The organism is Nostoc sp. WHI (genome assembly GCF_015714725.1).
Taxonomy (GTDB): domain Bacteria; phylum Cyanobacteriota; class Cyanobacteriia; order Cyanobacteriales; family Nostocaceae; genus Nostoc.
In genome coordinates, this window is the sequence record NZ_WBKM01000223.1 from 1 (window position 1) to 54,988 (window position 54,988).

At 43.6% G+C, this 54,988-nt stretch carries 51 protein-coding genes and 1 tRNA gene; 25 read left to right on the forward strand and 27 right to left on the reverse strand.

Features of this window, described 5'->3' with window-relative positions; all coding sequences use genetic code 11:
- Window positions 1-69: 69 nt before the first annotated feature.
- From secD to F8S12_RS22410, 4 genes are all read left to right on the forward strand, one after another.
- Complete coding sequence (gene secD, locus F8S12_RS22395) at window positions 70-1,482, forward strand: protein translocase subunit SecD (protein ID WP_196518527.1); 1,413 nt, start codon at window positions 70-72, stop codon at window positions 1,480-1,482.
- Window positions 1,479-2,474 (forward strand): protein translocase subunit SecF, encoded by a 996-nt coding sequence (secF, locus tag F8S12_RS22400; protein ID WP_196518461.1) that lies wholly within the window; start codon window positions 1,479-1,481, stop codon window positions 2,472-2,474. Before secD ends, secF begins: the two co-directional genes overlap by 4 nt.
- 20 nt (window positions 2,475-2,494) lie before the next feature.
- Entirely contained in the window at window positions 2,495-2,908 is a 414-nt protein-coding gene (locus F8S12_RS22405; protein WP_196518462.1) for a hypothetical protein, read from the forward strand.
- 105 nt (window positions 2,909-3,013) lie between these two features.
- Window positions 3,014-3,508 (forward strand): GNAT family N-acetyltransferase, encoded by a 495-nt coding sequence (locus tag F8S12_RS22410; RefSeq protein ID WP_196518463.1) that lies wholly within the window; start codon window positions 3,014-3,016, stop codon window positions 3,506-3,508.
- Here F8S12_RS22410 and F8S12_RS22415 read toward each other — a convergent pair.
- The 6 genes from F8S12_RS22415 to F8S12_RS22440 form a co-directional block, all read right to left on the reverse strand.
- Window positions 3,471-4,376 carry a sensor histidine kinase gene (locus F8S12_RS22415; RefSeq protein WP_196518465.1) on the reverse strand — a complete coding sequence of 302 codons (906 nt, stop codon included), beginning with the start codon at window positions 4,374-4,376 and terminating at the stop codon, window positions 3,471-3,473. The two genes, F8S12_RS22410 and F8S12_RS22415, sit on opposite strands and share 38 nt — an antisense overlap.
- Window positions 4,377-4,474: 98 nt before the next feature.
- Complete coding sequence (locus F8S12_RS22420) at window positions 4,475-5,083, reverse strand: L-threonylcarbamoyladenylate synthase (protein WP_196518467.1); 609 nt, start codon at window positions 5,081-5,083, stop codon at window positions 4,475-4,477.
- Between the two features lie 169 nt (window positions 5,084-5,252).
- Complete coding sequence (prmC, locus tag F8S12_RS22425) at window positions 5,253-6,146, reverse strand: peptide chain release factor N(5)-glutamine methyltransferase (RefSeq protein WP_196518469.1); 894 nt, start codon at window positions 6,144-6,146, stop codon at window positions 5,253-5,255.
- A gap of 25 nt (window positions 6,147-6,171) precedes the next feature.
- Entirely contained in the window at window positions 6,172-6,996 is an 825-nt protein-coding gene (locus F8S12_RS22430) for a Tic22 family protein (RefSeq protein WP_196518470.1), read from the reverse strand.
- A gap of 933 nt (window positions 6,997-7,929) precedes the next feature.
- Window positions 7,930-8,003: transfer RNA gene (locus F8S12_RS22435), tRNA-Pro, on the reverse strand.
- Window positions 8,004-8,308: 305 nt separating this feature from the next.
- Window positions 8,309-8,860: a GNAT family N-acetyltransferase gene (locus F8S12_RS22440; RefSeq protein WP_196518471.1), complete on the reverse strand. Its 552-nt coding sequence runs from the start codon at window positions 8,858-8,860 to the stop codon at window positions 8,309-8,311.
- 855 nt (window positions 8,861-9,715) lie between these two features.
- Here F8S12_RS22440 and F8S12_RS22445 point away from each other — a divergent pair.
- Window positions 9,716-10,435, forward strand: a complete 720-nt coding sequence (locus F8S12_RS22445) for a hypothetical protein (RefSeq protein WP_086763971.1) — start codon at window positions 9,716-9,718, stop codon at window positions 10,433-10,435.
- A gap of 101 nt (window positions 10,436-10,536) precedes the next feature.
- A complete protein-coding gene (locus F8S12_RS22450) occupies window positions 10,537-11,448 on the forward strand; it encodes an alpha/beta fold hydrolase (RefSeq protein WP_196518472.1) in 912 nt (303 codons plus the stop codon).
- Window positions 11,449-11,539: 91 nt separating this feature from the next.
- Here the strand turns inward: F8S12_RS22450 and tsaD are convergent, their stop codons facing one another.
- Window positions 11,540-12,589, reverse strand: a complete 1,050-nt coding sequence (gene tsaD / locus F8S12_RS22455; RefSeq protein ID WP_196518473.1) for a tRNA (adenosine(37)-N6)-threonylcarbamoyltransferase complex transferase subunit TsaD — start codon at window positions 12,587-12,589, stop codon at window positions 11,540-11,542.
- Window positions 12,590-12,917: 328 nt separating this feature from the next.
- On the opposite strand from tsaD, the gene F8S12_RS22460 reads away from it, so the two are divergent.
- The 3 genes from F8S12_RS22460 to F8S12_RS22470 all read left to right on the forward strand — a co-directional run bounded on the left by F8S12_RS22460 (window position 12,918) and on the right by F8S12_RS22470 (window position 14,395).
- Entirely contained in the window at window positions 12,918-13,412 is a 495-nt protein-coding gene (locus F8S12_RS22460) for a Photosystem I reaction center subunit III (protein WP_196518474.1), read from the forward strand.
- A gap of 39 nt (window positions 13,413-13,451) precedes the next feature.
- The gene (psaJ, locus tag F8S12_RS22465; RefSeq protein ID WP_196518475.1) at window positions 13,452-13,601 is read left to right on the forward strand and encodes a photosystem I reaction center subunit IX; all 150 of its coding nucleotides are present in this window, start codon (window positions 13,452-13,454) and stop codon (window positions 13,599-13,601) included.
- A 272-nt stretch (window positions 13,602-13,873) separates the two neighbouring features.
- Window positions 13,874-14,395 (forward strand): photosystem I reaction center protein subunit XI, encoded by a 522-nt coding sequence (locus F8S12_RS22470; RefSeq protein ID WP_196518476.1) that lies wholly within the window; start codon window positions 13,874-13,876, stop codon window positions 14,393-14,395.
- A 64-nt stretch (window positions 14,396-14,459) separates the two neighbouring features.
- Here the strand turns inward: F8S12_RS22470 and gmk are convergent, their stop codons facing one another.
- Both gmk and remA read right to left on the reverse strand, forming a co-directional pair.
- On the reverse strand, window positions 14,460-15,059 hold the full coding sequence (gmk, locus tag F8S12_RS22475) for a guanylate kinase (RefSeq protein ID WP_196518528.1): 600 nt from the start codon (window positions 15,057-15,059) through the stop codon (window positions 14,460-14,462).
- Window positions 15,060-15,236: 177 nt separating this feature from the next.
- Window positions 15,237-15,503 (reverse strand): extracellular matrix/biofilm regulator RemA, encoded by a 267-nt coding sequence (remA, locus tag F8S12_RS22480; RefSeq protein ID WP_073639751.1) that lies wholly within the window; start codon window positions 15,501-15,503, stop codon window positions 15,237-15,239.
- Between the two features lie 253 nt (window positions 15,504-15,756).
- Between remA and F8S12_RS22485 the strand changes: the two genes are divergently transcribed.
- Both F8S12_RS22485 and F8S12_RS22490 read left to right on the forward strand, forming a co-directional pair.
- Window positions 15,757-16,782, forward strand: coding sequence for a phosphotransferase enzyme family protein (locus F8S12_RS22485; protein ID WP_196518477.1), 1,026 nt, complete (start codon window positions 15,757-15,759; stop codon window positions 16,780-16,782).
- Between the two features lie 512 nt (window positions 16,783-17,294).
- Entirely contained in the window at window positions 17,295-17,924 is a 630-nt protein-coding gene (locus F8S12_RS22490; RefSeq protein WP_196518478.1) for a PEP-CTERM sorting domain-containing protein, read from the forward strand.
- 163 nt (window positions 17,925-18,087) lie between these two features.
- On the opposite strand, the gene F8S12_RS22495 is transcribed toward F8S12_RS22490, so the two are convergent.
- Window positions 18,088-18,681 (reverse strand): hypothetical protein, encoded by a 594-nt coding sequence (locus F8S12_RS22495; protein WP_196518479.1) that lies wholly within the window; start codon window positions 18,679-18,681, stop codon window positions 18,088-18,090.
- 433 nt (window positions 18,682-19,114) lie between these two features.
- On the opposite strand from F8S12_RS22495, the gene F8S12_RS22500 reads away from it, so the two are divergent.
- Window positions 19,115-21,382: a transglycosylase domain-containing protein gene (locus tag F8S12_RS22500; protein WP_196518480.1), complete on the forward strand. Its 2,268-nt coding sequence runs from the start codon at window positions 19,115-19,117 to the stop codon at window positions 21,380-21,382.
- Here the strand turns inward: F8S12_RS22500 and F8S12_RS22505 are convergent.
- On the reverse strand, window positions 21,358-21,582 hold the full coding sequence (locus F8S12_RS22505) for a hypothetical protein (protein WP_196518481.1): 225 nt from the start codon (window positions 21,580-21,582) through the stop codon (window positions 21,358-21,360). The genes F8S12_RS22500 and F8S12_RS22505 overlap by 25 nt on opposite strands.
- Before the next feature lie 41 nt (window positions 21,583-21,623).
- Between F8S12_RS22505 and F8S12_RS22510 the strand changes: the two genes are divergently transcribed.
- The 5 genes from F8S12_RS22510 (at window position 21,624) to F8S12_RS41735 (ending at window position 23,361) form a co-directional block, all read left to right on the forward strand.
- Complete coding sequence (locus F8S12_RS22510; protein ID WP_196518483.1) at window positions 21,624-21,932, forward strand: hypothetical protein; 309 nt, start codon at window positions 21,624-21,626, stop codon at window positions 21,930-21,932.
- A gap of 11 nt (window positions 21,933-21,943) precedes the next feature.
- The gene (locus F8S12_RS22515; RefSeq protein ID WP_196518485.1) at window positions 21,944-22,339 is read left to right on the forward strand and encodes a hypothetical protein; all 396 of its coding nucleotides are present in this window, start codon (window positions 21,944-21,946) and stop codon (window positions 22,337-22,339) included.
- A 101-nt stretch (window positions 22,340-22,440) separates the two neighbouring features.
- Entirely contained in the window at window positions 22,441-22,878 is a 438-nt protein-coding gene (locus tag F8S12_RS22520; protein ID WP_196518529.1) for a DUF1016 N-terminal domain-containing protein, read from the forward strand.
- Window positions 22,827-23,171 carry a PDDEXK nuclease domain-containing protein gene (locus tag F8S12_RS41730; protein WP_196518487.1) on the forward strand — a complete coding sequence of 115 codons (345 nt, stop codon included), beginning with the start codon at window positions 22,827-22,829 and terminating at the stop codon, window positions 23,169-23,171. Before F8S12_RS22520 ends, F8S12_RS41730 begins: the two co-directional genes overlap by 52 nt.
- Complete coding sequence (locus F8S12_RS41735; RefSeq protein WP_442946822.1) at window positions 23,146-23,361, forward strand: PDDEXK nuclease domain-containing protein; 216 nt, start codon at window positions 23,146-23,148, stop codon at window positions 23,359-23,361. The genes F8S12_RS41730 and F8S12_RS41735 overlap by 26 nt, the downstream gene beginning before the upstream one ends.
- Before the next feature lie 184 nt (window positions 23,362-23,545).
- Here the strand turns inward: F8S12_RS41735 and F8S12_RS22535 are convergent, their stop codons facing one another.
- From F8S12_RS22535 to F8S12_RS22560, 6 genes are all read right to left on the reverse strand, one after another.
- Window positions 23,546-23,749, reverse strand: coding sequence for a hypothetical protein (locus F8S12_RS22535; RefSeq protein WP_196518491.1), 204 nt, complete (start codon window positions 23,747-23,749; stop codon window positions 23,546-23,548).
- 413 nt (window positions 23,750-24,162) lie between these two features.
- Window positions 24,163-24,576, reverse strand: a complete 414-nt coding sequence (locus F8S12_RS22540) for an Imm1 family immunity protein (RefSeq protein WP_196518493.1) — start codon at window positions 24,574-24,576, stop codon at window positions 24,163-24,165.
- 8 nt (window positions 24,577-24,584) lie between these two features.
- Entirely contained in the window at window positions 24,585-25,343 is a 759-nt protein-coding gene (locus F8S12_RS22545) for a deaminase (protein ID WP_230968197.1), read from the reverse strand.
- Between the two features lie 74 nt (window positions 25,344-25,417).
- Window positions 25,418-25,657 (reverse strand): hypothetical protein, encoded by a 240-nt coding sequence (locus F8S12_RS22550; RefSeq protein ID WP_230968198.1) that lies wholly within the window; start codon window positions 25,655-25,657, stop codon window positions 25,418-25,420.
- A 14-nt stretch (window positions 25,658-25,671) separates the two neighbouring features.
- A complete protein-coding gene (locus F8S12_RS22555; protein ID WP_196518495.1) occupies window positions 25,672-27,105 on the reverse strand; it encodes a DUF4335 domain-containing protein in 1,434 nt (477 codons plus the stop codon).
- Window positions 27,102-27,728, reverse strand: a complete 627-nt coding sequence (locus F8S12_RS22560; RefSeq protein WP_196518497.1) for a DUF3038 domain-containing protein — start codon at window positions 27,726-27,728, stop codon at window positions 27,102-27,104. Before F8S12_RS22560 ends, F8S12_RS22555 begins: the two co-directional genes overlap by 4 nt.
- A 397-nt stretch (window positions 27,729-28,125) precedes the next feature.
- Here F8S12_RS22560 and F8S12_RS22565 point away from each other — a divergent pair, with 397 nt between their 5' ends.
- From F8S12_RS22565 to F8S12_RS22575, 3 genes are all read left to right on the forward strand, one after another.
- Window positions 28,126-28,644: an adenine phosphoribosyltransferase gene (locus F8S12_RS22565; RefSeq protein WP_196518498.1), complete on the forward strand. Its 519-nt coding sequence runs from the start codon at window positions 28,126-28,128 to the stop codon at window positions 28,642-28,644.
- Between the two features lie 179 nt (window positions 28,645-28,823).
- On the forward strand, window positions 28,824-29,870 hold the full coding sequence (locus tag F8S12_RS22570; protein WP_196518500.1) for an ABC transporter permease: 1,047 nt from the start codon (window positions 28,824-28,826) through the stop codon (window positions 29,868-29,870).
- 8 nt (window positions 29,871-29,878) lie between these two features.
- A complete protein-coding gene (locus F8S12_RS22575) occupies window positions 29,879-30,160 on the forward strand; it encodes a hypothetical protein (protein WP_196518502.1) in 282 nt (93 codons plus the stop codon).
- A gap of 297 nt (window positions 30,161-30,457) precedes the next feature.
- Here the strand turns inward: F8S12_RS22575 and F8S12_RS22580 are convergent, their stop codons facing one another.
- The 5 genes from F8S12_RS22580 to purL form a co-directional block, all read right to left on the reverse strand.
- The gene (locus tag F8S12_RS22580) at window positions 30,458-32,110 is read right to left on the reverse strand and encodes a sensor histidine kinase (protein ID WP_196518504.1); all 1,653 of its coding nucleotides are present in this window, start codon (window positions 32,108-32,110) and stop codon (window positions 30,458-30,460) included.
- A gap of 290 nt (window positions 32,111-32,400) precedes the next feature.
- Entirely contained in the window at window positions 32,401-32,964 is a 564-nt protein-coding gene (locus F8S12_RS22585) for a hypothetical protein (RefSeq protein ID WP_196518505.1), read from the reverse strand.
- Between the two features lie 679 nt (window positions 32,965-33,643).
- A complete protein-coding gene (locus F8S12_RS22590) occupies window positions 33,644-34,210 on the reverse strand; it encodes a Uma2 family endonuclease (RefSeq protein WP_196518506.1) in 567 nt (188 codons plus the stop codon).
- A gap of 217 nt (window positions 34,211-34,427) precedes the next feature.
- The gene (gene purF / locus F8S12_RS22595) at window positions 34,428-35,927 is read right to left on the reverse strand and encodes an amidophosphoribosyltransferase (RefSeq protein ID WP_196518508.1); all 1,500 of its coding nucleotides are present in this window, start codon (window positions 35,925-35,927) and stop codon (window positions 34,428-34,430) included.
- Window positions 35,928-36,075: 148 nt separating this feature from the next.
- A complete protein-coding gene (gene purL, locus F8S12_RS22600) occupies window positions 36,076-39,957 on the reverse strand; it encodes a phosphoribosylformylglycinamidine synthase subunit PurL (protein WP_196518510.1) in 3,882 nt (1,293 codons plus the stop codon).
- Window positions 39,958-40,448: 491 nt separating this feature from the next.
- Here purL and F8S12_RS22605 point away from each other — a divergent pair, with 491 nt between their 5' ends.
- Window positions 40,449-46,643 (forward strand): beta strand repeat-containing protein, encoded by a 6,195-nt coding sequence (locus F8S12_RS22605; RefSeq protein ID WP_196518512.1) that lies wholly within the window; start codon window positions 40,449-40,451, stop codon window positions 46,641-46,643.
- A 518-nt stretch (window positions 46,644-47,161) separates the two neighbouring features.
- Here F8S12_RS22605 and F8S12_RS22610 read toward each other — a convergent pair.
- Window positions 47,162-47,647, reverse strand: a complete 486-nt coding sequence (locus tag F8S12_RS22610; RefSeq protein ID WP_196518514.1) for an allophycocyanin subunit alpha-B — start codon at window positions 47,645-47,647, stop codon at window positions 47,162-47,164.
- A gap of 171 nt (window positions 47,648-47,818) precedes the next feature.
- Here F8S12_RS22610 and rlmD point away from each other — a divergent pair, with 171 nt between their 5' ends.
- Together rlmD and F8S12_RS22620 are read left to right on the forward strand one after the other, a co-directional pair.
- On the forward strand, window positions 47,819-49,204 hold the full coding sequence (gene rlmD, locus F8S12_RS22615) for a 23S rRNA (uracil(1939)-C(5))-methyltransferase RlmD (protein ID WP_196518516.1): 1,386 nt from the start codon (window positions 47,819-47,821) through the stop codon (window positions 49,202-49,204).
- Window positions 49,205-49,618: 414 nt separating this feature from the next.
- Window positions 49,619-50,068, forward strand: a complete 450-nt coding sequence (locus F8S12_RS22620) for an ATP-binding protein (RefSeq protein ID WP_196518517.1) — start codon at window positions 49,619-49,621, stop codon at window positions 50,066-50,068.
- 71 nt (window positions 50,069-50,139) lie between these two features.
- On the opposite strand, the gene F8S12_RS22625 is transcribed toward F8S12_RS22620, so the two are convergent.
- Window positions 50,140-50,415, reverse strand: a complete 276-nt coding sequence (locus F8S12_RS22625) for a DUF6439 family protein (RefSeq protein ID WP_196518518.1) — start codon at window positions 50,413-50,415, stop codon at window positions 50,140-50,142.
- Window positions 50,416-50,521: 106 nt separating this feature from the next.
- Here F8S12_RS22625 and F8S12_RS22630 point away from each other — a divergent pair, with 106 nt between their 5' ends.
- Together F8S12_RS22630 and asnS are read left to right on the forward strand one after the other, a co-directional pair.
- On the forward strand, window positions 50,522-50,884 hold the full coding sequence (locus F8S12_RS22630) for a hypothetical protein (RefSeq protein ID WP_196518519.1): 363 nt from the start codon (window positions 50,522-50,524) through the stop codon (window positions 50,882-50,884).
- Window positions 50,885-50,986: 102 nt separating this feature from the next.
- Window positions 50,987-52,378: an asparagine--tRNA ligase gene (gene asnS / locus F8S12_RS22635; RefSeq protein ID WP_196518521.1), complete on the forward strand. Its 1,392-nt coding sequence runs from the start codon at window positions 50,987-50,989 to the stop codon at window positions 52,376-52,378.
- 145 nt (window positions 52,379-52,523) lie between these two features.
- Here asnS and F8S12_RS22640 read toward each other — a convergent pair whose 3' ends face one another.
- The 3 genes from F8S12_RS22640 to F8S12_RS22650 all read right to left on the reverse strand — a co-directional run bounded on the left by F8S12_RS22640 (window position 52,524) and on the right by F8S12_RS22650 (window position 54,688).
- Window positions 52,524-53,297 carry an Rpn family recombination-promoting nuclease/putative transposase gene (locus tag F8S12_RS22640; RefSeq protein WP_196518522.1) on the reverse strand — a complete coding sequence of 258 codons (774 nt, stop codon included), beginning with the start codon at window positions 53,295-53,297 and terminating at the stop codon, window positions 52,524-52,526.
- Window positions 53,298-53,411: 114 nt separating this feature from the next.
- A complete protein-coding gene (locus F8S12_RS22645) occupies window positions 53,412-54,167 on the reverse strand; it encodes a hypothetical protein (RefSeq protein WP_230968199.1) in 756 nt (251 codons plus the stop codon).
- 11 nt (window positions 54,168-54,178) lie between these two features.
- Window positions 54,179-54,688, reverse strand: coding sequence for a hypothetical protein (locus F8S12_RS22650; RefSeq protein ID WP_196518525.1), 510 nt, complete (start codon window positions 54,686-54,688; stop codon window positions 54,179-54,181).
- Window positions 54,689-54,988: the final 300 nt, after the last annotated feature.

Genomic DNA, 54,988 nt, shown 5'->3' on the forward strand with positions numbered 1-54,988 from the left:
CTCCCCACTCCCCATTCATAACTCTACAAAAGAGCGCTATTATAGCCTTTGTCAGTTGCGAGTTATGGTATGCAAAGACAGCGATCGCTATTAATTTTGATTTTAGTTCTGATAATCGCCGCAATTACGGTGATTGCCACAATTCCGATACCTCTTGGACTGGACTTGCGCGGAGGCTCACAGCTCACAATTCAGGTGAAACCATCAGCAGATATTCCCAAAATCACCGAACGAGAATTGGAAGGTGTGAAGAAAGTTGTCGAGGGTCGGATTAATGGTCTGGGTGTTTCTGAGCCTGTGATTCAAACAGTTGGCACAGATAAAATATTGGTGCAACTACCAGGAGTTAATGATCCAGAGCAAGCTGAACGAGTGTTGGGAGGTACGGCGCAGTTAGAATTTCGTACCCAAAAGCAAAATACAGAAACTCAACTGTTTGCTTTTCAAACATCTAGAGCCGAGTTGAAAGCCAAGCAAGAAGAGTTGAGAAAGAGTACTGACAAAGCAGCAATTGTCAAAAATCAAGAAGATTTGCAGAAAAATAATCAAGCGATCGCTGAATTGTTTGAAAGTACCAAGCCACCACTAGAGGGCAAATACCTCAAGGATGCCTCTGGTGAACCTACTCAAGGTAACGACTGGAATGTTGCCATTCGCTTTGACCAAAAGGGTGGTGAACTGTTCGCCGAACTGACAAAAAACCTTGCTGGTACTGGGCGTAGCATTGGTGTTTTTCTAGACAATGAACTGATCAGCGCTCCTACTGTGGGTATAGAATTTGCCAGTACTGGTATTGCTGGTGGCTCTGCCGTAATTACAGGTCGATTTACCCCAGAACAAGCCAACGACTTAGGTGTGCAGCTGCGCGGTGGAGCATTACCCGTACCCGTAGAAATCGCAGAAATCCGCACTGTTGGAGCAACCTTGGGTAAAGACAGTATCACTAGCAGTATCTACGCTGGTATGGGTGGTCTGACTTTAGTATTAATATTTATGGTGGTGTACTATAGACTACCAGGATTAATTGCTGATGTAGCATTATTAATCTACGCTTTGTTAACCTGGGCTAGCTTTGCTTTATTGGGTATCACCCTGACCCTGCCAGGAATTGCCGGTTTTATCCTCAGTATTGGGATGGCGGTGGACGCGAATGTACTAATTTTTGAACGGACACGGGAAGAATTGCGAGCGGGGAAATCCCTGTATCGTTCTATAGAATCTGGTTTTTATCGCGCCTTTTCGAGTATTTTAGACGGCAACGTTACCACAGTTATTGCCTGTGCCGCACTATTTTGGCTAGGAGCTGGTTTAGTGAAAGGCTTTGCCCTAACTTTAGCTTTGGGCGTAGCAGTGAGTATGTTTAGCGCAATTACTTGTAGTCGCACCCTCATGTTTTTAGCATATACAATTCCCGCACTGCGGAAACCAGAATATTTCTGTCCGAACCTGCCAGCATCAAATAAGGCAGAGGTGGCTCAATGAAACTAAGTATTAACAAATCGCGATCGCTTTGGTGGGCTATTTCTTGTGCCTTCATCCTCGCTAGTATCATCTCAATGGTGATTTCTTGGCAAAACCCAAATATTAAAGCACCCCTACGTCCCAGTTTGGATTTTGTCGGTGGTACACGATTGCAGTTTGAACGGGATTGTACCAAACCTGGTAACTGCAACCAGCCAATTGATATTAATGTCGTCCGGGAAATAGCTAAAGCACAGGGGCTGGGCGATAGTAGCATCCAAATTGTCGCTGACAGAGACACAGGTGCAGAAAATGGTATATTAATTCGCACAAAAAACTTGGATCGCGAGCAGCGTACCAACTTGCAAAATGTCTTAAGTGAAAAAATCGGCACTTTTGACGAGCAAAAAAACCAACTTGACACCGTTGGCCCGACTCTGGGCGCAGAACTTTTTAGATCTGGGGTAATAGCTCTGATAGTTTCCTTTGCAGGCATCATTGCTTACTTAAGCTTCCGCTTCCAGTTAGATTATGCGGTGTTTGCGATCGTTGCTCTATTTCATGATGTCTTGATTACGGCAGGGATGTTTTCGATTTTGGGTTTGGTATTGGGTACTGAAGTAGATAGTCTATTCATTGTTGCCCTGCTGACAATTACAGGTTTCTCAGTTAACGACACTGTAGTGATTTACGATCGCATTCGGGAAACCCTGCAAATAAATCCCAATCGACCAATTGCTGACATCGTGGATGATGCAGTAAACCAAACCTTAACAAGGTCTATCAACACGACCTTTGCTACAATGCTGTCATTGTTTGCTATCTTTTTGTTTGGGGGAGAAACGCTGAAAAACTTTGCCTTAGCTCTAATTATTGGCTTTACAGCCGGGGCTTATTCAAGTATTTTCATCGCCAGTACTCTTCTAACTTTGTGGCGAGAGCGCAGGGGTCAAACAAGCGTGGTAGTCAGTGGTGAGTCGATTGATACATCTGCCAGTTCCCAGGATAGTTAAACTTGTGTGCATTTCACAATATGGATCAATCGGAAGAACCATTAATTACTGTCCCAGACTTTGAGAAATCTGACCCATTGTTTGCTCAACAAGTACAAAGGCTACACAAGCTGACAATATATGGCAGGTGGCTGTTTGTGGGCTGTTTGTGGCTTACAATTGCGCCTGTTTCCTTGTGGGGTTTACGTGCAGAAATTTCTCTGTGGCAGCAATATTTTACCTGGGTAGCGGTGCGATATGGACTCTTCTATCATCCACTGTCTACCTTCGGTTTAGCCTTTTGTATCGGGATGACTGCTGCTGTTTTAGTTTGGCAAAGTCGAAATATCTTACTTGGACTACCACAGCAGGAAAAACAACGTTTAGAAAAACAAGTTTATCGAATACGTCAACAGGGAGCAACTCATCCTCTGTGGAAGTGGGTTTGTCATTAATTTTTCTTTATCGTTGCATATACATATACAGGTACAGCAATTTCAGTTTCTGGCAAAATATGACTTAACCATACTAAAAGATACTGCCAAAAGTGGATGCCATACATGAACGACTCTCAGATTCAATTTAGCGAACAGCTCCGCTGCGCCAAAGGCGATCGCAAGTCTGAAATTGATCTTTACCAACTTCAAGAACTATTAGACGTTTCAGCTTTTTGGGCAAAAGGCCGCAGTATTGAAGATTTAGGCATAGCCATTGCCAACAGTGAACCAGTGATTTCCGTTTGCGATCGCGATCGACTTATTGGCTTTGCTAGAGCAATATCTGATGGCATATATCGCGCCACAATTTGGGATGTTGTGATTCATCCAGATTATCAAAGTAGTGGGCTGGGAAGCAATTTAGTGGAAACCGTTTTGAGTCATCCCCGCATGATCTCGGTTGAACGCGTTTACCTGATGACTACTCACCAACAGGAGTTTTACAAAAAGATTGGTTTCAAACCCAACACCACCACTACAATGGTGCTACACAACCTACCTAACCTTGCTTCCATTCCTGCTACAGAAGTTCAGCTTCAGGAATCGCTAGGGAGATAGAAATTTGTAGTCTGGTAATCTGGTGAAGTGGTTCCTTTGCAATGGTCGAGGGCAGGATTTCTAATTTTCCTCCCATAACTTCCACTAAAGTCTGATTGATTAATAGCCTCATTCCTGGGGAAGGATTAATCCGAGTCGGCTGATCTTCAAATTTCATTAAATCAATCGGCTCGCTCGATGGTATTGCATGAGTTGGTACATCCAGCCAAATGTTTACAAAATTACTTTTAGACAGAATGCTGGTGGAAATACAGATGCTGCCTTCCTCCATCTGAGTAATGGCAGTGTCTATCAAACTGATCAATATTTGGCGGAGCCAAAGGTAATCTGCCAAAACATAAATTTCTGGGTCGGTGGGTAACAATTGCAAGGGAAAATTGCGATTTTTCGCCAGCATATAAGTTAAGTCATAAACCTCCTCCAAAATTTGGGCTAATGGTCTGGGCTGAATATCTAATTTATTGGTACCATGTTCAGTTCTAGCAACGTTGAGAATTTCATCCATCACCTTCAGCAGCTTCAGCGTTCGCTCGTGAGCTTGGGCAATAAATTCTCGCTCTTCAGCTGGATCTTCACACAAATCCGACAAAATTAACTGATGTAAGCCAATTAAACCGTTTAGGGGCGATCGCAATTCATGAGTAGTCCGCGCCAAAAAACCAGCTTTAAACTGGCTCATTTCCCTTGCCATTTGATATGCTAGCTGCGTTTGCTGTAGCTGTTGCGATATTGGTGGCATCTCCTCTTGAGCTAATGGCGCTACTAGAGATGAGCTAGATGAAGTGTTTGGTGCTCGCGCAAAGAACCGACTAAAACCTATACCTAGTGCTATTCCTGCTCCTAGATATATCCAGTTGCTCAAATTCATAATCTGGGAATTATTAACTTGTTAATTGACCACAACAGCGCAAACTAAAGTTCGAGATTTCTCTGTTGTTGAAATCAGGAAAACAATATTATAACTACCTATATCTGGTTATCAGTCGAAATATCTAACTTTATTGCACCTTGCCGCAAAATCTGCCAATTTATCCCTGTCCATTTTGCAACGGTGGAAGGTATACCCATTCCTGGTAATTCACCCTGGCATTCTGTCGTTGCTAGAGTCAGAACCGTATTGAACTGAACCTCAATTTCTGCCATTGTCTGCAAGGGCGGCTGACCAGAAAAATTGGCGCTAGTGGTGGCAAGGGGGCCTGTTTGCGTCAAAATAGTTTGAGCGATCGCACTCTTCGGTACTCGGATACCAATTGTTGTTGGATTGATAGGATTCATAACTTTTGGTAGGCGATCGCTTGCAGGTAAAACTAATGTCAGCCCTCCTGGCCAATATTTATCTGCCAGTTCTTGCCAAACTTTATACTCATTCTCACTACCTTTGACATACAGCCACAAATCTTCAGCATTAGCAGCCATCAAAATCAAAGGTTTGTCTTGACTGCGTTGCTTCGCCGCAAAAATTAGTGCCGCTTTTTCTGGTATCGCTGCAAGTGCGGGAACGGTATCAGTGGGAAAGCTCACTAATAACCCAGCGCGTGCGCCAGCTATCAGATTTGTTAGAGAAACTTGTGTCATGTTTACAAAGTTAGGAGTAGGACTTACGCAAAGCTACACACGGTAGGGGCAATTCATGAATTGCCCCTACCATAAAATAAGGGTTTCGACTATTGTTTGCGTAAGTCCTAAGGAGTTAGAAGTTAGGAGTGAGGAATTGTCATAACTCATAACTCATAACTCATCACTCCTAACTTTTATAAGCTACAGCAAACCTTTCAATTCCAGCTAAATCAGCGTGAATTTGAATTTTACAGTAGCTACCTTGATTTTGCAAAAGTTCTCGCACTGCATCTGCCTGTCCTGCCATCATCTCAATGAGCCACACGCCACCAGGTTGCAAATAGCTAGGGGAGATTTCAATCAAATGGCGGATGCAATCTAAGCCATCAGCACCACCATCCAAAGCTAGATGTGGTTCATGGTTAACTACTTCTGGTTGCAGGGTAGGTAAGGTGCTGGTGGGGATGTAGGGCGGGTTCGACACCATACCACTGAACTGACCTTTTAACAATGCCAGTGGCTCCCACCAGAAACCTTGATAAAATCGAATCCGGTCAGCAAAACCCAAATTATGAGCGTTGACTTGGGCGATCGCCAAAGCTTCTAAACTGTAATCAACTGCATGAATTGTTGCTTTTGGCAAGACATCTGCTAATCCCAAAGCGATCGCTCCACTCCCAGTACCCAAATCTGCCCAGTGTCCTAAAGCATTACTAACATCTGCTGCTAAAGCTAGATCAATTAAGCTCTCTGTCTCTGGTCTGGGAATCAAAACCGCACTCGACACTGCAATTTTAAACTGGCGCCAAGGTGTAACTCCGGCAATGTACTGCACAGGCAACCGATCATTTAATCGCCTCTGCCACAATTGGTCTAACTCTTCTAAAGGCAATTGCAGCTGAATTTGCGGCCAGTTTTTAAAAGACTCCAAACGCAGTGCCAAACGGTCTAACCCAGCAACTTCGAGGAGAAGCCAATCAACCTCCCCTGGTGGGACATCAGTGGCGATCGCTGCTTGGTGAGCAGCATTCCGCCACTGCCAAAGTTGTAAACCAGAAACTATCAAATGTTTCTCCCCCATCCCTCAACTTGGAAGTGGATAACCGTTATTTTTTCGGAGCGGGCGCAGCTGGGGGCTTGGCCGCTGGTGATTGATTCGGGGTAAGCGATCGAATAAAATTGATTGACTCTCTTGATGGATATAAAACGATTTTATTTATACCAGGATCGTTGCTGCTATTGAGAGCCTCCATAACACCGTACAAATCCACCACCTGAATCTCAGTATTACCTGCTTCCTTGGGTACGGCTTTTTTGAATTCCTCTAATAGAGCCACTGCTTGCTCTTTCTCAAAAAAGAAAGGGATGTACCGCTCGTTGCCTTTAGGGACGGGAATGGTCAGATAACTATTATCTTTCTTAAACTTGGGTACAAATAAGGGAATACCAGTGAATTGCTCCCCTTTTTTACCATTTTGATTTAGCATACTTGTTGCCGAAGCTACCTGTTGTTGCGTCGGTACTAAAGTATAAATTACAGAGTCTGGTTTCTTTTTGCTTTCTTGGACTATTTTGTAATAGTCTGCCAGAGACAAAGGTCTAACCTGTAGCGTACTTGCCAACTTAGGATTTTCTTTTTTGATCCGATTATCAAGGAATTTTTGAGCATCTTGCTTGCTAATAAAAAATCCCACTTGAGAGATCGGCTTGGATGCGTTGGCATTGTTCCTCGAAAGAATTACGAATTCGCCTTTAGGATTGGTGAGCGTGAAGACGGGTACTTCTTGTAGCTTTTTCACTATCTGATCTTGTGGCAATGCGATCGCCTCTAGATTGCCTATTCCTGGTAAATGGCCTATTCCTGAAAGTCCCGCTAAAAATACACTGCCAGCTATACCCAATGTTGCGCCCAAGCGAATAAATGATTTCATGACTGCTCCTCGCATTAATAGTCCACTTAAATTAAACAAACGGTTGGATTTGCACAGCACCAACTAGCTTTAGTTATATAGCAATCTATTTTAGTTGTGAAAATTTATTTGTGAAAAACTCATCATGTTAGTTCACTGTTAACAGTGAACTTTCAAAGTCCAATATTTCTGAACTATTTAGGTTGATATAGTATTGCCTTCACCAATTTACTATGCTAAGGTTGTGTTTCTGTCTATTTAACTTTACTATTCACCGCCTAATGCTGTAGATGCCTAGTTTATGGCTTTTCAAAAAGTTAAAAGTCTCTCCAACTCTAGCTCGAATCAACGCTATTTTATTAGCTTTCTCTAATATTGGGTGACGTTATTAATAAATCAATCGTTCCATCTACGGTTGATTTAATATCTTCTTAAATTTATACAAAGTTTAGTGTCAGAAATACCTTAATGCTTGAGCGCTAAACTTAACTCTTAGGCTTCAAAACCAGACTAAGAGTGGAATAGCCCAATAGGTAGTCTTTGTAAAAATATGCAATTTAATTGCACATCTTAGCAATAAAACTCTAGCCAATCCCCCATCAATACGGTTCGGATAAGGTTTTTTGATGACAGACCCTACGCCGTCTTTACAATATTAGTCCTTTGTAGAGACGGCGATTTATCGCGTCTCTTGCTTTGAGAAATTTTGTAGACCAGTTAATTACTAGGACTGAAAAACCTGAACAAAATGATTAGCCCTATGTAAGCCTGTATAGACATTTACTAAAAGTTCTCGTGCCTTATCAAAATATAGTAACGTAAGCTGCTATTTACAACCCTTTGAATGCCGTAATGCCCAAATTAAAATTTTGGTTTTTTAATTTGACATAATTAATAAATCCCAGATTTATTTAGTAAATCTGGGATTTATTGATTGTAAGTGGATTAATGAAATCGGGATGACAGGATTTGAACCTGCGGCATCCTGCTCCCAAAGCAGGCGCGCTACCAAGCTGCGCTACATCCCGGCTAGATTTATCTACTCTTTACGGTTTTGTTTTAACTTCCATAAAAGCGATCGCGCTTTGTTAAAAGTATTAACTTAATTATTATATCACATTACACAGCCTTCTGCCTAATTTTTCTAATCTTCGCGCAAATACTACATATATTTCATTATTACATCAATAAAAGTTTTTCTGCCGACTTCGTTTCACAAGACATACATACTTGCTTTTTCCTCGGCTAAACCTTGCCAAAGCACATCAAAATAATAGACTCTCAGTATTATACCTGATTGATTGTGCGAATCGAGTTTTATTTGGATTAAGCATTAGTGAGGATACCAAAACATCCCTTTGATCCCCTCTGGATCAGCCATAAACCCCATAGTTCGGTAGAAATCTACAACATGAGGGTCAGCAAAGAGAGTAACATTACTAATTTCTTCACTCCTAAGTTTTTTGAGAACGTATTTCATCAGCGCCTTACCCAGTCCTTGACTTTGAAAGTCTGGGTGAACAACCACATCCCAGATAGTGGCATTAAACGCATGGTCTGACGTAGCCCGTGCAAAACCAATGAGCCGCTTTTGATTTCCTCTCACCTGCCACATTGAGGCGACAAGAAAACTATGCTCAATAGCTTTTTTGACTTTTCTTAGAGGACGACGCGACCAACCAACTGCATCACAAAGTTCTTCTAGTTCATACAGGTCAATGTCTCGCTCCGTGCTAAAGACAATGCGAGCTTCTTTTAAAGAAGCTTCGCTAACGCCACCGAAACTGGAGTTGCCCGTGGCCTCGGCTGTATGCTCTTCAAAGGAGTTTGTTCTAGTTGTCGCTACAGATTCAGGAGTACTAAACCAAGTTTTCCAAAAACCCATGCCAAAGCGGTTCGGGTAGTATAACTGAATTGGTTTCCACTCTCAAGAGTGTTGATTCACGCCTAACATAGTTACCCCCCTTTATTGCCCCTTACACTCAAAGTTTTTCGGTTGTTTTCGGGATTTGCAATGGCGACAGCTAGTTAGGGCGTGTTTCACACCAATCATTTTCAACTTTAGCATTTTGTTGTAAAAGCGAGGAGAAATTTACCAAAAGGGAAGAATTTGACACTCCCCGACCTGAAGGTGCGGGGATTCTTGATTCAACGAGTCCACTTAGATTAGACCCCTTGCGGTATCTAAGCCAGAGGTGGTTCTCTCCTCAAGCGTTAACTTTCCGAGTGCCCCTCGGTAGTTGAATGATTCCAAAATTTGTTTAATTGAAATTCTGATTGCCTAGTCCCCATGAAAATTTTACCTATTCCTGGGCAGGAACTAGAACTATGGAATAGAACCCCATATCTTCAATTGTCAAGGTACAGATTGCCGCTAGGCATTTAGGTTTTTATACAGGTTGATTACCGTTCCTGTTAAATCTAATTTTACCAGAACGTGAAGTAAAGCGTAAACACCTCAAACCGTTTTCATCACGCAGCCTAAAGTACGTAATACGGCGCATAGCGCCTGTTACTCAAGGGTTTTCAACGAGTGTTTTTATAAGCAATTCAAAATTTAAAATTCAAAATGGAAAAACCTAATGCTGGCAATTACTCGTATAGAGTTTAAATGCACGTTAGCTTAGGAGTAAATTGTATACAAGGGATTGGGCATTGAGAATACTCTCCCCCTTCCTTGTCCCCAGTCCCCAGTCCCTAACACCCAGGTGACGAAAGCAAGCGAGTCTTACCTTTAACAATGGCTTCTGGTTTAAAATCTTCGACACTGGAACTCCTAAAGCGCTTTAACCGAGCGTTTCCCCAGTTTTATGAGCAATTCGTCAGCAGTGAGATTCAACTGCAAAACTTACGGCTAGCCTACCGTCTCTATAAAACTAGACGTGCTGTTATTGAGCTGAAACCCGAAGGTAGCAAAAGTGCTTTGCATTTTGCCTACCGCAACCAGTCTTTTCTCCTCAGCGATATTTTTGGTGTATTAGCAGCTTATGGGTTGACTATCCACGGTCTGAGTCTATATGGTCAGATTCGTCCGCCGATGTTAGTTTTTATCAAACTGTTGGTGTCTCGTGGTAGTAAAGCCTTGACCGATAAAACCGCAGAAAATGTCTGTCGTGCCATCCGTGAGGCTTTAGGAGGTCGGTTTGAGGTAGAAGAAATGCTGGCAGTAGAATTCAATCTTGACACTGGCTTAGAGCAGGTACAAACTGAGTTCTATGTCGATCCGGTCTTTCATCTCCCTGCCCTAGTGATTGAAGCTGATAACCAACCAGGATTATTCTACAAAGTGATGTACGCCATCTGGCAAGAAGACCTACTGGTAGTCAATGCCAATTTACTGGTTTGGCGCGGACGTACACGGCTAATTCTCTATTTGCTGGGGCCGAATGAAAGCCTCATTCCTGAATATCTGGGTCACAAAATTGCTGAGGGAGTGCGACAGAGGTTACTGGGGAAATGAAAAAAGTGAGGAGTTAAGAGTTAGGAGTTAAAAATTTATCACTCCTAACTTCTTCCTATTGCGTATTTAGTCGCATCCACCCTTAGCGGTACGATATAAGTATGGCAACTATCGAAATCTTGGGCGTTCCACACGCATACGAGCTAACGGCTCCCACTTCCTGCGCTCACGCTTTAGTATTTATCCACGGTTGGCTCAATAGTCGTAGATATTGGCAACCTGTGATTTCCCGCCTATCAGATGATGTGCAGTGCTTGTCCTATGATTTGCGGGGTTTTGGTGAATCCCAGTCCCAAGTAAAAACCGATTTTAGTCGGGTACAAACGTCTTTGAGCCTAACGCCCATCTCCACTAGTGAGGTTGGGTCATCTTTCAATTCTCTTTATACTCCTGCTGCCTATGCTCAGGATTTAGCGATTCTCCTAAAACAGTTAAATATTACCAGTGCTTGGCTAATTGGGCACTCTTTGGGAGGCACGATCGCCCTCTGGGGAGCAGATCAAATACCTGAGTGTGTTAAGGGAGTTATCTGTATCAACGCTGGCGGTGGTATTTACCTCAAAGAAGCCTTTGAGAAGTTTCGCTCGGCGGGTCAGAAATTTTTGCAAGTCCGGCCGCGCTGGTTGTCCCAAGTGCCTTTGATTGATTTGCTGTTTACTAGAGCCAGTGTGGCGCGTCCTTTGGAGCGTTATTGGGCGCGTCAGAGGGTAATTGATTTCGTTGTGGCTGACCCAGAAGCGGCGCTGGGAACTCTGTTAGATTCCACAACTGAGGAAGAAATCAACCGTTTACCTGAGATAGTATCCCAACTGAAGCAGCCAGTTTATTTTTTGGCTGGTACTGAAGACAAGGTTATGGAACCCAAATATGTCCGCCATTTAGCTAGCTTTCACAGATTATTCCAATATTGTGGTGACAATGTTTTGGAAATTCCTGATTGCGGACACTTGGCTATGTTAGAACAGCCGGATGCGGTTGCTGATTACATCCGGTTGATAGTCAATAGGCAATAGGCAATAGGCAATAGGCAATAGGCAATAGGCAATAGGCAATAGGCAATAGGCAATAGGCAATAGGCATGGGGCATTTGCAAATGACAAATGACTACTCAACAGGTTGATACAACTTCATCACCTGGGTAAGGGCTAACCTAGATTCAACGCCTAGTGTGAGGGGGGATGTATGACCACAGGCTAGATGATCGGCGGCGGCACAGCCGATCATGGCGGCGTTATCGGTACAGAATTTTAGAGGGGGGAATAGGACACGGAGGTTATGTTCGATGGCGGCAGCTTGGAGGTTTTTTCTCAAGCCGCTATTGGCGGCTACACCACCACCAACGGCAATTGTGTCTAGCCCATAGTCAAGGGCACAGGCGATCGCTCTTTTGGTCAGCGATCGCGCTACGGTTTCCTGAAAGCTAGCTGCTACGTCTGCCACTGGTACTTGTCCACCATCTTTCTCTAACTGCTGCACTAAACGCAATACAGCCGTTTTTAACCCACTAAAACTTGTGTCATAACGATGAAATCCCCCGCCCGGTAGAGAAACTTTTCCTTCTGGTAGAGCAAAGGCTTGAGGATTTCCCTCTTGTGCTAGCTTGTCAATCGCTGGGCCACCCGGATAACCCAGCTTTAACAATCGCGCCACTTTATCAAAGGCTTCACCCGCAGCATCATCACGGGTTTGTCCGAGGGTTTCGTAATTACCACAATCTTTGACATAAATCAAGCTTGTATGTCCGCCTGAAACTAGTAAGCTAAGGAAAGGGGGGTTTAAAGTTGGTTCGCTCAAGTAAGTTGCGTAAATGTGACCTTCGAGGTGATGAACTCCCAAAAATGTTTTGTTATGTACTATAGCCAGGGTTTTTGCAGCAGTTAACCCTACCAACAGCGCTCCTACAAGACCAGGTGCACAAGTGGCAGCAATTGCGTCAATTTTCTCCCAGTTTAGTTGGGCTTGCTCTAGGGCTTGGGCGATCGCAACATTTATCGTTTCCAAGTGCTGGCGGGAAGCTACTTCTGGCACTACACCGCCATACTGTTGATGGACTGGAATTTGTGAGGCTACGATACTGCTACAAACTTTACGATTGTTAACAATTGCGACAGCAGTTTCATCACAGCTGGTTTCTATTGCTAAAATGGTTGCCATTTCTTGAGTACCGAGAATGAGTGCTAAGTAATGAGTGCTGAGTGCTGAGTAATGAGTCTGGAGTAATAGAGAGAAAATCTTGCTTCTTTACTACCCTACCCTACTACAACAATTCTTATAGTCAGCACTCGCTACTCAGCACTCAGCACTAATTACTCGCTACTCAGCACTAATTTTAGTTGAGAAGCTTTAACTTTTATTTACTTAAACTTTACTCGGTTCCCACCCAAGAGTATGATGACTTCCTAGTTATGCAAATAAACAACTGTACAAGCCGCTTCGTTTTGTACAAAGAACTTTTCGTTTTGTAATAAAAGGAAACAACTCTATGCGTCGATTGTTTGCTTTGATTTTAGCGATTTGTCTTTGGTTCAATTTTGCCTCCCCAGCAAAAGCTTTAGGGGCTAATTTGACACCGTGCAAGGACAATCCCGCTTTTCAAGAGCTCGCAGCTAATGCCCGTAATACCACTGGTGACCCAGAATCAGGGAGAAAGCGGTTTGAGCGTTATTCTCAGGCGCTGTGCGGCCCTGAGGGATACCCCCACTTGATTGTTGATGGTCGTTTAGATCGCGCTGGTGACTTTTTGATCCCTAGCATTCTGTTTCTATATATTGCTGGTTGGATTGGTTGGGTAGGTCGTGCCTATCTACAAGCGATCAAAAAGGAATCTGACACAGAACTAAAAGAAATCCAAATCGATCTTGGTTTGGCACTACCGATCATGGCGTCAGGCTTTACTTGGCCAGTAGCAGCAATCCAAGAGTTTCTCTCTGGAAAATTAACAGCCAAGGATTCAGAAATCACCGTTTCACCACGCTAAGTCAGTTTAATTCATTCATTTGTTTTGGAGGCTAAATTCATGGCAGAAAAAGGCGACCAATCAGCTTATTTCATTAAATTCCTTTCCACAGCACCCGTGGCAGCTACCATCTGGTTGAGCATCACAGCAGTTCTCTTGATTGAATTCAACATCTTTTTCCCCGACCTACTTTTCCACCCACTACCATAAGTAGAAAATTGGATTTAGGGCAGTTGAATGTCTTGTTTTTTGCCTAATATTGCGTAGTTGATATATTCAGCCTGGTTAGGCTAAATTATCACCAAAATATGCAGCAGAAATAGTTTTTTGAAACTCGTGTTCTGTAGACAGAACGCGAGTTTCACAGCTTAAAAACTAGCTAAATTAATTTTTCTAAACTTCCTAAACAAAAGATATCTTTAGCTACAATTATTATTAATATACAAATGTCACCATTTTAAATTTAGAGGCGAACATAAAAAATGGCACAAGCAGTAGATGCATCAAAAAATCTCCCCAGCGATCCTAGAAATCGGGAGGTTGTTTTTCCCGCATTTGGTGATCCGCAAATTGGCAACCTAGAAACCCCGATTAATGCTTCTCCCTTAAGCAGGTGGTTCATTAATAACTTACCCGCTTATCGTCCTGGTATAACTCCTTCTAGACGCGGACTAGAAGTTGGCATGGCTCACGGTTACTTGCTATTTGGCCCCTTCGCCAAATTAGGCCCCCTGAGGGATACAGCTAACGCTAACTTAGCTGGTTTGTTGGCAGCTATTGGCTTGGTTGTTTTGCTCACCGCTTGTCTGTCTCTGTATTCCAACAGTAATCCTCCCAAAGCACTTGCTAGTGTTAATGTACCTAACCCTCCAGCAGATGCTTTTAACTCTAAAGAAAGCTGGAATAACTTTGCCAGTTCTTTCTTGATTGGTGGTATTGGTGGTGCTGTAGTTGCTTACTTTTTGACCAGTAATCTGGGACTAATTCAAGGTTTGTTCGGTTAATTTAGAAGTTAGGAGTTAGGAGTTAGGAGTTAAAATTCATAACTTTAAACTCTTAACTCCTAACTTATTTAAACAAAGCTGTTTCAATGTCATTTAAAGCAGTTTCAAAATCGTCATTAACGATTTGAAGATCAAATTCATCTGCGGCTTTAATTTCTTCTTGGGCACGGCACAGACGACGAGCGATCGCTTCTTCTGAGTCTTGGGCGCGATCGCGTATCCGTTTTTCTAATTCATCAAAGGAAGGCGGTAAAATAAAAATGCTGAGGACACTAGGGAAGGAAACACGAATTTGTCTTGCCCCCTCTAGCTCAATTTCCAGCACCACTAACTTACCGGAATGAATTTGGTTAAGCACAGCTTGGCGGGGAGTGCCGTAATAGTTACCAGCAAATTCTGCCCATTCCAAAAATTCACCTTCAGCGACTAATTGTTTAAATTTACTTTGGCTGATAAAGTAATAATTTTTGCCATCAATTTCTCCTGGACGGGGAGAACGAGTCGTAGCGGATACGGAATAATACAGTTCTGGATGACGCTGTAATAGCGATCGCATTAAAGTCCCTTTACCGACCCCACTAGGGCCAGTTAAAACAATCAACCTACCTAAATGTAAACATTCTTTGCTAGTAGTAATACTCTGGATGGGTAAAACTGGCATCATCCGTTCAACTTGTGAATCAATCAATAGATATTATTCATTAATTTTGTATTCCTGGCCAAGTCTACTATTCTACTATTAACTAAAGAATTTTTAGCAGGGGTCACAGAAAATTTGTCTAATTCACATGGTAGTACTGATCTCCTGCAAATGAGAGTGGAATTTTTAACCCCCTGCTAATCAATTATCTACAGTCTGATGATCGCGGGAAATCACAAAGCGATTCGCCACCGTTTCCGGCTGAATCGCCGACAGAATTACGTGACTGGAATCAGTGATAATTACAGCCCTAGTCCGGCGACCATAAGTTGCGTCAATCAGTTGACCTCTGTCCCGTGCATCGGTAATAATTCGCTTAATCGGGGCGGACTCTGGACTGACAATGGCAACTACTCGGTTGGCAGACACGATGTTACCAAAGCCGATGTTGATTAACTGAATGTCCATAAAAAAACTGATGCTAAATGCGGTTTAAGAAGCTTGTAATAAATTTATTTCCATGTTATCTATAAAAAACGGGAGTTACAACGCTTAAATTCACGCCAGACTTCATTTTTAATTAATGTATGCTTTTTTTAGCTGTATATTGGCTAAATTTCGGGAAAATCTTCCCAAAGGCATAGGCGCAATTCCACTGATCCAAGCTAACTGAGTGATGTAGATTTATTTTATTTGAAACAAGTATCTGGCTCGGAAATTGATGGAGAGCAAAATTGATTGGAACGGTCTGGCTTTAACCGCGCTGGCTCAGTACAATGTCAGCGTAGATCAATTGGTGTTCTTAGGTCATGGCGAAAATTTGACGTTTCGCATTCACACTAGGGATGGTGAAAATGGCGCTACATCTGGAGACTGTGATCAGGAAGCGTTATTTCTTCTCCGGCTCCATGATCCGATCGCTCGCTTAGGCGATCGCATCTGGCAAGAACGTGCTGTCATTGAGTCAGAACTCATGTGGCTGACTGCATTGAATGAAGATACTAATTTGGTCATGCCGTACCCTGTGCCGAACCTCAATGGCACTTTTGTCACCTCTATAGCAATTGATGACACTGGCGAAACGCTCAATTGTACGTTACTAAATTGGGTCGATGGTTTCCCTCTCAACACTGAACCCACACTGGTACAGGCTTGGCGAGTCGGGGAACTTATGGCTAGTTTACACCAGCACACCAGCCTTTGGGAGTTGCCTTTGGGCTTCAAACGACCAAAATACGACTGGGAGCAACTACATACCTCATTGATGGGGCTGCGATCGCTAGTAAATGCTGGTACAATCTCTTTTGCTGATTTTGCTGTGCTTGAGACTGTGGTGCAACGAATTGGTAATGTGATGACAGCCCTAGAAAAAACACAGGCTAATTGGGGTTTGATTCACGCAGACCTGAATGAAAAAAATTACATCTTTCACGCAGGTGAAGCACGAGCGATCGACTTTTCTTGTTGTGGCTTCGGTTACTATCTTTATGACATTGCCTCTACACTCAAACATTTATTTCCCGAAAACCGTAGATCGTTCCTCAATGGCTATCAGAACGTGCGCCAATTGCCTCATGATTATCAAAATATTTTGGAGGCGTTCTTTATCGGGGCAACAGTAGATAATTTTGCCTTTCTCACATCACAGTCAAATGAACACGATTACCTGTTAGAGATTGTACCTTACGTCACTCATAAACTCTGTAACAGATACCTTAGAGGCAAACCGTTCTTGTTCGACTTATAAGTATCTAACTTGAAGCGGATAAATTTTGAGGGATGGGTTTAATATGAATTTGTAATTAAGAAAGTCAGATTTTATTTGGGTAAAGATCCGAGATGCCATTAAGGATGTCTTACGCTTTGCGAACTAAGCAGTTGCGTATTTAATTTGCATATGGGATGCGGGCAAGATGCCGACACTACAATAATTTACAGATACATCCCTCCGTATTATCTCGTGGTTTTTTTCAGAAATCAAATATGATTCCTATATAATTACAAGTATTAATACATAGATGATTTTAGTAACTTTGAAATAAGTATTTTTTTATACAAGTTTTTACTGAAGAAGTAGACATAAATAACGCTATTAGCTCGTCTTTGTAGCTATTTTACTACTTAATTATATCGAAAAAGGCTAATTCAGTGAAGATTGTGCAAGCATTTCCAATGCTACCTTGTTTCTAGAAGTTAAGAATGATTAAATTGAATACGTAGGCGATTACAAATCATCAGTGGAATAGGGGGCTATACAATATGAAATTTTTCAATAAATCGGTTGTTGTTACTGCGATCGCTTTGGGTTTTGGAGTAATAGGCGCTAGTTCATCTCAAGCCGCTAGTATTAGTCGTCCTGATTTTAATGCTGATGCAGTTAATTTTGATTTTGAAAGCACTGCCGGGGGTAGCTTAGTTGCTACTAATGGCAATTTGTCTGTAACAAATGGGGTAGTATTTCCTATTGGTTCGGTTGGTTTAGTAAGTGGAAATGCCTATTATGATGGGGCAGACTCATCCATAATCCGCTTTGATTTTTTAAATCCAGTATCTGCGTTTGGTCTTGATTTTATTGCCAATAATGCTGACATTACTCTTAGCATATTTGACAATGCAGATAATTTAATTAATAGTCTTACTCTGGACTTTACAACATTGCCTGCATTACCTTTTCCATCTAGTTTCATTGGTTTAAATGCAGGAAGCAATTCAATTGCCTATGCAACCATTGACACACCTCTTGACGGAAATGAATTATCCGTTGATAACCTTATCTATCAATCTACTGCTGTACCTGAACCTGCTTCTATGTTAGGTTTGCTGGGCGTAGGCGCACTTGGTACTATTTCAGGCATCAAACGCAAGCAAAAGCAAAAAGCTAAAGCTTAATTACTGAAACCCTTTCTCAGTTATATATGCGAAGACTTGATCTATAGGTTCCAGCGATTTTGATTTGTATCTTATACCAGTTACCTTAACTGGTATAAGATGTCAAATGCACCAGCGATCGCTGAGGAAAAACTACTATTCAAATAATCCCCCAGCTTTTAATTTAATTACCTGTGGCAGGAGTATTGGGCGAACTAGAGCCTGGTTGGGTAGTGCTGCCAGGAGCGCCAGACTCAGATGGGGTAATGGTTCCTGGTGCTGGACTATTTTCAGGAGCGCCAGACTCAGATGGGGTAATGGTTCCTGGTGCTGGACTGCTTTCAGGAGTGCCAGACTCAGATGGGGTAATGGTTCCTGGTGCTGGAGTTAAGTTGCTAGGAGTGCCAGACTCAGATGGGGTAACGGTTCCTGGTGCTGGAGTGCTTTCGGGAGTGCCAGATTCAGGTGAGGTGATGGTTCCTGGTGCAGTTGTGCTATCAGGAGTGGTGCTACTATCAGGAATGGTTTCTGCTGGTACCGTAGTGCTACTAGGAGCGCTAGGGGTGAGTGCTGTGCCGTTGGGACAGCGGGAGTTAAGCGGGAAATACTCGCACAGAATTTTCATTCCTTCTGGCGACATCTTAATTTCCGCTGGGGCATTAGTGGAGTCGCTACTGGATTGGGCTATGGGGGATTTACTGGATTCGGCTACAGCAATGTTAGCGGAGAGCGCTAAAGATAGAGCTGTACCAATCATGGTCAGAGATTTTCCCATCATTCTAAAATTAACCTAAACGGAACACTCGGTCTATTAAAACAGACAATAAGATTTAGAAAATCTTCCTAAATGAAGATGTTTAAATTTGTTTCGGAATATGTGGATATGTGAAAGCAGTAAAAATTACATCTGTTGTTTATTGACAATTAGTGTTCAAAAGTACAAGATCAAAAATCTTACTTGTAGTTATTGAACTACTAATAGTGTTAGATAGAATAAGCCTTAGAGAATGGACACAAAATTCTTGTCTCTGTAAAAAAGTGACAAAAATCACAAATTGATTCTTTTTATCCCGTAACAAATAAGTATAAATTAAGTAAAAAAGTTCCGTATAGCTAATTTATGCTTTGGCTTACAAGTAAAATGATGAAAGACTAACATCTAAATTCTAATTCGCTCAATTCTTCACTAAAAACTGTGATATGAATAGCCGATGAGTTCTCCCCAACCCCCTCAAAAGCCACAAACGTTACTTGGTCAACTGACTCAAGCGGTACATACTATCCAAGCTAGGGTCGATTTTTCTAAATTGGCGCTCAAGCCTAATGCCAAAGTACCGGAACTCTGGGTGCAGGATGCGGGGGCGGATAAGGCAGAGGTATATCCACTGTTAGGCGATCGCTATATTCTAGGTCGTAGCTCCAAATCCAGCGATATCGTCATCCGTAACCCTGTTGTCAGCCAAATTCACCTGTCGCTATCGCGGAATTCTAATCAGCGCGCACCAGTTTTCATCATCAAAGACGAAAACTCCACCAATGGCATCTATCGGGGCAAGCGTCGTGTCAATTCCCTAGAGCTGCGTCACGGCGATATTCTCACCCTGGGGCCACCAGAACTGGCTGCTTCTGTGCGGTTGCAATATGTCGATCCACCAGCTTGGTACTTCAAAGCTGCAAGTTGGACAGCTTATGGTGTCGGCGGTGTCAGCGCTCTGTTTGCGTTGGTAATTGGTGTCGAATGGCTGAAATTTTCAGTCAGACCCCTCCCTACAGCCACTCGCGCCCCAGTAGTTGTTTATGCTCGTGATGGAGCCACTCCCTTGCGAGAGCCTCGGACTACCTCTCACGTAGATATGAAGCGATTAGGGGAATTTGGCCCTTATTTGCCTGCTGCGGTGGTGGCTTCAGAGGATAGTCGTTATTACTGGCACTTTGGGGTTGACCCTCTGGGGATTTTACGAGCCGTGTTGATCAATAGCCGCAGTGGAGATGTGCAACAAGGAGCCAGCACTGTAACCCAGCAAGTTGCTCGGAGTTTGTTCCGCGAGTATGTAGGCAGACAGGATACCCTTGGGCGTAAATTGCGGGAGGCAGTTGTCGCCTTGAAGCTAGAAACCTTTTACAGCAAAGATCAAATTTTGCTGATGTACTTAAATCGGGTTTTTTTGGGGGGGGATACTTCTGGCTTTGAGGATGCTTCTCAGTATTACTTTGAGAAGTCGGCTAAAGAATTAACTTTGGCAGAAGCAGCAACATTGGTAGGAATTTTACCTGCTCCTAACGCTTTCGATTTTTGTGGAGATGGGCCAAATAAGCTAGAAGCAGCTGAATACCGGAATCGCGTAATTAAGCGGTTGCTGGAGATGGGCAAAATTAAACCTGATGATGCAAACCGAGCTAGACGCTCTACAGTCCAAGTTAGTCCTAAGGTCTGTGAACAGCAAGCCAAAACCATCGCTCCTTATTTTTACAACTACGTCTTCTCTGAGCTTGAATCAATCTTGGGAGAAGGAGCGGCAAAAGAAGGCAACTATATCATTGAAACTCGGCTTGATCCAGCAATACAGAGCCAAGCTGAAGCAGCGTTGCGGAATTCAGTGAACAATGCTGGTAGAAATTTTAAATTTTCTCAAGGGGCAGTGGTCACTCTTGACTCTAGTACTGGCAGCATCCTCGCAATGGTGGGCGGGACTGATTACAGAAAAAGTCAATTTAATCGTGCCGTTCAAGCCAAAAGACAACCAGGTTCTACCTTCAAAATCTTTGCTTACACCGCCGCTATTCAACAGGGGATTTCAGCATCCAATAGTTATTCCTGCGCTCCTTTTACTTGGCAAGGCTTCACTTATAAACCCTGTCGTTCAAGTGCTGGCAGTTTAGATATTGCCACTGGGCTGGCTCTTTCCGAAAATCCCATCGCTTTGCGAGTTGCCATAGAAGTTGGGCTGGATAAAGTTGTGGCGATGGCACAGAAGTTGGGAATAAAGTCAAACCTTGATCCGGTTCCTGGCTTGGTACTAGGTCAAAGTGTAGTCAATGTTTTAGAAATGACTGGTGCTTTCGGCGTCATTGGCAATCGCGGTGTGTCGAATCCTCCTCATGCCATTAACCGAATTTTAGACAGTGGTGATTGCCGCGATCGCAATGATATCAAAACCTGCCGTGTAATCTACTCCTTTGACCAAGATCGGAATGCCAACAAACGTGTGCTATCAAATGGTGTAGCCGATGAGATGACTAGTTTGATGCGCGGCGTAATCACAAGAGGTACTGGTCGTAGTGCTGCTATTGGACTGAGAGAAGCTGGTAAAACTGGCACGACTGATAAAAACGTTGACTTATGGTTCATCGGTTTTATTCCCAGTCGGCGGCTTGTAACTGGTGTTTGGTTGGGAAACGACAATAATTCCCCTACATCTGGCAGCAGCGCTCAAGCAGCTCAGTTATGGGGAAATTATATGGGGCGGATTACCAGATAAATTGGGCATTGGGGATGGGAACTATTGATCAATAAATGATCAATGGACTTTTGTGAAAAGCTAGCTAATGAATTTGGCGTGTTGTTAAAGGATGGGACAATTTCACTAAATAGGGCTTGCTGAAAAAGTAAAGGTTTGATTCCATTCACCAATATGGACACCCTCGCCTCGTGGCTCATCACCACTTTGTTTAATTTCATTGAGGAGAGCTACTTTCAGTTGAGATAGCTTTATTAAATTAATGGAAGCTTTACCCGATAATTGGGCAGATATTCAGCCTGATACTGTATATCTTTCAATCAGTGGTCTGCTAATTTCATTTGCAAGTGAACAAATAAAGCTGGGATTAAAATATGATCAGAAAGGGAAACATTTAAAAGCCATTGAGAAAGGGCAAGTACCCCCTCGCGGTAATGTTGGGTTGGTTGCTTCCCAAGAATCAGGCTACGATTTGAAATCTAAAGTCTTAGGTAAAGGTGGCGATCGCCGATTTCATGCAAAATTTATTGATGGTACATTACACTTCCCAGGTTTGGTAACAGAACATTAAACCCACAGAATATGACAAGACTGGAATTAAAAAATCATCAAGTCTGGCGAGATTTAACTGAAATATTAGAAAATTTAGATGCCAATATTCTTGTTCAAGAACATCTTAACCAATGTGATTATAAAGTCTGCGGTTACTGGGATGAACAAGATGAATATTATGAAATAATTACGTTGCCTCGTATCCTAAAAGCCGAATTAGTTAGCAGTTCTATTGGTGTTACTCACCAAGAACGTTTTTTACAACTAAGGTTTTCACTTGTAGCTTCTGGTGCTGATGCCACACAAGCGCAAAATAATCATACTCAAAAGATTGGTGAGTTAGTTCTTGTTTATGATGAAAATCTAGAATTTATTGATGAGAATTGGCTTTTAGATATCGATTCTCCAATGCTTGAGATAAGTTGAACTTCACTCATTGCTTGCATCGATTTCTGGACAAAATTCGTCGTGACGGGGTATGAGTAGCATTCACGCAGAAAACCGGGTTAAGAGATATTACATAAGCAATACAAGCATTTTTAGTAGAAACTTACTGGCAGATTGGGCGTTATATTGTCGAGTTTGAGCAAGCGGGCAAGGAACGGGCAGAATATGGCAGTAAGTTGTTACAGGTGCTTTCACGAGATTTGAAAGCGGCGTATGGTAAGGGGTTTAGCCGTTCTAATTTGCAGTATATGCGTCTGTTTTATTTGAACTATGAGAATTGCCAAACACTGTCTGGCAAATTGAGTTGGTCGCACTATACGGAGCTTTTAGCTATTTCGGATGATTTGGCGCGGTCATTTTATGAACAGCAGTGCATCCAAGATCGCTGGAGTGTGCGGGAGTTGAAACGCCAGAAGGATTCGGCTTTGTTTGAGCGGGTGGCGTTGAGTAAGGATGGGCGGAGATTTTGGCACTGGCTAAGGATGGGCAACGGATCGAGTCGGCGCGGGATGTGGTGAAAGATCCTTATGTGTTCGAGTTTTTGGATTTACCAGACCGCTATTATCGTGAGAGTGAGTTAGAAAATCGTTTAATTGCTGAGTTGGAGAAATTTCTACTTGAGTTGGGCAAGGGGTTTGCATTTATTGGGCAGCAATACCGAATTACGTTAAACAACACGCATTTTTTTGTGGATTTGGTGTTTTCTCATCGCATTCTCAAGTGTTTTGTCTTTAATCGATCTGAAGACGCGATCGGTGAGTCATCAGGATATTGGACAGATGAATATGTATCTAAATTATTTTCGCGCTGAGGAGAATATGGAGGATGACAACGAGCCGATAGGGATTGTGTTGGCGCGAGATAAGGATGAGATTTTGGTTGAGTATGCGACGGGTGGTATTTCTAATCAGCTTTTTGTGTCAAGATATCAACTTTATTTGCCAGATCCGGAGCTTTTAAAGCAGGAGTTAAGACGGCTTTTGGAGGTAAATGATGGGTGATGTTCCCTGCCCCCTAATTGCCGATGTCGTTTAACTACACATTTAACGACTCATAGCGATCACTAATTTTTGGCAGCTTGCTCTCAGCCGCTTCTGTGGGAGAGATCGCCTGACATAGTAGATGGGGATCTGTTAAACTAAGCTGCTTGATGGCTGAGTGGCTTAGTTTAACTCAATGTCTACTTTATTCTTGTTGCTTTAGTTTAATCTCTGATAAAATTTCATCTTTAATCTCAGCTTTCAACTTTTCTTTAAGGGGTAACAAAAACTCTTCATCTTTCAAAAGGGCTAATATTTCTTCTTTTGCTATTCCTCTTATTTTGGCCTCTTCATTTGGATAATATTTTTGAGGTGGCGAACTTTCAAAAGATTCTTTGCTGAATGACATAATTTTATAAACCTTAATAAATGATTTTCATATACTAAACTACTGTGACTGGTAGTAGCCACAAAAATTTTATAAAACTTAATTTAATTGGTACATTGAGAATTGCCAAAAATATTGATTGAAAGAATGCTTATCCAGCAAGGGTTACAGCCTTAGCGTAACTTTCTGTTCGATTGCTCATTTGGCAGAGAAAAGTAGTAAATAATTTCAGCGTATTGGTCAGATTGGTGTTCTCCAAAGCCTTAATCGAGAGAAACTAATTGCTGTCTAAATAGCTTTAATGTAAAAGCGGTATTTAATAGCTTTTTTGGCATTGAGGTGACAATCGTGTAATTTGGGTTTAGATGGTAGAGAGTAGAGCATATACTCTGAACAAAACTTGCCAACCTGATGTAAGACGCGCTGACTATTTCTTATACTCGCTCAACAACTTCATCTTTTTCCCAAATAACTGATTCTTCCATTGTCCCAAGCACAGCGAAAGCTTTGGCCGCTTTAATGGTTGTATTCAAGTCAACGCAGGACTTGGCAGGATAAACACCTTCTTGCCCTCCAACTATCACGGATTCCTCCATATCTGATTTAGATGGGTCAACAAGATAATGAAAACTCTCATTATCAAATGTCAAATATACTACATATTTGCCTTGACCACCACCTACAGCCATGTGAGTTTCCCTATCTGTTTCTAGGGTTACAAGTGTTTTCTGATGCCCGTTCAACTCTCTAATAGCTGATTCTATTTCTTGCCAACTATGGGCTTGCTCTACACAACCCCTGTTCTGATTTCCAATCCAATCTTCAACTGAAAATTTTGTAATGAACATAATTAACCTCACTTCAGTGTAATCGTCTGACGACCGCTAGGGCTAATAACTTCTATTTCTTCTAAACCAAGCTGTCTAGCCATTCCTTTCACACCTCCGTTCTGACCACATGCTCTGCAAAGATCCCGATCAACTGTTAAATGCGCTCGACCTCCTCTTAATCCTGCATCAAACGCTTGTTGGAAGGCATCAGCTTCAGCATGTGTGCGACTAATTGGATTTACTTTAAGTGTAATCTTTCTGCGATTGGGATTACTGCCAGCATTAATCCCAAAAAATACGCTACTACCCATCTCTAACTTTGCGATTGTAGCGCGATCATCCTCACTACCTGCTGAAGTCAGACCAAGCTTTTGCCTATACTCTGCTAATTCTTGAAAAATAAACTTATATATAAGCTGTCGCAGTTCTTGCGCCGGAGCTAAAGTGTTGATATCTGGATTTTCTACTACCTCTTCTTGGCCAACAGGACAGCTATAAACTACATAAGTCCATATTCCTGGATTACCTGCTTCAGCACTTTCACCCTCATAAAAAGTAATCGTTCCATCTTCTTCGCATTTATAATAAGTTGAGTAAACATCTTCCCAATCGCAATCTGAGTTTTCTAGCGTCCATCGAATTGAAGCTAATACGCCAGCAATATGATGAGGTTCAGTCTCTCTCTGGACTAAACGCTCTCCCTCCCACTCAAAGTTGTGTAACTTAAGAGGCATTGCAACACTAGCCACGAGGAAAGCAGCGAATTGATAATTATTAAATTTCATTTTAATATAAAGGATTAAATAATAATTTAAAGTAAAACTAAGTATGTCTTAGCCTATATTTACTATAAGACAAATTAAATCAAATGACAAGATATATACGATTTTATTGTCAAAAATGAATACATAATTTTAAAAACTAAAGTGGAGATGGCATTTTCCTTCTGCTGCTCAGTGACACCCAAATATCGCTTCAGAGATGCAAGAGAGCGATGACCGATGAGAGATTGAATCTGGTTTTCTGTTCCGATGATACTCATACCCCGGAATAGGGAATAGAGAATTGGGAATAGCAGCAACTTAATTCTCTTCTCCATTCCCCATTCCCTGATTACTGATATCCTTGCCAAGGAATAACTTCCAGTTTGCCGCTAGGCTTGAATATCACTTGGAAGTGGGCGAGAGGTTCTTTGTCATTGGGAGCAGCGACATTGGAACCGTAGATAGCATTAAACATTTTAGGAAGGGGTGTTTCCCGAAAATAGTCAAAGGCGACTTGGTTGAGTGGTTCATAATCAGCAATTACACCATCTTTGTTAACCGCTACCCGATATTTCAAATCTTGCGTAAAAGTGGGGGTGCCACCCCAAGATTGGCGAACTGTACTATAAAGCTTTTGCTTTAAACCGTTGACTAAATTAGACTCAGTAATTTTTACGCCGACTACCTCTGGCGTCCTAGCATATCCCTGCCAAGGGCTAACTTGTAACACGCTTTGTGTGGTAAATACTACTCGAAATTGGGCTATCGGTTCATTGGAGATGGGAGCGCGGTTAGCAGGATTGTAGAGTAGGTTAGGTAAAGGAGTTTTCCCCACTCCGAGATTCGCCTCTTTATTCACCGCTTTATAACCAACGATCGCCCCATCCGCAGCTACACCCAAACGATAGACCAAATCCTGTTGCAATTCTGAACGCTTAGTCCAAGCTGGATGAATTTGATTATAAACTTGGCGATTCAATGCTCGCAACTGGGATGGATCAGTAATTTCTGGAACTGTATTTAAAAGTGCTTCTAAATCTTTAACTGCTGGCTTGGCACTAGCTGTAGGCGTTGGTGTAGACGTTGCAGCAGCGATAGGAATTGGAGCAGCTGATGCTGAAGGAGTAACGCTTTTTGTTGTAGAGCTAGTTTGCTCATCTGGCTTGGGCTGTGGTGGACGCATTTGGGGAGGTGGAATCAAGTTAAAAGCGATCGCTGCTACTGCTAAACTTGATATTCCCACAGCAGCAGGAACAGCCTGTCTGATCAATGCCTGACTAGCACCGCCATAGCGTCTGGTAACTGGTTGTAGTTCTAAAGAAAGTTCTGGTAAAGTTTGGGTATCAGCAAAAAATTGATCTACTGCTTCCACTAAATCAAACAACTGCACCGTACTCAAATCTATTTCAATAGGCGGATGTTTAGAATTGTTAGGGTGAGACTCAAACCCCTCTGAAGCACCTTCTGAATGTATAATTAATCTGTGTCGGTTGCTGTCAATTTTCTGAAACTCTACTAGCTCTGATTCCTGATTGTGCGCTTGCGGGTTGGGTACACTACTTAAAAATTCTTGGGCATAGCCACTAACAGCCCTCACCAAACTTTCAAAAAATTCCCGCCCTCCCGTTAGGGGCTGATTATAACCAGATAAATAGCATTCTGCATTTACCAATATTGATAATTCCGGGCGCGTTTCCTGGAAGTGTGCAGCCCTACTGACATCACTTAACCCTTCTAAAAGCAGTGTACAATTAGGCAGACTGTACTTACGTTGAATATTCATTCCACTTCACCGTCAAAAAGACTAATCCAGAACCGCTGCATTCCAGCTGTGCCGGTACAAAATAATAATTGCCCTAACAAATTTATAGCTAGCTCATCTAATTTTTCATCAGAACTTAATGCCAGTACACCAGAGCGTCGAGCATTCATCCGACTCTTAAAATGCGCTCTAAACCGCTCTAGGTAATTAGATAGGCGCAAATTCTGTTCTAATGGAATCTGCTTTTCTTCCATTTGTTGACATATCATTAATAACTGGCGGATGACAACAGTTAAACGCCGTGCTATGTAGCAAGCAATCACCACCAGAGCTTTTGCTTCTATGATAGTTAAGGGACGGCGCATATGCGCTCTGCGTAGCGGATTAGAGCTACGCATCCGCCATAAATTTACCCTGTCTTTAACAATGCCTTTAAGATCCAATTCTTGAGAAAAAGCCAGGATTGCTTCCGAACCACCAAGCTCTAAAGCTTCAATTGCCAGTAAAATCAGGTCAATTTGTAATCGCGTTCTTCGAGGACACGTCTTGGAAGCGATCGCAGGATCTGGTAGAGTGTCCAGAATCATCGGCAGTGAGTCTTGGATTGAACTGTTGAACGGCGTTAAACTTGCGGACACATTCATTCTATAAAATACCTTGTGCGGTTCTAACAGACTAGGTAAAACAAATTTAAAATCGGTAGCCAAGACTTGAGCATTAGACTTGTGATAGTAACATGACCACCTGATATATACATTACTCAAATCTTTCTACTAAAAGGTTTCCCCATATTGAAATCAAAGTTTTAAAACATAAATTAATCTACATGATTTGTTAGGGCGATACCTTTCCTAGCTTGGTTTAAATTCTAATTACCGTCAATCAAGAGCGAAGCTTCAACTTCGACCCCAGCGTATGACATTATAGTGTACGATTTTTCAGGTATCTGAAATTGGCGACTGGGATAGCTATGAATTTAAATTCATAACTCCTCACTCCTCACTCCCTACTCCCCACTCCCCACTCCCCACTCCCTCTTTTATGGATTTGAAGTCTCTTGTTCGTGACATCCCAGATTTCCCCAAACCCGGAATTTTATTTCGGGATATTACTACGCTGCTGCGCGATCCAGAGGGATTGCGCTACACTATTGACTTTTTAACACAAAAATGCGATGAAGCTGGGATGAGGGTGGATTATGTCATCGGTATAGAGTCGAGAGGATTTATTTTTGGCTCACCTCTGGCTTACAAATTAGGCGCTGGTTTTATTCCCGTCCGCAAAAAAGGTAAGTTACCAGCAGAGGTTCACTCAATTGAATATCAACTAGAGTATGGTACAGACTGCTTAGAAGTGCATCAAGATGCTTTACAGCAAGGTAGCCGAGTTTTGATTGTGGACGATTTGATTGCCACAGGTGGAACTGCGAGTGCAACTGCAAAGTTGGTGCAGAAGATTGGCTGCGATCTGGTGGGGTTTGGGTTTATCATCGAGCTACGGGATTTACAAGGGCGTAAATATCTGCCGGACGTGCCGATTATCTCTTTAATTGAATATTAGTCATGGGTCATTAGACAAAGGATCGAATTTTAGATTTTAAATTTTGGATTTTGGATTGAAGATTTAAAAGCATTCGATTAAGCGCTCACGCCGAACTCCAAAATCTAAAATTAAATCACAAGCCCCTGACTCGATCGCTCTTTTCAATCTAAAATCTAAAATCTAAAATCCAAAATGCTATGACATCTACGAGAATTTCCTTGGAGACAGGTCGGGATTGGCTAATCAGGCTAGTTACGAGCGAAACTTTTGTTTATGTGGTAAAGCGGGTATTGCAAGCACTGTTGACTTTGTTATTGGCATCAGCGTTGTCGTTTTTCATTATTCAACTTGCTCCTGGGGATTTTGTAACTCAATTAGAGGCAGATCCCAAGAAGTCTAGAGAACAAATTAATGTCCTTCGGCAATTTTGGCGCTTGGATAAGTCGTGGTTAGAGCAATATGTGTTTTGGCTATGGAATATTGTATCGCGAGGCGATTTTGGCCCAAGTTTCTCTTACAAACGGTCAGTAGTATCGCTGTTATGGGAACGAGTACCAGCAACCTTGCTATTGGCGATCGCATCTTTAATTGTCACATGGGCGATCGCCATTCCTCTAGGGATCTTTGCTGCTGTTAAACAAAATAAGCCAGCAGACCGGATTTTACAGGTAATTAGTTACGCTGGACAGGGTTTTCCCAGTTTCATCACTGTTTTAGGACTGCTGGTTTTAGCCCAAATCACCTCGCCGCTATTCCCAGTGGGTAGCATGACTAGTATCAATCACTCGGAACTGTCGTGGTTTGGCAAAATCTTAGATGTCGGCTGGCACATGATTTTACCTACTATCGCCCTCTCAATTACCAGTTTTGCTGGTTTACAACGCATCACTCGCGGCGAACTATTGGATGTTCTGCGTCAAGATTACATCCAAACGGCTCGTGCCAAAGGATTGCCAGAAAACCGCGTTATCTATGTTCATGCTCTCCGCAACGCTATAAATCCCTTGATTACCTTATTAGGTTTTGAATTAGCTAGTTTATTAAATGGTGCCTTCATCGCCGAATTTTTCTTCAACTGGCCTGGTTTAGGGAGGTTGACTCTACAAGCTTTACAAGCTCAAGATTTATATTTGTTAATGGCAAGCTTGATAATGGGCGCAGTGCTGCTGATTGTTGGCAATTTAATCGCCGACTTGATGTTAAAAGCAGCAGATCCCCGCATTCGCTTAGAAAATCTCAATTAGTCATCTCCATGCTGTCCGAATTCTATTACTTAGTGCGCTCAAAAACTGACGGTAATTATCTCATCGCTCGTCCTGATACCGAAACATCAGGCTATTTATTGCTGTTTCAGGAAAACTTTGATGCCTTAAGCTATCTCAATACCCATGCGGCAGAACTGGCAAATCGCTTTGCTGTGGAATCTATTGCGCGTACACAGTTGGGAAACTTGCTCAAACGCTGGGGTTTTAGCGGTGTGGGTATTGTAACTGACCCGTTATTGCCCAAGGTTGAGTTTTTGCAGCATAGTTAAATTTATGGATTAGCGTAGATGCAAAGCGGTGAGGGGGTCGCAGTCTTAGCGAGACATCGCTTGCTCTGATGCTAAGTAAACTCAAAATTCATTCTGAGGTAGTTGTTGAAACTGCTGCATCTTAGTTGCAAGAGACTCAAGAGCGATTCTTTATTCGTTTTGAGATGACTATCGCAACAAATACAGGACTTACGCAGGAACTACGATTTTACGTCACGAGTGTTCGCGGAGCGTCTCGAAGAGAAGTAATCGCAAAGGCTTAGTTTCTCGTCATGAGTGCGTAAGCCCTAAAATATACTAGAGGCACTTCCTAACCTTACTATCTGTCTTTGTTAAAATATTTGCTTGCCTTATCTGCTTGATAGGAATCTCAATCACAAATTCTGTCCCCTTTTTAGGTGCAGAAACACACTTAATTTTTCCCTTATGCTTATCTACTACAATCTGATAACTAATAGATAATCCCAAACCAGTACCTTCGCCTACAGGTTTAGTAGTAAAGAAGGGGTCAAATAATTTAGTCTTAACTTCCTCAGTTACTCCTGAACCATTATCTTTAATGCTGATAATTACGCACTCTTGATTTTTAACTTCAGTATAAATAGTAATGAAACTGGAGTGTTGTTTAATCTCTTCTTTTAAGCGCTCCATCTCCTCTTTACGTAAAACATCGATGGCATTACTCAGGATATTCATGAAAACCTGATTTAATCCTCCCGCATAACATTCGACAAGAGGCAAACTACCATAGTCTTTAATAATTGCAATTTCTTGCTGTTCGGATTTTCCTTTAATACGATGCTGCAAAATTAACAGTGTGCTATCAATTCCTTCATGAATATCAACAGGTTTCATTTCTGCTTCATCAAGACGGGAGAAGTTCCGCAAGGTTAGGATAATCTCGCGAATACGATCAGCACCAACTGTCATTGAAGATAAGATTTTCGGCAGATCATCAATAATAAACTCTAAATCTATCTCATCAATCAAAAGACTTATTTCTGGGTTGTAATGAGGATATTGTTGCCGATATAGATTAGTTAAAGTTAGTAATTTCTGAGTATATTCTTTAACGTGTATTAAGTTGCCATAAATGAAATTAACAGGATTATTAATTTCATGAGCAACACCAGCAACTAGCTGACCTAGTGAAGACATCTTTTCAATTTGAATCAGTTGTACTTGAGTATGTTGCAATTCTTGCAGTGTCTGTTGTAATTGAATATTTTTCCGTTTTAATTTTTTTGTTCTCGCCGCCACTTGCATTTCCAAGATATAATTAGTTTCTTCTAAGGCGGCTTGAGCGATTTTTTTCGCTTTTAAATACTCTTGCAACAAATTTAATACCAAAAGCCATGCCGGAATAAGTATTATTAAACTTATGATAGATTCTAAAATTGCCCAAAACATTCTTTTGCGATATTCAGCAACTGTCTGCTCTAACTGAAGTGAGATATTACGCTTTCTTTTAGCAATTCCATCGGCATAAATGTGTTTATGAGTTTCATATTCAGGACTAGACAATAGTAGTTGGGCGGTTTTTTGTTGATTTTTTTTGACTAAATCAAAAGATTGATACTCCATTCTGACCAACTGCTGATTAGCAGCATCAATTTTTTTTGCATCCTCATTTTCATATGTTTTAGGAGCCAATTTAATAAATTCTTTAATGGCAACATCGAGTTTAGGTTCAAATTGCCGATACCGTTGTTCCCAAGTAAGGTTACCTGTAACAGCATTTATGCGGGCTGACATGGTTAATACTTCATCAAAATAGATAATTTCATCACTCAGTTTTTGGAGCTGAAATTCATTTTTAGTAATACTATTGAAATGATAATATGCTTGCCAATTAAGCAAAATTTGAGGAATAAATAAAAGTAGCGTTAGCAGTACTGTTATAGCTACTATTTGAGAGGGAAGAAATCTAAGTTTATAAGGTAAGTGCATTTTTATCCTCTTATTTTAGATACAGCAGAATTCAGAATTAAGGATAAGGAGTCATAGGTTGTTTGAAAAGTGTTTCGCTATGAATTTCTTTAGGCACTTTTAGATCCCCCCTAACCCCCCTTAAAAAGGGGGGAACCGGAATCAAAGTCTCCCAATTTATCGGGAGATTTAGAGGGATCTAAAACTTTTGATACCGACAAGAGGACTTTTCAAACAAACATCCTCTCAGAATGGGCTACGCCCTGCTGCGCTAACAGAAGTAAAACAGGCTTTATATCTGGCTTTTAGACTTAGCTTGTGTACTTTATTAACTTGAAATCTGCTGTATAATTATAATTGGGCATCAACCAAATTTCAATATGTTGTATGAGTTGGATCTCATCAGCATCAATACCAAAATAATTTCTGAGATAATTTATAGTCTCATTATGATACTTTTCAAAATTTATCTCATTCATTTGTTTTATTTTCATTTTTCTGCCATAAATAAAACCTAATTCAAAATTTATTAAATCTAATTTAGAAAACTTGTATGGATATGGAAATATAAATTTAGCAAAAAACTTATATATAAATAGATGGATTATATTAGTATTTAAGTCGTTTCCCATAGTAAATCCAATTACAAAAGCTTCATCTTGGGGAGAGATACCTCTACCTAAAAGTATGTGAATATAATCATGATTGTGAAGGCTAATCTTCCCAGGTAATGCCAAGGGGCTATTAGGATTCTCTAGTAACCAAATTACAAAAGGAATCTTCGTATTATATGAGCTAAATACTGTTGAATATGCCTCTTTTAACTTAATACGATTTGCATCTATTTGAAAAGTTGTATCTAAATCAAAAGTCATCTGCATACTCCCGAAGATTATTTAAAACAAAATTTTCTAAACTTTACTATTAGCATTGATGAATTTGATATTTACATGAATTTACTTTTATTCTGTAAATAGCAAAAACATGGCAATGAGTAGATTCTGTTAGATTGAATAAAAACTAACAAAATAGCTTACTTAATTAATATTTGTTTTTTCCTGATTTGTCTATGATATATCGGAAAAATTATTCTTATTTTTATAAAAAAATGCTAAAAATTAGTTAGTTATTGTAAAGTTTCAGTATTATCACCAATTAACTTTTTTAAAATTTATAATTACGTTATAAAGATGATGATTTAAATATTAAATTTAAATTTTAAAAATATAGGGTTGGTGTTTCAACGTAGTAAGATTTTTTAAAAATTAAAGTAATACTTACATTCATTGTGAAGATATATAGGACTCCTATTTAATTTTTGAAATACACGTAGGGGAGTCAGTGCGTTCATAAGTGTCAACTTAAGCGCAAACCCTTTTAAAACTCAATACGGTTCAGTTAAGGGCTACTGGTACAAAATTTTGGGTTTTTGAGACGCGATAAATCGCCGTCTCTACAAATGTTTTGGTCTTATCTGAACTGTATTGCTTTAAAACTTGGGTTTCATTCTTCAACTAGCGAGGGGAGCGATCGCATAACTAGCAACTTGGGTTATTAAGTAAATAAGGATGCGATCGCACAATTAAAATCAGGCAATATTGGTGAACTCAATTCATCACCATTAAACAACGTAGCAACTAACTTTAAACTCGCTTGTTCGCGTCGATAGACTTCCACCTGTTGCTTGCGCCAATCCACAATCCAATATTCTCTAACGCCTCTTGCTGAGTAAAGCTTTAGTTTAAATTCCCTGTCCCGCTTTTCGTTTTCACTACCAGCAGATAGCACCTCTACAACCAGTTCTGGCGCACCAGTCAAATGCCCCGCGTCGTCCAAAAGTAGCGTCAATCTCTTATTGCTAGCCCAGACAACATCAGGAATCACATTATCATGATCGCCAAAAATTATGCCTGGAGCAGTTACAACTTCTCCCAAACCAGTAGTTTGTGACCAATTATCCAAGGAAGTGCTAATTCTGACACAGGTTTTTTGATGGTTCCAGTGAGGCGCTTTGGTCACAAACAAGTCTCCGTCAATAATTTCATAACGGTTTCCGTTATCTGGAAATAATTCTAAGTCGGCGGTAGTCCAGCGCACTCTCTCAGATATCGGCTGGTTCATAAACCATCTATGTTTAGAGTATTTACTTATTTTAGCCTGAGTCAAAATTGAACATTAGTTAGGAGTGAGGAGTTAGGAGTTATTATTCATTCTCTGCTTCCCTCATTCCCCAGTCTCTAGTTCCTAGTACAATAGGGCGTAAATAAGCCACACATTTGTAATATCTGAAACCCTTGCTAAAACTTAATTACGAATTACGCAAAGCGGTACTAGCTTCTTACACCACTACCTTTTCTAAGCTCAATTTAGAACGCTTGACTTGCTCAGGAATCGCTACGGGATAATCTCCAGTGAAGCAAGCAGAACAGAAACTATTGGTGTCTTCTCGTGTCGCTTCTAGCATTCCTTCCCAGCTGAGATAAGCGAGGCTGTCTACTTCCAGTTGCTTGGCAATTTCCGCTACTGACTTTGTAGCAGCAATCAACTGATCCTGAGAATCGGTATCGATGCCATAGAAGCAGGGATGAGTTACAGGCGGAGAAGAAATTCGCATATGTACTTCTATTGCACCAGCTTCACGGATGGTTTTGACGAGTTTACGGCTGGTAGTACCCCGCACAATCGAGTCATCGACAATAATTACTCGTTTACCCACCAGTACATCTTTGAGGGGGTTGAGTTTCATGCGGATACCCGACTCGCGCATGGTTTGGGTTGGCTGAATAAAGGTTCGTCCAACGTAGCGATTTTTAATCAGTCCTTCAACGTAAGCTACACCGGAAGCCTGGGAAAATCCAATAGCAGCAGGTATACCAGAATCAGGAACACCAAAGACAATATCGGCATCTACAGCAGATTCTTCAGCTAATTGCCGCCCTAACCGCATTCGATAGCTGTACAAACTCTCGCTGTGCATGACGCTATCAGGACGGGCAAAGTAAATCATCTCAAAGATACACAATTTCCGCTCGGATTTTTGACTCCAATTATAGGAAGCCAAACCTTCTTCAGTAATCCAAACTAATTCACCTGGTTTAACGTCTCGCAGGTATTCGGCTCCAATGATGTCTAAACCACAAGTCTCGGAAGCCAAAACGTAACGGATTGGATTACCAGCTAAAGTGCCAATTACTAGCGGACGAATGCCATTGGGGTCACGGACACCCATAACGCCATTGGGAGTGCCAATAACTAAACTAAAGGCTCCTTGGCAACGGTGAAATGCCTGAATTGCACCTTCTAGCCAATCTGCGCCAGCATTGATGGCTTCTGCGATCGCAAAAGCGATCATTTCTGAGTCTGTTGTCGTGACTAAGTTACATTTATTCTCAAGCAACTCTTGGCGCAGTTGCACAGTATTGACTAAATTACCGTTATGTGCTAAAGCTAACGAACCTAAGCGAGTTTCCAGCACTGCGGGTTGGGCATTAACTTTGCGGCTAGAACCTGTGGTGGAATAACGAGTGTGACCAATACTAAGACTCCCAGGCAACTGCTCCAAGATGGATTCGTTGAAAACTTGAGACACCAAGCCCATATCTTTGTGGAGGTGTACTTGTGTGCCCTCAAATGTGGCAATCCCAGCTGATTCTTGACCCCGATGCTGAAGGGCATACAATCCAAAGTATGTCAGTTTAGCAACATCTTGTCCTGGTGCATAGATACCAAAAACACCACAAGCTTCTTCTGGCTTATCAGGACGATTTTCATGACTATTAATTGGGTTGTTGCTCTGGTCGGGGTAATCATCCGAAGTGACGGAATGAATAGAAATCATGCTAGCTTTGCTCCTGGTGGGGGGGTCAAGTCACAGGGATTATGTTGATAGATGGTGGCAGATTTCTTAACAAATCTTTAACCATCCATTAAAACAGTACCGTAATTATGCTCAGAGACGCTAATAGTTCTGAGTGAAGTCTAAATACTCAGCACTCAGAAGTAGTGGTGTGGATAGCGAGACGTCTGGCGATCGCGTGGCAATAATAATCTTCCATATCTTTAATACTAACTTTGATTAAGGCTTGATTATCAGTGGTGAAAACCCCCAAACCCGTCTCAAAATTACCGACCATACCCAGTTTTTGCCACTCTTGACCAAGATGTTCCTGTAAGTATGATTCCCAAATTTCCTGTCGTTCCGATGCTACAGAAACTAAAATCCGCGCACCACCTTCGCCAAACAGCACCTCATCAAGGCGAGGTAGTGCCTGGGTTGGTGCTATTTCCAAATTAATTTCGGCACCAAGCTTGCCAGCAATACAACATTCTGCTATTGCGATCGCCACTCCCCCCTCAGCACAATCATGGGCTGAACGCACCCAACCGTTACGAATTCCTTCACGACAAACTTTCTGGACGCGGCGTTCCAAGTCAAAATCTACCCGTGGCGGTTTTCCGGCAACAGTACTGTGGATAGTGGCTAAATACTCAGATGCTCCCAATTCAATTTTGGATTTTGGATTTTGGATTTTGGATTGTAATTCAATTTTGGATTGTATGGGTAATCCCAATAAGTAAATTACATCGCCAGATGCTTGCCAACCTTGACCACAAATTTTGGTTAAATCGGGAATCAAGCCCACCATACCTACTACTGGAGTGGGATAAATTGGTTGTGGGATGCCTTGAGAATCAAGGGTTTCGTTGTATAAAGAGACATTTCCGCCTGTGACCGGTGTTGCCAATTCCCGACAACCTTCAGCCAAACCGCGACAAGCTTCTGCTAATTGCCAGTAACCAATCGGTTTTTCTGGAGAGCCAAAATTTAGGTTATCTGTCACCGCCAGAGGTTCTGCACCCACACAGCTAAGATTGCGTGCAGCTTCTGCCACTACTGCCTTAGCTCCCTCGTAAGGATCAAGATAAACATAACGAGGATTGCAATCTACCGTAGCAGCAACACCGCGTTGGGCATTGAGAATTCTTCTCTGCTCCTCTGCCCCCCCGCTCCCCTGCCCCCTATTCTCTTCAAGGGGGCGCAAACGGATAACAGCCGCATCTGCACCACCTGGTAATATTACTGTATTATTTTGTACTTGATGATCATACTGACGATATACCCAGTTTTTAGAAGCGATCGTGGGTGTATCCAGCAAAGTTAACAGAATATCGCTCCAACTTTGCAGGCGTCCTTGAAGTTCTATTCCAGTAGTTGTGCAATCAGGCAAGGAATCAGGAGTCCATTCCCAAGCTTGACGCGCATATTCTGGTGGTTCTGTCAACAACTCCCGATGATACAGTGGGGTATTCTCCGCCAAAGCTTCAGCAGGAATTTCGGCTGCTACTTTACCCTCAAAGAAAATCCGCACGATGGGTTCAGCTATGACTGTTCCAGCAACAACAGCTTGAAGTCCCCAACGGTGGAAAATGTCGATTAATTCCTGCTCACGCCCCTTGTGGGCAACGAACAGCATTCGTTCTTGAGATTCTGAAAGCAAGTATTCATAAGGAACCATCCCCATTTCTCTGACGGGAATCTTATCTAAATCTAGTTCAATTCCCACACCACCTTTTGCCGCCATCTCTGAGGTAGAACAGGTGATCCCAGCAGCTCCCATATCCTGGGCGGCGACAACTGCACCTGTCTTAAATGCTTCCAGACAAGCTTCAATTAACGACTTTTCCAAAAAGGGGTCGCCCACTTGCACAGCAGGACGGTTATCCATTGACTGATTACTCAATTCTGCACTGGCAAAACTCGCGCCTCCCATGCCATCGCGCCCGGTGGTGGAACCAACATACAGCACGGGATTGCCTAAACCAGATGCTCCAGATTTGACAATTTCTGGTGTTTCCATCAAACCCAGTGCCATCACGTTCACCAGAGGATTACCAGAGTAAGCCGGGTCAAAGTAAACTTCGCCGCCAACGGTGGGTACTCCCACACAGTTATGTGTAACTATCCCGCTTGAAGTCACGAATAGATGGGTATTATCTACTTCAACATCGTACACATCACATTCATCAACGGCTTGGCATTGAATGCTTTTAATTTTGACAACAGCTACATCTTCAGCAGACTGAGTAAAGCGTGGGAATGAATGTTTAGTGCCATTATAACGATTCAAAGCAATAGCTAATTCCCCATTTCGCTCTTGACTAAAAACATTGGCCAAAGCTTTTAATCCCGCAAAATTATTAACTTCCAATTGCCATAATGGTTGGCTAATGTGCTTGCGTCCTTCAATTTCTCCCTCACCTGCTGGTTTGCGATAAATATATGGTATTACTCCTTGACTTTGTAGCAGAAGGACTGTTTGCTCAAACAGCTTGCGGCTCGTTGTCCCAAAGCTAATTTTGGCATTATTCCCATGAGTTTTTGTGGTCATGGAACCATCACCACGCAACAAACCTTTTAAGGCTTCACGTTGTAAGTCAGCAGACCATTGAAAAATAAAGCTAGGGAATGCCTTATTACTAGCTTGAGTTCCACACTGCCAGACATTCCTTAAAAAATGCCCCAATAGCCATGAAGTAGCATAAACAGCAATAGTTGAAACCCGCTTTTCCACACAAGGACGCAATCCGAGGTACTTCAACCCAGCGATCGCATCATCAACATACTCTGTTTCATGATGAGCAAAGGTGAAAATAATTTTATAGGTATTCCCATTTTGGGAAACACAACCTTCTGCGAGGAAATAGCCAATTAAGCGGGCAAATAATTCATCAGGTTGAATGACAGCACTCATGTAATTAGCTTTACCCCGACGGAACAAGCGGATATCGCTATGTGAAACCTTGAGTAGCAGTTCTAAAGCGAAAAAGTGTGAGAGGGGAAATCTACCAGTACTCAGATATTGATGACGGTTGCTAGCTAAAGGTTCAAGTAACCTTAAAGCAGTACGAACAACTTCTGTTACCTGCCAATTCTCTGGTAGTTGAACGTATACATTTTTACCACTGCTATCTTCTGGATTTAAAGCAGCAAGTAAGTCTAGTGGTTCGTTTGTTTCTTCTCTAGCTAATTTTGGTAATGCAGTTAGTATGGGGATTTCATTGCCTACTTGTAAAGATTGTGCTACGGCAATATCCCATTCACCTTTTGAGCAAATTAGCATGGGGTGGTCTGGCGTTACTATTAAGGTACGTCCAAGGGCTGTGCGGATAGTAATCAGATTTTGGGTGTGGCGCTTGAAAATACGGCGTACACGCTGCCAACAAACATTGTGGCTGTTTGGGTCTAAAGAAAGTGTTTGAACTGCATCTGCATCTTCTAGTTCTAAAGTAGTGACATTGGCTCTTAAGCGTGATTCGACAAAGTTGCCAATAGTGTCAAAATGTACACCCTTTTTATCTTTCCAGATAAATGCTTCATTACCGACTAAACAATTACCATAATGGGCAATTCCTGCCACTACACCAGTAAATAACCTTTGGGTTTTGGCATCTTCTAGGGAACCAAAGCGCAGCGAGTTTAATATGGCAATGGGACGCGCACCCATTGTAAAGATATCTCTGAGAATGCCTCCTACTCCCGTTGCAGCTCCTTGAAAGGGTTCGACTGCTGAGGGGTGGTTGTGAGATTCAATTTTGAAGGCTAGTTGGAATCCGTCACCTAAGTCTACAACACCAGCATTTTCACCAGGACCCACGAGGATGCGCGTTCCTTCGGTGGGAAATTGTTTGAGTAGAGGTCGAGAATTTTTGTAACAGCAATGCTCTGACCACATTACCCCAAACATTCCCAGTTCGGCTTTGTTGGGATGACGCCCTAACCGACGGACAATTTCTGTATATTCTTCTGGCTTAAGACCTTCAGCAGCGATTTCTTGGGGAGAAAAGAAAGCAGGAGATGTGGCGGTCATGGAAATAATGCACCAATTGTACAGAGCATTATTCTATCGATTTACTGTACCTATAGGTGCAGTTCTAGGATGGTTCATGGGTGATAGTACAGTTGAGCTAAACAAATCTACTTAAAATAAATATCGTAATACGTCTAAAGATAGATTGTAGTGAATCTTGATATATTGGTAATTGTACTGTTATTAACCAAGTAATAAAATTTTCTTTTCTTGAACGTGCATAGATGATTTGCAGATTATGAAAATGGCTATCAGCCTGTGAGATAACCCACTAGTTGAACGCAGAATAAATTCATAGGACGCGATCGCAAACAAGTTTTAATCCCGTAAATTCTGATTATTTGGAACTTCATTGCCGGAAGTGATTCCTACAACAGCGGACTCAATCACTGAATCGCTCTTGGATAAAGGATTCCGGGAATTTTTTTGAGAAACGGCTCATCCAAATGAGCAAACCGACCATACTAAACCCAATTAAGAGGATTTTGATCATGCCTAGACTTACCGTTCCACCCAATTTCATCGGCACCTCCGGAAACGACACTTTACTTGGGGAAGAATTAAATGCCTCTGTAGCAATTGGTATTGATATTTTAACTGGAGGTTTCATTTGTACGCGCTCAGGGGAAGATGCGATCGCTGGCATCGGTACTGGCGGCATCGGCATTGACGGCGATGACAATATCGACGGCATTGTCGGCGACGGCGGCGACGGCGGTACTGGGACAGGCATCGCTAACAGTGGCAAATTGAATACAGGGGACGGAAAAGACACTATCTCTGGCACTGGTACTGGTGGCAACGGTGGCATCGGCGGCGACGACATCATCGGCGGCGGCGACGGCATTGGCGGCGACGGCGGCGACGGCGGTACTGGGACAGGCATCGCTAACAGTGGCAAATTGAATACAGGGGACGGAAACGACGCGATCGCTGGCACTGGTAATGGCGGCAACGGTGGCAACGGCGGCGACGCCTTCGGCACCGGCGGCAACGGCGGTACTAGCACAGGCATTGTCAACAGTGGCAAATTGAATACAGGGGACGGAAACGACGCGATCGCCGGCACTGGGAAGGGCGGCGACGGCGGCGACGGCGGCGACGGCATTAGGGATGGCGGCGACGGCGGCGACGGCGGTACTGGGATAGGCATTTTCAACAGTGACAGTCTGAATACAGGGGACGGAAACGACACGATCATCGGCATTGGTACTGGCGGCGACGGCGGCACCGGCGGCGGTACTGGCACAGGCATTGTCAATAGTGGCAGTCTGAATACAGGCGACGGAAAAGACACGATCACTGGCACCGCCACTGGCGGCATCGGCGGCAACGGTGGTACTAGCACAGGCATTGTCAACAGTGGCAGCCTGAATACAGGAGACGGAAAAGACACGATCACTGGCACAGGGAAGGGCGGCAACAGCTTCTCCGGCAACAACGGCAGTACTGGCACAGGCATTGTCAACAGTGGCAGTCTGAATACAGGGGATGGAGAAGACACGATTACTGGCACTGGCACTGGCACTGGCGGCACCGGCACTGACCGCTTCGGCGGCAACGGCGGCAACGGTGGTACTGGCACGGGCATTGTCAACAGTGGCAGTCTCAATACAGGGGACGGAGAAGACATTATCATCGGCATGGGTACTGGCGGCATCGGTGGCGTTGATTTCGACGGCGGTGACGGCGGTACTGGCACAGGCATTGTCAACAGTGGCAGTCTCAATACAGGGGACGGAGAAGACGCGATCGCTGGCACTGGTAATGGCGGCATCGGCGGCAGTGCTGCTTTCGAGGGCGGCGACGGCGGTGTTGGCACTGGCATCGATAATAGTGGCAGTCTGAATGCCGGGGACGGAAACGACACTATCAACGGCACCGGTATTGGCGGCATCGGCGGCGACGCCTTAGGTACTGGCGACGGGGGTGTTGGCACTGGCATCGCTAACAGTGGCAGTCTGAATGCTGAGGACGGAAAAGACACGATCACTGGCACAGGGAAGGGCGGCAACGGCGGCAACGGCGGCGTCTTCGGCTTTTTCAGCGGCAGCGACGACGGCGGTACTGGGACAGGCATTGTCAACAGTGGCAGTCTGAATACAGGCGACGGAAACGACACGATCGCTGGCACAGGGAAGGGCGGCGACGGCGGCAACGGCGGCATCGGCGACGGCTTTAACGGCGGCGAAGGCGGCGACGGCGGTACTGGCACTGGAATCGCTAATAGTGACAGTCTGAATACCGGGGACGGAAACGACGCGATCGCTGGCACAGGGAAGGGCGGCAACGGCGGCAACGGCGGAAACGGCTTTGACGGTAGCGAAGGTGGCGGTGGCAATGGTAGCGACGGTGGCGACGGCAGTACCGGCACTGGAATCGCTAACAGTGACAGTCTGAATACAGGCGACGGAAACGACGCGATCACCGGCACAGGGAAGGGCGGCAACGGCGGCATCGGTGGCGATGGCATTGACTATGGCGACGGTAGCAGTGCCGACGGTGGCGACGGTGGCGACGGCGGTACTGGGACAGGTATCAATAACAGTGGCAGTCTGAATACCGGGGACGGAAACGACGCGATCACCGGCACAGGGAAGGGCGGCAACGGCGGCATCGGTGGCAACGGCTTTGACGGTGGCAACGGTGGCAACGGTGGCAACGGCAGTATTGGCACTGGAATCACCAATAGTAACAGTCTGAATGCAGGGGACGGAAATGACGCGATCGCTGGCACAGGTACTGGCGGTAACGGTGGCGGCGGCGCCAACACCTTCGGCTCCGGCGGCGACGGCGGTACTGGCACAGGCATCAATAACAGTGGCAAACTCAATACTGGAGACGGAAATGACGCGATCGCCGGCACAGGTATCGGCGGCAACGGCGGCAACGGCGACGACATCTTCGGCTCCGGCGGCGACGGCGGAACTGGGACAGGCATCAATAACAATGGCAAACTCAATACAGGGGACGGAAATGACGCGATCGCTGGCACAGGTATCGGCGGCAACGGCGGCATCGGCGGCTTCGGCTTCGGCAACGGCGGCATCGGCGGAACTGGGACAGGCATCAATAACAGTGACAAACTCAATACAGGGGACGGAGAAGACACGATCACTGGCACAGGTATCGGCGGCAACGGCGGCCCTGGCGGCCGCTTCGGCGAATCCGGCAATGCTGGGGATGGGATCGGCATTTTCAACAGTAGCAGTCTGAATGCAGGGGACGGAAACGACACGATCGCCGGCACAGGGAAGGGCGGCAACGGCGGCAGCGGTCGCATCAGCGGCAACAGCACAGCTGGAACTGGCATCGCTAACAGGGGCGAACTGCACACGGGGGAGGGAGGAGACAGGATCATCGGCATCGGTACTGGCGGCATCGGCGGCTCTAGTATTACCGGCAACAACGGTGGTACTGGAACTGGCATTGATAACGGTAGTAGTCTAAATGCAGGGGATGGAAACGACACGATTACTGGCACAGGTACTGGCGGCAAGGGCGGCGACGGCGGTGCGTCCACTGGCAACGGCGGTACTGGGATCGGCATTGCTAACAGTGGCAGTCTGAATGTAGGGGATGGAAACGACGCGATCGCTGGTATAGGTACTGGTGGTATCGGCGGCGACGATGGCAGCACTGCCGGCGACGGCGGTACTGGAACAGGCATCATTAACAGTGGCAGTCTGAATACTGGGGACGGAAACGACGCGATCGCTGGCAATGGCACTGGTGGCATCGGCGGCAACCCCGGTGGCAGTCCCGGCGACGGCGGTACTGGAACAGGCATCGTTAACAGTGGCAGTCTGAATACTGGGGACGGAAACGACGCGATCGCTGGCATTGGCACTGGCGGCAACTTTAACGGCATTGACGGTAGCGACGGCGGTACCGGGATCGGCATCGATAACAGTGGCAGTCTGAATACTGGGGACGGAGAAGACGCGATCACTGGCACCGGCAACGGCGGCATCGGTGGTAACGGCATTGACGGCGGCAACGGTGGCAACGGTGGTAACGGCACTGGAATAACTAATAGTAACAGTCTGAATACTGGGGACGAAAACGATGCGATCGCTGGCATCGGTACTGGTGGCAACGGCGGAGATTCCTTGTACAGCAACGGCGGCGACGGCGGTACTGGCACAGGTATTGCTAACAGTGGCAGTCTAAATACAGACGACGGAAACGACGCGATCGCTGGCACAGGGAAGGGCGGCAACGGCGGCATCGGTGGCGACGGCTTTGACTATGGCGACGGTAGCAGTGCCGACGGTGGCGACGGTGGCGACGGTGGCGACGGCGGTAGTGGGACAGGCATCGCTAACAGTGACAGTCTGAATACCGGGGACGGAAACGACGCGATCACTGGCACAGGCAAGGGCGGCAACGGCGGCATCGGCGACGGCGACGGTAGGGACATCGGCGACGGTAGCGGCATCGGCATCGACGGCAACGGTGGCAACGGTGGTACTGGCACAGGTATTGCTAACAGTGACAGTCTGAATACAGGCGACGGAAACGACGCGATCGCTGGCACAGGGAAGGGCGGTAACGGTGGCGTCGGCGGCAACACCTTCGGCTCCGGCGGCGACGGCGGTACTGGCACAGGCATCAATAACAGTGGCAAACTCAATACTGGAGACGGAAATGACGCGATCGCCGGCACAGGGAAGGGCGGCATCGGTGGCGATGCCGATGGCAGTGGTGGCAACGGCAGTACTGGGATCGGCATCGTTAACGATAGCGAACTGAATACAGGGGACGGAAATGACGCGATTACCGCTACTGGTACTGGCGGCAACGGCGGCAACGTCATCAACGGCTTCGACAATGGCGGCGACGGCGGTAGTGGGACAGGCATCGCTAACAGTGGCAGTATTAATGCAGGGGACAAAGAAGACACAATCACTGGCATCGGTACTGGCGGGAATGGCGGCAACGGCGGCTTCCAGGGTGGCGACGGTGGTACTGGGACAGGCATCGCTAACAGTGGCAGTCTGAATGCAGGTGACGGAAACGACACAATCATCGGCAACGGTACTGGCGGCAACGGCGGTAACCGCGGCATTGGCCGCACTCCTGGCGCCAATGGTGGTAGTGGGACAGGCATCGCTAACAGTAGCAGTATTAATACAGGAAATGGACAAGACACGATCATCGGCACTGGCACTGGCGGCACACCTACTGGCGGTCGCGACGGCGGCAGTGGTGGTAGTGGGACAGGTATCAGCAATAGTGGCGAACTGGATACCGGAGTCGGAGAAGACACGATCACTGGCAACGGTATCGGTAGCATCGGCGGTGGCGGGACTTTCAGCGGCAATGGCGGCACTGGAATCGGCATCGCTAACAGTGGCAGTATTAATACAGGGGATGGAAAAGACACGATCATTGGCACAGGTACTGGCGGCGACAATGGCGGCGGCGCCTTTAGCGGCGACGGCAGTATTGGAACTGGCATTGCTAACAGTGGCAGTCTGAATGCAGGAGATGGACAAGACACGATCGCAGGTACAGGTACTGGCGGCAACGGTGGCGTGGGCTTTCCCCAGGCTGGCGACGGCAGTATTGGAACTGGCATTGCTAACAGTGGCAATCTGAATGCAGGAGATGGACAAGACACGATCGCGGGTACAGGTACTGGCGGCAACGGCGGTAACGGCGTCACTGAAAGGGGTCTCGGCGGTGCTGGAATCGGCATTGCTAACAGTGGCAGTCTGAATGCAGGGAATGGACAAGACACGATCGCGGGTACAGGTACTGGCGGCAACGGCGGCAACGGCATCGAAGTCCCCTCTGATGGCGACGTTGGCGGTACTGGGACAGGCATCGCTAACAACAGTGACAGTTTTAATACAGAGGACGGAAACGACACGATCATCGGCACTGGGAAGGGCGGCAACGGCGGCAACGGCGGCGACGGTGGTACAGATACTGGCGGCAACGGCGGCAACGGCGGCAACGGTGGTACTGGGGCAGGCATCGCTAACAGTGGCGGTATTAATACAGGGGATGGAAACGACACGATCACTGGCACCGGTGCTGGCGGCAACGGCGGCATCGGCGGCAACGGCAGCATCAGTTCTGGCGGCATCGGCGACGGTGGTGCTGGGATCGGCATCCAGAATATTAAAGACGCCACCATCACTACAGGGACAGGCAAGGACACGATTACGGGTAATGGGAACAGTTCAGGAACAAACTCCACCGCCTATGGCATCGTCAATGATGGAATCATTGATACCGGCAAGGATTCTGACATTCTTACCGGACAGGCTACAACAACAATTGGTGGTACTGCCTATGGTATTTATGGAGAAGGAATCATCAAGACTGGCGATGGTAATGACAAAATTATTGCCACCAGTATCCTAGATGGAGTTCAACAGAAAGTCTCTATCGGTGGCGGGTTAAGTATTAATCTGGGCACTGGAGATGACTACTTGAAAGGGTTCGGTGCTGCGACTGTTGATGGCGGGGACGGTTTTGATACCTTCGATCTTAGAGCTTTTAATCGTTCTGAACTCATCGTATCTGGTGTTATTTCTGGCAATATCCTTAAAAGTGCTAACATCAGTTTCAACAACAATGGAAACTCCATTAGCTTGTCCACCACTGGCTTTGATAATTTTGTCTTTGCAGATAGCTCTTTCTCTTACAGCACTCTGACAAACGGGGCATGAGTTTCTTAATTCGTCTATCTCGTTTTTAACCACTGAGTGTCTAATTTGCGTTGTCAGCTTAAGAGCAGACAACGCATCTATCCGTGTATATACTTTAGGCTCCAAACTTGTATAGATTTACTGGAACTCAGGAATTATTCGGGTATATGCAGTTTATCTATACCAAGGAAGTGACGAGAATCACACATCTCTATGATTAGGATCGTCTCCTTGCGATCGCTAAGTCGGCATAATTAATATCAATTGAACTCTAGCCGAGTCATTAATAGGGAACACACTTAAATTGCCGACAGTATCCGTAAAGGACTGTCGGTTTTTTGTATCTGGATATCAAATACCCCATACCCATAAAATTTCCCCACAACTGGTTTGTAACTTGACAAAGATTTTGCCACAGCCACTACCAAATGTGGGGAGAGTATGATCAAATTGGGGATATTATGCCTATCGAGCGCTAATATCTTGCACTCGCTCTAATAGAACAGAAGTATACTCCTATAGCTAGCACACACTTTGTATTAAGACATCGCTTGAATGATGTAATCAAAGTATGGTGCTGCTTGAGCAGCGTCTTCCGCGCTCAGTAAGCCAAGGGAGGCTGTTTTGAGTGAATTGATAGCTTCTACCATTCCAGGCACAGGAACGCCCAAGGAATTGTACATTTCCCGCACGCCAATCAAACCAATTTTTTCAATTGGTTCTTTATCACCAGCAAGTACACCATAAGTAATTAGGCGTAAGTACCAGCCAAAATCACGGATACATAGAGAGCGTTGACGTTCTCCGTAAGCATTACCACCGGGAGAGATAAAGTCAGGACGTTTCTGCCAAAGTTGTTTGGTTGCTTCCTGAACTATCTTTTTTTCGTTTTCAGCTAGGGTAGCAGCAATCCGTGTCCGTTGTACACCGGTTTCCAGAAAGTCTTTGATATTTTTAAGTTCGCCACTGCTGGGATAACGCAGTTCGTCGTCGGCTTTGAGAATGACTTGGTTAATTACAGTCATGGTTATTGAAATCACCTGAAATATTATTATTTGCTAGTTTAACGAGTCTGAGGTACACAAGTGAAGGGATAAAAGTTACTTATGTATTGAATTTATCTGTTTGGGTAAAATAGCGAGTGGGGAGTGGGGAGTGGGGGAGAATAATTACTAGTGATTAATGACCAATGATCAATGATTAAAATAGTATGGCAACAGGGTGAATTAATTGAAGTTACGATCGCCGACTTGAGCGATACAGGCGATGGTGTGGGACGTGCTGATGGGCGTGTAGTGTTTGTCCCAGATACTGTACCAGGCGATCGCGCCATTGTCCGCTTGGTACACGTAAAACCCAAATACGCCCACGGGAAACTCCAGGAGCTATTGGAACGATCCCCCCACCGGATCAGACCTAGTTGTATTGTGGCTGATAAGTGTGGTGGTTGCCAGTGGCAGCATATTAATTATGATTACCAGCTAGCTGCCAAGCAAAATCAAGTTATCCAAGCAATGGAGCGCATTGGCAATTTTGTCCAACCACCAGTAGATTTGGTACTTGCTGCCCCTTCTGCTTTCGCCTACCGTAACAAATCTACATATCCTCTAGGCAAATCAGCAATAGGACAGGTACAAGCTGGTTACTACCAAAAAGGTAGCCACCAATTAATTAACTTAAATCAATGTCCAGTCCAAGATGCGCGCTTAAATCCCTTACTAGCCGAAGTTAAGCAGGACATCCAACAGCAGGGTTGGCAAATTTACGACGAACAAAGACATCAAGGGCAAATTCGTCATCTCGGTTTACGCATTGGCCGACACACTGGGGAAATGTTGCTGACTTTGGTGGTGAAGGACTGGAATTTATCAGGAATTGAAACCCAAGCCCAGGAGTGGTTAAAGCGCTATCCCCAGTTGGTGGGAGTGTCACTCAATCGCAATGGCGATCGCACAAATGCTATCTTTGGATCAGAAACCCGTTGCATCGCTGGAGTCCCCCACCTGCATGAGAATTTTGCTGGACTGGAATTTCAAGTGCTGCCAGATACATTTTTTCAAGTTTATACAGAAACAGCAGAGGCACTATTGCAGGTAATTCAATCAGAACTCAATCTTCAAGGGGATGAGTTGCTAGTTGATGCTTATTGTGGTATTGGAACTTTAACTTTACCCCTGGCCAAAAAAGTACGTATTGCTACAGGGTTAGAAGTGCAACCAGCAGCAGTAGAACAAGCGATTTTGAATGCCCAGCGCAACGGAATTGATAATGTAACATTTCAAGTCGGGGCAGTAGAAAAATTGCTTCCCAAAATGGGCATAACACCAGAAATAGTAATACTCGATCCGCCACGTAAGGGGTGCGATCGCGCTGTCATCGACACTTTACGGCAACTAAAACCATCTCGGATCGTTTACCTCAGCTGTAAAGTCGCTACCCTTGCTCGCGATCTGAAATTACTTTGTCAAGATGGGCAATATACTATCACACGGGTACAACCTGCTGATTTTTTTCCTCAAACGGCTCATGTTGAAGCTGCCGCCTTTCTTGTGCTATCACATTTGGACAAAGAAGGGTACTAAGTCCTTTCAAAAACTGAAATTTGAAATTTCTAGTCTAGTGCATACCAAAGATGCTAATATTGAATTAAGCTAAAAATAGAAACTTCTTTTGTTTAAAGAAATTCAAGTTGTATAGGCTCCTAAAAATATGAAGTGGATTGTGTAAATTACAAATCGGCAACCAATTTAGAGTATGCCAATACTGTCCTTAACTATTAGCATCTTTCTAATTAGCTGGCTTGATTATCAAATTTATTCCAGCCGCTATACACTCAAGCAATGCCAACTCATCCATAGAACCAATGCTCCCTAGCATTTTGAAAATTTAGTTTTAAAGACGCAAGTTTGAAGGCAGCATGACCACCTCAAGTTTTATCAGGGTGCCTGTAATAGCAAACTGATGTCTAGCTAACTGAAAGCTATGGGGTTTCTCTTGTGATTACCATTTCACTCCGTCCAGTTGGACGTTATTGGGGTACTATTAGTTTTGCCTCAACACTCTACCTTTGTCCCATATTAGATTTACTGTTGGCAGAAATTCCAGCCAAATTACAAGCAGAACTGCGGCTAGGACTTCAAGAAGCCCTAGTAAACGCAGCTAAACATGGCAATAATCTTGATCCCAGTAAAACAGTTCTAGTGCGTTTTTCCTTAATAGATAATCAATATTGGTGGATAATATCAGACCAGGGTAGCGGCTTTACTCCTTCATCTAGTAGTAATGAAGAATCAACAGATTATCTCCCACCAGATGAGGCAGAAAGTGGTCGTGGTTTATGTCTTCTCCATCAAATTTTTGATCAGGTAGAGTGGAACCGCAAAGGCACAGAATTAAGGCTTTGTAAACAAATGGAAAATCGCCGTAGATTATCTCTGCGACGATAAAGGGGAGTGGGGAGTGGGGAAGGTTATTAGTTGATTGATTTTTCTACTCCCTATTCCCTACTCCCTACTCCCTACTTTCCATGAGTTGGACAGGGAGGGGCAGAAATAGAGTGATCTAACCAACTAACTGCTTGTTCTAATCTAGCTTGAGCTTCTTGTGGCTGATTCTTTAAAAGATACACAATAGCTGCTGCCACTTGTTCATTAGCGCGGGAATTGCGGTTAGACTTGAGACGATGCCAATCGTTAGGGGAGATACTCAGCCTTTCCATCAGGACTTGAGCTAGTTCCAGAGTACTAAGTTCATTCAGTTGACTGGTTTTAGGCAGCTGGGTAGATTGAGACATAATTATGAGTGCTGAGTGCTGTGTGCTGAGTGCTGAGTCAAAAACTTATAGTTTTAATTTTGACTATTGGCAGACTCGTATTTTAATCTTAATTTACTACTTATAAATGAAGCCGCCAAAACAATCGCGATCGCCAGGGGAAACTCCAGAACCAAATTTTGAACAAGAACTAGAGGAAGTAGAGCGATCGCTCCTATCCTTAAAAGAACGTTATGATCAAGTGCAACGCGATCGCCAACAACAGGCACAATGGCAACAGCGTCGGGATCAACTGAAGCACAATAAATCTCAGACACCACAAATCAAAGCAGAGTTACGGCAAATTCAACAGCAGTTGGAAATGCTAGAACTAAACTTAGAAAGCCAGTTATTTTCTTGGCGTAGCCTCAAAAAACCTTTCTGGCAAGTCGTCCGCTTTGGTGGAATGGGCGTTATCATAGGCTGGATATTAAAGTCTTATGCTGGGTAATCTCAATTTTGGATTTTAGATTTTGGATTTTGGATTGGGTTAGCTCGTTAATATTCTTTAATATTTGTACTCTCTACGTTGACGAAATATAAGTTATAAAATATGGTAAATCGACGGATTGCAGAAATATTGCGAAGTGGTCAACCTGATGAGTCTCTCCAAATTCAAGGCTGGGTGCGGACGAAACGCGATTCCAAAGGGTTTGCTTTTATTGAAGTCAATGACGGCTCATCACTAGCTAATTTGCAAGTCGTCATTAATCAAGATTTGCCAGATTACGAAGCTATATTGAAAAAATTAAATACAGGCGCTGCTGTGGAAGTAGCAGGGGTGTTAGTGGCTTCTCTTGGCAAAGGACAGCGAATTGAGTTGAAAGCCGAGATAGTGAAAGTCTATGGTGAAGCTGATCCCGATACATATCCCCTGCAAAAGAAACGCCATTCCTTTGAGTTTCTGCGAACCATTGGACATTTGCGATCGCGTACCAATTCTTTTGGTGCGGTTTTCCGGGTCAGAAATGCTTGTTCGACAGCAATTCACCAATTTTTCCATGAAAGAGGCTTTTTGTGGGTACACACACCCATCATCACTGCTAGCGATTGCGAAGGCGCGGGTGAACTTTTTAGTGTTACCAGTTTGGATTTAAAGAATATTCCCCGCACAGAAAATCAAGCAGTAGATTACAGCCAAGACTTTTTTGCTAAACCCACATATTTAACAGTTAGCGGCCAGTTGGAAGCGGAAGTTATGGCGATGGCGTTTTCTAACGTCTACACCTTTGGCCCTACCTTCCGTGCAGAAAATTCCAACACTTCCCGCCACTTAGCAGAATTTTGGATGGTTGAGCCAGAAATGGCATTTTGTGACTTAGAAGGTGATATGGATTTAGCTGAGGCGTTTCTCAAACACATTTTCAAATATGTGTTGGAAACTTGCCCAGAAGATATGGAATTTTTTAATGAACGCATTGATAAATCTGTGTTGGCAACAGCCGATAATATTATTAATAATCAATTTGAGCGTTTAACTTACACAGAAGCGATCGCACTTTTAGAAAAAGCTGATGTTAAATTTGAATATCCTGTAAGTTGGGGTTTAGACTTACAATCAGAACACGAACGCTATCTAGCTGAACAATTATTTAAAAAGCCTGCGATCGTTACAGATTATCCAGCGCAAATCAAAGCTTTTTATATGCGTTTGAACGACGATGAAAAAACCGTCCGCGCAATGGATATTCTCGCACCCAAAATTGGCGAGATTGTTGGCGGTTCCCAGCGAGAAGAACGTTTAGAAGTATTAGAACGCCGCGTGTTAGCGCAAGGATTAAACCCAGAAGACTTGTGGTGGTATCTTGATTTGCGTCGTTATGGTACTGTCCCTCATGCTGGGTTTGGGTTAGGTTTTGAAAGACTCGTGCAATTTATGACGGGTATGGGAAATATTCGTGATGTGATCCCCTTTCCTCGTACACCCCAAAGTGCTGAGTTTTAGTTTGAGAATTTGAAACCCAGGCAATTAGAAATCCAGTCTACACAAATCAATTCCGTTTGCGAGGACTAATAGAAACTTTGAAACCCGCGAGTGATCGCGGGTTTTGCTTGTGTAGTCGCGTATTTTCTAAAGCAATTAGTTTAAATTAAGATTTTTGAATCTCCTCTTGTAAAACTTGAATTTGCTCAATAGATAATTCAGTAACTTGAGCAATTTGCTCTAAACTCATTCCAATTCGCAACAAATTTAAAGCCAACTTTCTTCTTGTTTCTGCTTCGCCTTTGGCTTCGCCTTCTTCTAGGATTTCTTGATAAATGACTGATTCGCGCATAATCTCACTCCTTAAAATCTTCCTAATTACATCTTTCTTTAACACCAGACCTGCTAAAATGCCACTGGCAGCAGCTATATTTCTTTGTAGCTGGCGATCGCTAATTGCTTCAACTGCTTTGGCTACTTGGGTTAATACCATTGTAGGATCGCTTGTCTGACTTAGCACGGCAAAGGGTAATAGACCTGGAATACTCATAAATATATCTGTTGGTTGTTCCCACAGGCGTATTACCTCAAACTGATGGTAAGTGTTGTTTAATTTAAAACTGTTTTCACTGACTAATTCTGAACTTGTTTTTCTCAAATAGATTACTATTTGACGCATTTCTTTGTGAGGAAAGCGGCGATAAACCCTAACCCGATAATCTAACATCCGAAAGGGGATATCTTCATCAGGGTCAGTTTGAAACTCAGTATGTAGAACTAAATCATCAGATTGCAATAAGATTAATGAATCGGCGCGAATTGGTTCGCTTGATAATTCAGTAGGGCTAAGTTCTGTTAATTTAATCGGTGAACCTAGCAACCATGTTGCTAAATCATCTTTGAAGTTTTCAGCAATGAATTTACAAATATTGTCATACATGACAGCTTTAAATAAAGGGGATCAGGTATTGTTTATTAAGATTAAATTTATTTATGTTGGGTTGAGGCAAGGAAACCCAACATAATAATACTACATCACTGTTTTAAACAGCATCTAATTACCAAGTACTTCTTGTCTACGCCGCTCCTGTTCCTGTTCCTCAACTCCTTGGCGTACTTCCAAATATTTTTTTTCAGCTGCCTTAACTTCACGCATTATTACTAATCTTAATTCACGAGCTTCATCGCCATCTCCTAAAAGAGAAATTAATTCCCTTCTTTGTGCTTTTTCAAGTGTAAAAAACCACTTTATAAAAGCTTTTAAAATTTCTTCTCGTGAACCGGATACCTCATCATGGGCAACAACACAGGAAGGACAAACGTTAACCTTGTAACTTCTATACCAGTCTATTTCCCTCTCTCTAAAGTTAGCTCCGCTACCAATTACTTGCCTGGTTTGAGAGCATTCCCGACTCGATACATCTTGATTGGCAATACAGTCTAAAATAGAAGTTTGATTAGAACTACCAAATAGGCTTGCTAGAGATGCAGCAACAACAGAACCAGGATATCCAGGAAGTATTTCTCCTGTTGAATCAAGCCAAGGATATTTAGTCAATACTAAGGAGTAATGATATCGAGAATGTATACAATGTGTGATTGCTTTCTCTTGATTATAGGAATTTTCCAGATATTGATTAATACTATTTGTATCAAATCCCATTCGCTTGTAATAGTTAGAAGAAAATATATTTTCTTGGCAGCTTTTCGCCACCTGAGCTAGTCTACTCATATTTACCTGTGCATCACTTTTCATTGGTGTTAACAATAAAGCCGAGCTAGTTACCACCAAAGTAATTAAGCTTTTCACAGTGAATTTCATCATTGATTTCCCTCTCTTATTACTTGTTCTAATTCATCAGAAGTTTTAGGAATTGGATATGTAGATTCCCAAGGATTAGGGATATTAGCCCCATCATTATTTGTATCTACTGTATTTTCTGGTCGTTCTGTTGTCACTTGTTGCTTAGGTGGTACTTGCCGTTGATTTGAGGTTGTTACAGTTGTTTTTGGTTGCTTCTTAGTTTGCAAATAAACTTGTTTAGCTTTTTCAAGGTTAATTTTTGTCTGTTGCTGTTTATCGGCTTGTTGCCTTTTTTGTGTTATTAAAGCCCTTGCCCTTATATCAGCATTTAACTGCTCTCTTCTTTGCCTCATTTCTCTTTTTTCCCTTATCACAGCTTCTAACTGCTCTCTTGCTGTTCTAACAGCAGCTTCTTTTCTAATAGCCGCTTGTCTTTCTTCCTCCGCTTTTAAAGCAGCCTGAAGTTTTTGTTTTTCTATCTCCTTTATTTGAGCTTGTTCGGTTTCTGCTTTGTCAGATGTAGGCAAAGTTGAAGGGTAATCGACCACGGGGCGATCGCAAATTACAAGAAAGTAAAACCCATTGACATCAAAGAGTTAGAGTTCAAAAGAAGCAGACAGCAGACTGATTCAATTTGGGAAATCAAACTGTATAAATTCGTGGGTTTTAAGCAGCATTTTTGACAGCAACTTTACTCGGCAGGAACTTGTGGAAGTAAAGAAGGAGTTGGTTGACCCTGGCGTTTAGCGCTAATGGCTTGAGTCAAAAATTCCAAGACATTTCGACGCTGAGACTTGAGCGGAGCCGGAGACGCTCCGCCTCCGGAG

What these genes read in the sequence shown, in the direction of transcription:
- F8S12_RS22575 (WP_196518502.1), top strand. Translation starts at nt 29,879, where the DNA reads ATGCTGTCCGAATTCTATTACTTAGTGCGCTCAAAAACTGACGGTAAT.
- F8S12_RS22490 (WP_196518478.1), top strand. Translation starts at nt 17,295, where the DNA reads ATGAAATTTTTCAATAAATCGGTTGTTGTTACTGCGATCGCTTTGGGT.
- gmk (WP_196518528.1), bottom strand. Translation starts at nt 15,059, where the DNA reads ATGATGCCAGTTTTACCCATCCAGAGTATTACTACTAGCAAAGAATGT.
- F8S12_RS41735 (WP_442946822.1), top strand. Translation starts at nt 23,146, where the DNA reads ATGTATCTAAATTATTTTCGCGCTGAGGAGAATATGGAGGATGACAAC.
- secD (WP_196518527.1), top strand. Translation starts at nt 70, where the DNA reads ATGCAAAGACAGCGATCGCTATTAATTTTGATTTTAGTTCTGATAATC.
- F8S12_RS22505 (WP_196518481.1), bottom strand. Translation starts at nt 21,582, where the DNA reads ATGAAATTAAACAAAGTGGTGATGAGCCACGAGGCGAGGGTGTCCATA.
- F8S12_RS22555 (WP_196518495.1), bottom strand. Translation starts at nt 27,105, where the DNA reads ATGAATATTCAACGTAAGTACAGTCTGCCTAATTGTACACTGCTTTTA.
- F8S12_RS22630 (WP_196518519.1), top strand. Translation starts at nt 50,522, where the DNA reads ATGAAGCCGCCAAAACAATCGCGATCGCCAGGGGAAACTCCAGAACCA.
- F8S12_RS22510 (WP_196518483.1), top strand. Translation starts at nt 21,624, where the DNA reads ATGGAAGCTTTACCCGATAATTGGGCAGATATTCAGCCTGATACTGTA.
- F8S12_RS22640 (WP_196518522.1), bottom strand. Translation starts at nt 53,297, where the DNA reads ATGTATGACAATATTTGTAAATTCATTGCTGAAAACTTCAAAGATGAT.
- F8S12_RS22535 (WP_196518491.1), bottom strand. Translation starts at nt 23,749, where the DNA reads ATGTCATTCAGCAAAGAATCTTTTGAAAGTTCGCCACCTCAAAAATAT.
- rlmD (WP_196518516.1), top strand. Translation starts at nt 47,819, where the DNA reads ATGATTAAAATAGTATGGCAACAGGGTGAATTAATTGAAGTTACGATC.
- F8S12_RS22495 (WP_196518479.1), bottom strand. Translation starts at nt 18,681, where the DNA reads ATGATGGGAAAATCTCTGACCATGATTGGTACAGCTCTATCTTTAGCG.
- purF (WP_196518508.1), bottom strand. Translation starts at nt 35,927, where the DNA reads ATGATTTCTATTCATTCCGTCACTTCGGATGATTACCCCGACCAGAGC.
- F8S12_RS22570 (WP_196518500.1), top strand. Translation starts at nt 28,824, where the DNA reads ATGACATCTACGAGAATTTCCTTGGAGACAGGTCGGGATTGGCTAATC.
- F8S12_RS22605 (WP_196518512.1), top strand. Translation starts at nt 40,449, where the DNA reads ATGCCTAGACTTACCGTTCCACCCAATTTCATCGGCACCTCCGGAAAC.
- F8S12_RS22565 (WP_196518498.1), top strand. Translation starts at nt 28,126, where the DNA reads ATGGATTTGAAGTCTCTTGTTCGTGACATCCCAGATTTCCCCAAACCC.
- F8S12_RS22430 (WP_196518470.1), bottom strand. Translation starts at nt 6,996, where the DNA reads ATGAAATCATTTATTCGCTTGGGCGCAACATTGGGTATAGCTGGCAGT.
- prmC (WP_196518469.1), bottom strand. Translation starts at nt 6,146, where the DNA reads ATGGGGGAGAAACATTTGATAGTTTCTGGTTTACAACTTTGGCAGTGG.
- F8S12_RS22515 (WP_196518485.1), top strand. Translation starts at nt 21,944, where the DNA reads ATGACAAGACTGGAATTAAAAAATCATCAAGTCTGGCGAGATTTAACT.
- F8S12_RS22485 (WP_196518477.1), top strand. Translation starts at nt 15,757, where the DNA reads ATGGAGAGCAAAATTGATTGGAACGGTCTGGCTTTAACCGCGCTGGCT.
- tsaD (WP_196518473.1), bottom strand. Translation starts at nt 12,589, where the DNA reads ATGGCAACCATTTTAGCAATAGAAACCAGCTGTGATGAAACTGCTGTC.
- asnS (WP_196518521.1), top strand. Translation starts at nt 50,987, where the DNA reads ATGGTAAATCGACGGATTGCAGAAATATTGCGAAGTGGTCAACCTGAT.
- remA (WP_073639751.1), bottom strand. Translation starts at nt 15,503, where the DNA reads ATGGACATTCAGTTAATCAACATCGGCTTTGGTAACATCGTGTCTGCC.
- F8S12_RS22580 (WP_196518504.1), bottom strand. Translation starts at nt 32,110, where the DNA reads ATGCACTTACCTTATAAACTTAGATTTCTTCCCTCTCAAATAGTAGCT.
- F8S12_RS22500 (WP_196518480.1), top strand. Translation starts at nt 19,115, where the DNA reads ATGAGTTCTCCCCAACCCCCTCAAAAGCCACAAACGTTACTTGGTCAA.
- F8S12_RS22545 (WP_230968197.1), bottom strand. Translation starts at nt 25,343, where the DNA reads ATGAAATTTAATAATTATCAATTCGCTGCTTTCCTCGTGGCTAGTGTT.
- F8S12_RS22440 (WP_196518471.1), bottom strand. Translation starts at nt 8,860, where the DNA reads ATGGGTTTTTGGAAAACTTGGTTTAGTACTCCTGAATCTGTAGCGACA.
- F8S12_RS22470 (WP_196518476.1), top strand. Translation starts at nt 13,874, where the DNA reads ATGGCACAAGCAGTAGATGCATCAAAAAATCTCCCCAGCGATCCTAGA.
- secF (WP_196518461.1), top strand. Translation starts at nt 1,479, where the DNA reads ATGAAACTAAGTATTAACAAATCGCGATCGCTTTGGTGGGCTATTTCT.
- F8S12_RS22405 (WP_196518462.1), top strand. Translation starts at nt 2,495, where the DNA reads ATGGATCAATCGGAAGAACCATTAATTACTGTCCCAGACTTTGAGAAA.
- F8S12_RS22445 (WP_086763971.1), top strand. Translation starts at nt 9,716, where the DNA reads ATGGCTTCTGGTTTAAAATCTTCGACACTGGAACTCCTAAAGCGCTTT.
- F8S12_RS22590 (WP_196518506.1), bottom strand. Translation starts at nt 34,210, where the DNA reads ATGAACCAGCCGATATCTGAGAGAGTGCGCTGGACTACCGCCGACTTA.
- purL (WP_196518510.1), bottom strand. Translation starts at nt 39,957, where the DNA reads ATGACCGCCACATCTCCTGCTTTCTTTTCTCCCCAAGAAATCGCTGCT.
- F8S12_RS22410 (WP_196518463.1), top strand. Translation starts at nt 3,014, where the DNA reads ATGAACGACTCTCAGATTCAATTTAGCGAACAGCTCCGCTGCGCCAAA.
- F8S12_RS22450 (WP_196518472.1), top strand. Translation starts at nt 10,537, where the DNA reads ATGGCAACTATCGAAATCTTGGGCGTTCCACACGCATACGAGCTAACG.
- F8S12_RS22610 (WP_196518514.1), bottom strand. Translation starts at nt 47,647, where the DNA reads ATGACTGTAATTAACCAAGTCATTCTCAAAGCCGACGACGAACTGCGT.
- F8S12_RS22420 (WP_196518467.1), bottom strand. Translation starts at nt 5,083, where the DNA reads ATGACACAAGTTTCTCTAACAAATCTGATAGCTGGCGCACGCGCTGGG.
- F8S12_RS22540 (WP_196518493.1), bottom strand. Translation starts at nt 24,576, where the DNA reads ATGTTCATTACAAAATTTTCAGTTGAAGATTGGATTGGAAATCAGAAC.
- F8S12_RS22560 (WP_196518497.1), bottom strand. Translation starts at nt 27,728, where the DNA reads ATGAATGTGTCCGCAAGTTTAACGCCGTTCAACAGTTCAATCCAAGAC.
- F8S12_RS22550 (WP_230968198.1), bottom strand. Translation starts at nt 25,657, where the DNA reads ATGGAGAAGAGAATTAAGTTGCTGCTATTCCCAATTCTCTATTCCCTA.
- F8S12_RS22415 (WP_196518465.1), bottom strand. Translation starts at nt 4,376, where the DNA reads ATGAATTTGAGCAACTGGATATATCTAGGAGCAGGAATAGCACTAGGT.
- F8S12_RS22585 (WP_196518505.1), bottom strand. Translation starts at nt 32,964, where the DNA reads ATGACTTTTGATTTAGATACAACTTTTCAAATAGATGCAAATCGTATT.
- F8S12_RS22625 (WP_196518518.1), bottom strand. Translation starts at nt 50,415, where the DNA reads ATGTCTCAATCTACCCAGCTGCCTAAAACCAGTCAACTGAATGAACTT.
- psaJ (WP_196518475.1), top strand. Translation starts at nt 13,452, where the DNA reads ATGGCAGAAAAAGGCGACCAATCAGCTTATTTCATTAAATTCCTTTCC.
- F8S12_RS22460 (WP_196518474.1), top strand. Translation starts at nt 12,918, where the DNA reads ATGCGTCGATTGTTTGCTTTGATTTTAGCGATTTGTCTTTGGTTCAAT.